Here is a 57,671-nt window from a genome sequence, read left to right on the forward strand (position 1 = left end):
CCCCCGTAAGGGCCGCCTGAGGGCTCGAACTTTTCTCTTCTGAAAGAAACTGCTCCGTTTCCGCCCTTTCCTGCTTTGACAAATATACTGGCTGAATCAATAAACATATAATCATCCCTACTTTTATTTTCAATATTGCCTTGTTCTTTAGTAATTTAATTATATCAATTTTACATGGTCTGTCAATATTTATAGAAATATTTCTCTTTTATTGTTTTCTTTTAACAAAAATTTATGCGGTATCTTCTCTGATTTCTCCTCGTCTCAGAAAAAACACCGCAATCTTTACAAAGCTTGTTAAAAAAGTAAATGCGAACTTAGGCCAACTCTTCTTTTTTATATATGCTTACCTGCTTTTTATCTTTTCCTTTTCTTTCAAATTTAACTACTCCGTCTATCTTTGCAAATAATGTGTCGTCTCCGCCTCTTCCTACATTAATTCCCGGATGAATTTTAGTTCCTCTTTGGCGTACCAATATATTTCCGGCCAAAACAAATTGTCCGTCTCCTCTTTTTACTCCGAGTCTTTTAGATTCACTGTCTCTTCCATTTCTTGAACTTCCTACTCCTTTTTTATGAGCGAACAATTGTAAATTCAATTTTATCATTAATTACACCTCCTCATCCTCAAGCCTTACATTTTCAGGGTAACTTTCCATCAAATTTTTAATTCCCAATTCCATAGTGCTTAAAACTATATAAACATTATTTCTTTGTACCTCATTCAGATTTCCCTGAAGCAAAACTTTCAATATTCCTTCTTTATCATCAATATAGTATTTAATATTCTCTTCATCGACACCACATACTTCATGTAAAGCTATAAGTGAATTTTGAGTTAGTATCGATACAGCAGCACATACAATATCTCTCCCTTTACGGGAGTAACCAGAATGACCTTCAACATTGTATCCTACTATACCTCCTTCACTGTTTCTCAAAATTTTAACTTTAATCACGGCATTAACCTACAATCTTTTCTACTTTAACCTTTGTATATGGTTGACGATGGCCTTGTTTTTTTCTATAATTCTTCTTCGGCTTATATTTGAATACAATTATTTTCTTGCCCTTGCCTTGTTCCAAAACAGTACCTTCAACTTTAGCATCGCTTATATACGGATTCCCGATTACCGAATCATCATCCTTTGCTATGAAAAGTACTTTTTCAAATTCAACTTTTTCTCCTTCTTGAAGGTCAATTTTTTCAACAAGTACTATATCTCCTTCTTTAACCTTGTATTGCTTTCCACCTGTTTCAATAACAGCATACATAAAAAACACCTCCTCTAACCAGTCTCGCCGATGCAAGGTGCCTAAGCTTTAATACCTTCACCGAGCGGCTACTTCCGAAATTAAATTGTATCAAAATAAAACTTTTTTGTCAACAATCTTTGAAATTTTACTTTTTATATTCTTCCTCTTCCTCCACACATAGGACATATGGAAGTAAGCTTTGATGACAGAGTATTCCTTGCTTTTTTCCTTGTCATTTCAACAAGGCCCAAATTCGTTATTCCATATAAATTTGTTTTCGTTCTGTCTTTTTTCAATACTTCTTTCATCTTTTCCATAACTAAATTTATATCCTTTTTGTTTCTCATGTCAATAAAATCAATGACTATTATTCCTCCGATATCCCTTAATCTTATCTGCTTACCTATTTCTTCTGCCGCCTCCATATTAGTATTAAACACAGTACTTTCCAAACTTAAATCCCCTGTATATTTTCCCGTATTTACATCTATTGCCGTCAGTGCTTCCGTTTCATCAATAACTATATATCCTCCGCTTTTTAATTTAACCGTCCTTTTTAATGCTCTGCTTAATTCTTCTCCTACATTTTTAAAACTCATAATATCCAAATTTTCATCTAATATTATCTTGTCTGTCAAATCTGCAGAAACCGATTTCACTAATTTCGATATGCTTTTATATATTTTCCTGTCATTTACAATAACATTATCCATATTATTTAGTATCACGTCTCTGACAATTCGTTGGGTGATATCCATTTCCTTATATAATAACTTAGGGCAGGGAAGAAAATTTTTTTCCATTTCAATTCTTCTCCATATACCCATAAGAAATTTCAGTTCTTTTTTTATTTCCTCCTTATCAGCTCCCATAGAAGCCGTTCTCAAGATCATCCCGATACCTTCAACTTTAATCTCCTTAGCTATATTAAAAAGCCTTCTTATTTCCTCTTTGTCCTCTATTTTTTTAGATATATTTATTCTATTATTAAAAGGAGTAAGGACCAAATACTTCCCGGGAATAGTAATATGAGTTGTAACCTTAGGTCCCTTGTTTTGAAATGATTCTTTAACTACCTGAACTATTATTTCTTGCCCTGCCTTTAACGCTTCCCCAATGGAAACATTTTTACCGGAAGAAATCATGGGTTTGGGAATTACGTCTTTTATATATAAATAAGCATTCTTACCAATTCCTATATCAACAAATGCTGCTTCCATACCCAGAAGTACATTTTTCACTCTTCCCCTGTATATATTTCCCACAATTTCATCTTCCGGTTCTTCTTCTATATAATATTCAACTAATTTATCCTCTTCCAATATGGCTACCTCGGTTTTTTTGTTATTATAATATATTAAGATATAATTCATAAAAAAGATGCCCCCTGTCATTTCATATAATGTTGAATATGGAATTTTCTTTTTCTCCATACATATCAATCCTATGAATATTTACACAATAATCATCCAAGGACAAATGATAAAAATCAATAAACGAGGAAAGAAAATCTTTAGGTTTTAAATTTCCATTTTCTGATGTTTTAAGTAAAACATCTAAAACAATTATCCTGTCTTCTTTATTTTTTAAGACGATATTTCCAACTTGAGGTCTTATGTTTTCAATCTTTTGCTGTAATCTCCCTTTTTTCTTCCTTTCTTTCACAAATTCAATGCTATCGCAATTTAGATAATCCTTCATAAGTTTTTTAATTTCGTCTTCTGTCAATTCTTCTTTGATTTTAAATTCTATTTTATAATAACTCCACTGTATAACGGAGGACAAAGACGGTTTATCCTCCACATATTTTCCACAAATAATTCTAATATCTTCAGGCAATACTTTATTCATGGATTTTATAAATTCATCTATGGAAACTTTCCTTTCCAAATCGACATCCATATACTCTCCATCACTTGATATTCCTAAGGACAAAGGTGCCCCTATAGAAAACTTAAGATGAGGATTAAATCCTTCAGTATGTTTAACCGGCATATTACACCTTTTAAATGCTCTTTGAAACAATCTCATCAGATCCAAATGAGAGATATATTTCAAATAATTTTTTTTAGTGAACTTAATTCTTAAATTCAATCACATACACCACCCGAAAAACTTTCTTTGATTCCGCAATCGTTGCAGGCTAATCTACAATCTTTTGTCAATTCGCCCTTTAGAGATTTTTCATACTCCCTAATCAGATATTTCTTTGATACCCCTATATCTATAAAATCCCAAGGAAGCACCTCATCGGTTTTTCTTTCTCTCAATGCATAAAAATCTCCATCTATATTCATTTCTTTAAAGGCTTCCATCCATTTATCAAATTTAAATAAATTACCCCAACCATCAAACTTACATCCTTTTTCCCAAGCCCTTATTAAGACCTTACCTATTTTTCTGTCTCCTCTGGCAAGAATTGCTTCTAAATAACTCAACTTAGGGTCATGATAATTAAATGTTACCTTCTTATCCCTTATACTATTTCTCAATAAGGAAATTTTTCTGTTAAATTCATCTAAGGAATTCTGTCCCACCCACTGAAAAGGTGTAAAAGGCTTTGGTACAAAACACGCGGCACTTGTAGTGATTCTCAAATTTCCTTTTCTCCTTTCGGAAGGTGTAGCAAAAAACAAGTCCTTTACTTTATAAGATAAATCCTTTATTCCCAGGATATCCTCATCCGTCTCGGTGGGAAGTCCAATCATAAAATACAGCTTAATGGATGACCAGCCCTCACTAAAAGCATAAGTGGATGTCCTTATAAGGTCTTCTTCTGTCACTCCCTTATTAATTACATCTCTAAGCCTTTGACTTCCTGCTTCCGGAGCAAAAGTCAAACCCGTTTTCCTTACTTTTTCGATTTCTTGTATTACATCTAATTGGAAAGAATCCAATCTTAAAGACGGAAGGGATACTCCAACATCATCCTTTTCGAATTTTTTCATAAGTATTTTAATCAGATTTTCCAGCTGAGAATAATCACAGGAACTCAAGGAAGTAAGTGAAACATTATCATATCCGGTTTTTAATATTAGTTCTTCTGCAGTTCTTACAATAGTATCTACTTTTTTTTCTCTTACAGGCCTATATATCATTCCTGCCTGACAAAACCTGCAGCCTCTGCTGCAGCCTCTAAATATTTCAACAGGTACTCTGTCATGTACTATATCTATATATGGAACTATCAACTTATCGGGATAATATACATTATCAAGATTCTTGATTATTCTTTTTTTAACTTTAGAAGGAACATTATTATACTTAGGTATAAATTCTCTTACTGTTCCGTTATCATTATAAGAAACTTCATAGAATTTAGGAACATATACTCCCTCTATTAAGCAAACTTCTCTTAAAAATTCATCTCTTGATTTACTTTCCTTTTTCCACTTTTTAAATTTTTCGGTTATCTCAAAAAAAGCTTCTTCACTTTCCCCCATAACAAAAAAATCCATTATTTCCCACAAAGGTTCCGGGTTATAAGCACAAGGCCCGCCGGCTATAATAAAAGGATCTTCCTCTGTCCTGTCTTCCGAAATTATAGGAATACCGCCAAGATCAAGCATATTGATAATATTGGTATAGCTCATTTCATATTGAAGGGTAAATCCTACAAAATCAAATTCATTTATAGGAACCTTGTTTTCAAGAGTAAACAGGGGAATCCCTTCTCGCCTCATTCCATTTTCCATATCAGGCCAAGGGGCAAACACCCTTTCGCAGGCAATATCATCTTCTTTGTTCAATAAATTATAAATAATATGAAGGCCTAAATGAGACATTCCAACTTCATAAACATCTGGAAAAGCAAATGCAAATTTGACATTTATATTGTTTAAATCCTTTTTAACGGAATTCAATTCCATTCCTATATATCTTGCAGGTTTTTCTACTATAGGAAGAATCTTATCCAATTTCTCCACATTAATCAATTAATCCTCCACCTTCCTATTTTTCATAAGTAATATAATACCACTTTTTATACTTTTTTAATAGATTAAAAGCAAAATCAAGATGATTTTGCTTTTAAAAATTAATATATTCTTCCGGATTTACAGGTTCCCCCTTCACTCGTATTTCAAAATGTAAATATCTATTTCCTTCTTTAAGGTTTCCAAGGCTTCCAATCTTTTGTCCTTTAGCGACTTTGTCCCCTTTTTCAACATGAACTTCTTTCATCTGACCGTAAACGGCACTGATTTCTCCATAATCTACGGTAACAAAATATCCCAAACTATTTTTGTCCTCAATATCTGATACGGTTCCGTCGCCGATAGAATAAGCTACTCCTTCACTTGCAGGAATTATATCAATTCCGTTGTTAAAAACCTTATTTTTTACTTGTTTCCCTTCTCCAAAGTATTTATATATTTTTCCCTCCATCGGAACAATATATTCCTCTTTCCCTTGAAAACTGTTGAACACGGTTACAATTTTATCAGGTATCTTAATCTTGTTTTTAGCAAAATCAATTATCTTTTTACCGTCCTTTTTAATTTCAAATTTATAATTAACCCCTTTATCTATAATCCTTATAACATTATTGGAAAAATTAGAATTAATCCTTTTTAAAATTAAAATGATAATGATTATTATTAAAATGATAATCATTCTTTTTATCTGTTTTTCATAAAATCTTCTGTCCTTATAAAATTGCGTATTTATCCTAAAAATTTTGTTTAAATTTTTAATATTCATATTATCCACCTGCCTATCAATATATTAATAGAATATTTTAAACAGACAGGTTTTATTACTAATAATATTCTTCTTTTTATCTTAAAAAAACCCTAACCTCCGCAGTTAGGGCTTACAAACACTATTATGATTTATTTTTAATCTTTAATATGGGAATGTTGGCTACCAATGCCGGAATAGGCATATTATCAGTTTCCCTCCTGGTTCTTGTCATCTTGATATCCAATCCGTCCTTATCAATTTCTACATATTCAGAGATTACCCTTATTATATCTCCTTTAATCATTTCAAGAAATTTAGGCGACAAATCTCCTCTATCATGTACTAAAACAAGTTTTAATCTCTCTTTAGCAATGTTTTTACTGTTCGAGCTACTTTTACTAAAAAATCTTAATAAATCCAAAAAAATCCCCCCTTACCTTCCAAAAAGAATTTTCAATATTTTATTAAATTTTCCCTCATCGGTATTTAAATCAAGAAAATCTACTTTCTCTCCGAGTATTCTTCTTGCAATATTTCTATAGGCCATCCCTGAACGAGCATTTTGATCAGTAACTACCGGCTCACCTTTGTTAGTAGAAATAACTATGGCTTCGTCATCTGGAACAACCCCTAAAAGCTCAATTGCCAAAATGTCTATTATATCATCAATATTCATCATATCTCCCTTTTTAACCATATCTTGGCGAATTCTGTTAACTATAAGCCTTGGATTATGTAAGCCCTTTGATTCCAACAAACCTATTACTCTATCTGCATCTCTTACCGCTGATATTTCCGGTGTAGTTACAACAATAGCTTCATCCGCTCCTGCAATTGCATTTTGAAATCCCTGTTCGATACCGGCAGGAGAATCTATTATTACATATTCAAATTCTTCTTTTAAATTATTACATAGTTCCAACATTTGTTCAGGATTTATTGCGGTTTTATCCTTCGTTTGAGCAGCAGGAAGAAGATATAAACCCTCATATCTTTTATCTCTTATTAACCCTTGCTTTAATCTGCAAACTTTTTCTACTACGTCTACTATATCATAAACAATTCTATTCTCCAATCCCATTACTACGTCAAGATTCCTCAGTCCTATATCTGAATCCACTACTACTACTTTCTTTTCAAGTAATGCTAATCCAGTACCTATATTTGCTGTGGTAGTAGTTTTACCTACTCCTCCTTTACCAGATGTCACAACAATAACTTTGCCCATACTTTCTCCTCCTCTACTATTTATTCTTAAGTAAATAAGGCTCTATTACCACTTCTCCATCACATACTCTGGCTATTTCAGGCCATTTTGAAATATTCACTTCCCCATCGGGTTTTCTTGCAATAATATCAGCTATTCTAAGTTGGGTAGGGTTTAACTCGTAAGCGGCAACAAAAACTTTTTTGTTTCCATCTACTCCGGCATGAGCAATTCCTCTCAAATGTCCAAGTACTACAATGTTGCCTTTAGCCGATATCATCCCTCCCGGATTTATATCTCCCAGTATTACTAAATTGCCAGAATACTCTATAGTTTGTCCAGATCTCACAGTGGTAGTAATAAATTTTGTCATTCCTTCACTTTCATCCCTCAGAAAACCTTCCTCTAAGTTTTCCGAAGCTAAAGCATTTTCATTGATGTCCAATTTATATTTATCATTTATTAATTCCTTAATTTCACTTTTTTCTTCTTCTGTTAAAGCTTTTCCCTTAATATCAGATATTCTCCCTCCTTTGAAAAATGAATTCGACCTTTTCAGCTTCCTATCTAACTCATTTTTTATTAAAGAAAAATTCCCATCCTTTATATATATACATATTCCATTTCTTGTTCCCTTAAAAGAAACCAACTCATTGCTCATCTGCAGACCTCCAACAAATAACACTATTAATATTCTTCATTTAATTTGTAATTCCTTCTTTATTAAAAAATGAATTGGAAGGTGGACTACCTTGACAATTCATTTTCTATTGGTAACACTTCTTTTTGTTCTTCCTCTTCATTTAGACCAAGATATTCAGCTATAACATCTCTTGCTATTGGGCCGGCATAACCTCCGCTTCCTCCTTGAAATATTACTACCGATATGGCAATCTGAGGGTCATCGTATGGTGCAAAGGCCACAAACCATGCATAATCATCATAGGTATCCAATGTAACGGGATTAATACCGCTTTTTTGTGCCGTTCCCGTTTTAGCAGCCACTTTCACTGGGAATTTAGAAAATATGCTCTTTGCCGTACCTTCTACGGCAACCTTTCTCATCGCATATTTAACACGTTCCAAATTCTCATAATCGTTAAGCTTTATCTTGTGACCCGAATCTTCTCTTTTATATTCCACTGCAGAATTATCATAATTTTTTATTGAGTCAACCACTGACATCTTATGAAGATATCCTCCGTTTGACAAAGTGGCTATATAATTTGCCATCTGTATTGGAGTATAAGAATTTTGCCCTTGTCCAATAGTAATATTAAGAGTATCGGCTATATTCCAACCTGCCTGATTTAAATAAGTATATTTAATTTTATCGGCTAACCCTTCTCTTTCTCCCTCAAGCCTTTTTTCAGGATCTATTCCCATTTTATCCAATCTTTTTATTACTTCCGTTCTGGATAAAAGCTCTTCATTTCCTACCCAACTGATTATTTCATTTATTACTTCTTCTAAATCCTTATCGTCTAATTTTACGCCATCTTTTACATATTTATTTATGTTTTCTTTAAGATATCTTTTTAAAATGCCCTTAGTACTTGCAATCTTTTTACTTGGATCAGGAACTCCACCATGAGCTTCCGCCGGAACATCTATTTCTATTCCCGTTTTATCATTCAACCCAAATTTTTTAGCCATATTGGTGATATCCTCAATATCCAGCTTAATTCCAATACTTTCTCCTGTCCTTTGATTTTTTCCGAGAGCTAAGGTATAAAAGTAATAGTTACAGGAATCTCTTATAGCATTATATACATTTTCATTTCCATGACTTCCTCTGCCATTTTTCCATATCAGGCATGTAAATCTCTTATTGCCTATATCTACATAACCCATATCTCTGATGGTCTTATTAGGATCCATACCTTTCTCCAAAGCCGCCATAGCGGTAACCATCTTAAAAGTGGACCCAGGCTGAATAGCCGTTTGTAAAGCAACATTGTATAAAGGCCTTGGTGCTAAAGTGTCCTCCTCGTTTTCGGGAAAGAGGCTTTCCCAATCTGAATTTGATATTCCTGTGGAAAACATATTTGGATCATAGTCCGGATAATTGGCTAAGGTCAATATTTCTCCGGTTTTTACATCTGTGGCAACCAAAGCTCCGCTTGTTGCATTGACATAAGGTCGTCCTTTTTTCTTATTGGTTCCAAATTTATAATTTCCCCACTTGCTTTCGTAAACTCCGCCTTTTTGAATTGCTTCTATGCCCTTTTTAAGAGCGGCTTCTGCTACCTCTTGTAGCTTCGCATCGATAGTAAGATATAAATTATCTCCCGGTGTGGGATCTTCCTGACTGATTGTATTAATTGTATTTCCAAAGGCATCAACCTCCACAATTTTTTTGCCTTCTTTTCCTTTCATCTGATCTTCATACTTTTCTTCTATTCCCGTTTTTCCTATTATATCATTGGGAGAATAGCCGTTTTCTTCAACGTATTTTTTTATTTCATTAGATTGAGATATCTTTCCTAAGTATCCTAATATATGAGATGCAGTATTCCCGAGGGGATAATATCTTATCGGTTCAATAGAAACCTGAACACCTGACATATCCATTTTTCCCTCTTCCAATTTTGCTACAGTTGAATCCTTTATCCCATATGCGATATTAATCGGTTGATAAGCTCTATAGCCTTGGCTGTTCAACTGATCCAATATTAAAAGCATAGGTCTTACTTCATATTCGCTAAGTTTTTTATCTATTTCAAATTTATCTCTCAAAAAGTAAAAAGCTTCTTCCGCACTGCTTTTTTTTGGAATATTAAATTGGCTAAACCAATTATTTTTATTATTTATACTTACATATTGTAAATTTGAAACGGATATCTTGGGATTAACACCATTATTCAGCAAAACTTCCTGAGCAATATTTTTAACTTTCTTATCCAATATGGTTTCTTTTAACGCACCTGTTTTTTTACCCAGCTCTATTAAAACGTTTATAGGTGTATCAGAGCCTGAAGAACTATTGTCTTTGAATTTGTAAATCAAGCCCGTCTTTTCCTCATTCAACTCATAAGTAACGGGACATTTAACATTCTTCTCTTCGATCTTGGAAATTAATATTTTACCCGGAATTATAGTCTCCGTAACTTTGCCCTTATCATCTTTTTCCTCTACTACCTTTTCCAATAAATTATTAACGGAAGTCTGCATTACTATATTCACGAAATCATCTTTTGCACTACTCTTCATCGTTATATTATTATATTTCTTCATGAGAGATCTTTTCTGACTCTCATATTCCTCGTCAAATGTTAAATCAAAAGGCTGAATTTCAATATCGTCTACATATCCTTTACTTTTTAATAAATCATAAGTTAATTGTCTGGATATAGGATGATCTATTATTTTTCTTATAATGTTTCTGTCATTACCTATAAGGCTAAGTATACATTCCTCGGGAGACGATTTAAGAGGCAGTTTGTTCTCCGTCTTCCATTCATCTATGTCTTTCCCCTCCTCAAAATTAAAAACAACCCCTCCGTCAGCAAGAGAAATTTCTATAGGCATGTCTATTCCTTTGCTCTGCAGAGCATGAATAGCTTTATTCCCTGTTAAGAACTTAAAATTTTCGTTATCAACATAAAATGTATTTAATATTTGATGAAGAAAATTATTATTAATTATTATATCAATGATTTTTTCTTCCGGATCTTGGTTCTCATTATTATATGAGTCTTCATTTTTGTATTTAAAAACATTCATTTCTATAGGAAATTCATCTATATAATTAACGCCATCCTCCTCTAAAAGTCTTGACAAATTTAATACTGTTTTATTTCTTTCTTTTTTATCCTTTAAATTCAATTCATCTTTTAAAATCTGAACAGTAAAACTTGGCTTGTTCCCTGCCAACAGCCGTCCATACCTGTCCCTGATTTCTCCTCTCGGTGCGGTAATGGAAATTTCTTTCAGTCTTTTATTATCGGATATATCCCTATAATAATCTCCCTGAACTATTGTTAATCTTGCCAATTGAAAAAAAAGAACAAAAAATACTGCAAAGATAAAAATCATCAGTATGTTATATCTGTCCTTTAATTTATCAATAAGTTTCACAGAACTCACCTCTATTTTCCTCCAAATTTAATGGAAGAAACAGTAAATTTCTTCAATAACCATTTATATAATGGAATTGATAAAATAACATTATATATTATTTCAATAATTATAACATTTCTTATAAGATCATAAAAATAAGAATTCATTGATAGAAAATACATTATTATAAAATACAGGAGATGATATATAACCGTTCCCAGGGAAATAAAAATAAAAGGTGCGATTAAGCTATCCTTATATATTTTAGTTTCCATAATTCCAATAAAATATCCTATTAAAAAATATATAAGAGCATTTACCCCAAGTACAGGACTAAAAAAAATGTCCTGAAGAAATCCTGCGATTATCCCTACCACAGCTCCCTCCCTTTTTCCGTTCAAAATAGCTAGGGATACTACAATTATCAAGGCAGTATTAGGAACAACCCCTAATACTGCTATATGTGGAATAATCGTACTCTGCAATATGAAGTTGAAAATAACAATGCATAAAATAATTAACCAGCGCAAATTTCTACCCCTCATTATTTATTAATAATTATATATACTTTATATATCTTTTTAAAATTTATGGCCGGGTCCACTAAAATACTTTTCATCAAATTTTTTTCATCTTTTTCTACTTCGGTCACTTCTCCGACATATAAATCTTTCACAAAACCTTCTCCAAGTCCGGAAGTAAAAAGCTTGTCTCCTTTAACTATATCTGCATCACTGTCAAATAAATATCCTGACAACTTTCCATCAACACTTCCCGATAAAATCCCTCCGTCTTGAGTTCTTATTATCTTATAAGAAATATCACTATTTTCATCTATTATAGATATAACCTTTGCCCAATTATCTCCTACATCTGAAACTCTTCCTACCAATCCTTCTTGCACAACATTATTTTCAATTTCTATTCCCTGAACAACTGTGTCACCCTTTTTTATTCCATCTTTTAGTCCTTTATCTATAACAAATCTGTCAAACCAATTTCCAGGTTCTTTTGCAATGATATTAGCACCTACCAAATTATATTTTGTATTATTTAATAGCTGTTCTTCTTTCTGAAGATAATCTGCTTTAGAAATAATATTTTCATATTCCCTATTTTTATTTTCTAATTCTGCTACTTTTTTTCTGAGGTTTTCATTTTCCTCCTTTAAACGAAAAACATTCTTTACAGAATCTATTCCATTAACAACCTTATTACTTGCAGCAGAAAAAACTTTTTCCACCGGAGAAAAAATATTTCCTATTATTCTCTCCACGGAAGTCAACTGCATTCTTTCAGAACCCGTTAACCCGATGATGGCTATTAGAATGATAGTAATTGAAATAACTATCATTCTATCTCCATATTTTTTTAGAAATGACATAATTATCACCACTAACCAATTCTATTATTATTGGACGACGTCCTTTTAAGCACATCTATGCTGCCTAAAGTTTTCCCCGCCCCCAAAGCCACACAATCTAAGGGGTTTTCCGCTATATATACAGGCATTCCCGTTTCTCGGCTTATAAGCCTATCAATCCCATCAAGTAAAGCTCCGCCTCCGCTTAATGTTATTCCCTGCTCCATTATATCAGATGCAAGTTCCGGAGGAGTCTTCTCAAGAGTAAATTTTATAGCCTCTACTATATTATTAACCGGCTCCTTCATTGCTTCATATATCTCTGAAGAACTTATCTCTATAGTATTCGGAAGTCCGCTTATCAGATCCCTTCCTCGTATACTCATCTTCGTTTCTTTTTCCTTAATATCAGCCGAACCAATGGAAATTTTCACTTCTTCCGCTGTTCTTTCACCAATCATCAAATTATATTCCTTCTTAATATAATATACGATAGATTCATCTAATTCATCTCCGGCAATTCTTATAGAACGGCTGGTAACTATTCCTCCCAAAGATATGACTGCAACTTCCGCTGTACCTCCTCCTATATCTACGATCATGCTTCCGGTTGCTTCGTGAACAGGAAGACCTGCTCCTATTGCTGCGGCCATAGGCTCTTCTATTAAATAAGCCTCTCTTGCTCCTGCATGAATAGTAGCTTCTTCTACAGCTCTCTTTTCCACCTCGGTAACACCTGATGGAACACATATTACCACTCTCGGCTGAAATATTGTTTTCTTCTGAATTGCTTTTCTTATAAAATATTTAAGCATATTCTGCGTTATATCAAAATCAGCAATAACTCCGTCCTTTAAAGGTCTTATAGCTACTATATGTCCCGGAGTCCTGCCTATCATTTTCTTTGCCTCTTCGCCTACTGCTAAAACCTGCTTTGTATTTGTCTGAATTGCTACTACAGAAGGCTCTCTCAATACTATTCCTTTTCCTTTCATATATACCAAAGTATTTGCTGTTCCTAAATCTATACCCATATCTTTCGTAAAACTACTGAATAAGCCCATATATTGTTCCTTCCTTTCTTCTCCTTAAATTATACTTCTTTCCTTAAAACTTACATATCTATTATCACCAATTATTATATGGTCTAACACCGTAATCCCGACAATATTACCCGCTTCTATTAGTCTATTAGTAATATTGATATCTTCAGGACTGGGATTTGGATCTCCACTTGGGTGATTATGTATTAAAATAATGGAATTTGCACTCTTTCTAATAGCCAAATTAAAAACTTCCCGAGGATGCACAATGGAAGAATTCAAATTTCCAACAGAAATTGTTTCAATACTTATTATATTATTCTTTGTATTTAATATCGCTATTTTAAAATATTCCTTTTTTAAATATCTCATCTCCTCCATGAGCAGATTTACTAAAACCTCAGGAGAACTTACCTGGATTTTTTCCATATTATAATTATATTGAGATGAAATTCTCTTTCCCAGTTCGACTGCAGCGACTATCTGTGCTGCTTTACAATATCCGATTCCCTTGATTTGGGTTAACTCTTCCTGTTTAACATCAGACAAATATCCGATTCCGTTTTGATCCATGGATAATATCTTCTGAGCCAAGTCCATAGCGGTATCATCTTTATGCCCGGTTCTTATGATTATGGCCAAAAGCTCCGAATTAGATAAAAAACCTACACCATGCCTTTGAAGCTTTTCCCTTGGTCTCTCTGAAACAGGCCAGCTTTTAATCGTATAATTCCCTAAGGTTACATCTTTTTTCTCCATAGGATTTTCTACTCTCCTTGAAAATAATGTTTTTTCATAATAAACTTATATTAAAATATTTTTCTAAAAGATAATCAAGTTTAAAAACCGGCATACCTACTACATTAGAATAACATCCCTCAATTCTTTCAACTAATATTTCTCCATATCCTTGTATTCCGTACCCTCCAGCTTTATCCTCATATTCATTGGTTTCTATATAATTTTTGATTTTATCATCACTTAATTTTCTAAACACTACCTTTGTTTTCTCATAATCTATAATTTTAATATTTGAATCTGCCTCTATAATTGATATTCCAGTTACTACATTATGTTCTCTCCCACTCAACAGTTTTATCATATTAAAGGAATCCCACTCATCTTTAGGTTTTCCCAATATCATATTATCTATATAAACAACAGTATCAGCTCCGATTATTATTTCGTGATTTTTAAAATACTTTTCAACACTTTTGGCTTTCTCGAATGATAATGACATAACCGTTTCTTCCGGACTAAAATTTCCCCTTACTTTTTCATTTATAAAACTGGGATATATTTCTAAGTCAATCTTATATTTAGAAAGAATATCCTTTCTCCTTGAAGAAGAGGATGCCAATATTACTTTTCTCATATATAATACCACCTAATCTCTATTAATTCCTATTTTTTTTAAATTTTTTTCTAAATTTTTATTAATATAAATTGAAGAAAGACCAACAAAATATCCTGTAAGAAGACTTACGGGAAGCAATGGGGGTAAATAAGAAAATACCTTAAAATTATTCATTATCAGACTTGCCACTGCCACTTGAGAAACATTATGAGCTACTGCCCCAAATATACTTACTCCAATAAGACTAAATATATTGGAAAAGTATTTATAGACAAAATACATAATTAGGCAACTAAAAACCGAACCTAATAAACTATATATTAAACTGGAAACACTTCCTGTGCTTAACACAAAAGCTATACTCTTCAATATTCCTACAATTAATGCTTCTTTAAAGCCAAATAATACTAAAGTTATCAATATGACAATATTGGAAAGTCCCAGTTTAGCTCCAGGTATAATAAAAGGGACAGGAATAAAGGATTCTATAATACTTAATGCCAATCCCATAGAAACCAGCAATGCCAAAAACAACATACTCCTTATATTTCTCACAAATACCCCGCTTTCTTAATAGCTAAGATAATCTATTTCATTTTCACCATTTTCTCCTTTGATTTCAATTATTAGTCTATTCGGCAAGCAAACTATCGTTTCTCCAGGCTTAGAAATATATCGCTGCTTCACATCTAATTTATCAGGACAATCTGCCTCAATTACTCTAACTTTTTCATCCCCTATTTCTATTAAATTATAACCGTATTTCGTTTTAATTGGTATGGTTTTTCCTACCATTTTCGGATTAAAAGTAATTTTTTTGTACTCCTTCCCATTCACTTGAATACTAATATATTTTGAATTATACGATGTTGCATCTCTTTCCACATATATAATAGAAATTAGGCTTATGATTATAATAATGATTATTAAATATTTATCTCCTTTTGTCAATAGAAACACCTTTCCATTATAAATGAATTAGGTATTATACATAATTAGTTTACCATTTATATTTTTCATTTACAAGCTACAATTTTATGTAAAAATATATAAACAAAAAATACCCTAACTACTTCATAGGGTATTTATAAAATCCACAAAATCAAAGGACAATTGTATAAAAAAGTTTTCCATGGAATCATTAATACATCTTTTTCTTAATTTCAGCTATATTATCGTTAATGTAATCCCTTATCCATAGCAATATATCGGGACTGTTTATATCAACAGAACCAAGAATTTTCTTTATTTGTATCGTATCGAAGATAAACTCATTTTTGTCATAAATATGTTTATAATAAATATCTACGTCTTTATTTGTGTTGATTAAAGTCATTATTGTCTGTCCCATGTTTCCAAGGGGTTCCCTGTCTATGTGAAAATATTTGAAAGAAAATTTTATCCTTGTTCCCTTGCCTTTCACAGATTCAATATTAAAATCTCCGCCACACTGTTTAGCCGCCTGCTCGGTTAATGGAATTCCCAGTCCTACTTTTCTTGTCTTTCTCGTTGTTACAAAAGGGTTAACCGCATTATTGGCAGTATATTCATCCATTCCCTTACCGTCATCATCTATCTCAACAGATAAGATATCATTTTTCGTATCTTCATTTATTACTATAGTTATTTTATTTGCTTCAGCATCTATAGAATTTATGCCCAAATCTAAAACATGAAGTGACAGTTCTTTCATTTTATCCGTTTCTCCTTATTTCTTAGATACCTAAAAACTTCATTTAAATTCAAACTGCTCAATTCCATAAAATTTTCGGCTTCGTTTATTTGCCATAGATCATGGGCATCCGAATTCGTAATGATATTATAAATGCCCTTTATGTTCATTTTTTCTATCATTTCTTCATTGCATTCAGAAGAAATTTCCACAGTGGATATGTCTAAATTTTTTGGAATAAATCCGAGGACAGACAGTATACTGTAAGATTTCCTGTCTATATGGGCAGGAACAATTATTCCGTTATATTTCTTAACTAATTTATCTATTTCATCTATAGAATAGCTGCTGGCACTGGTAAGAAGCTTCTCTTCCCTATATATTACAGAATCCTCTTCATCTAATGCCAGCTGTTGTCCAAAAAATTTTTCTGCATTTTTTATGTCAGGAATACTATCATATATCAGTTTCCCAAATTCCAATCCTTCTTCAATATTCCTAAAATAACAGAGAATATGAACCTCTTCTTTCGTATTTACTTCCATTCCCGGTATCAATAGTATTCCTCTTTTATATGCAATTTTTTCTGCTGAACTTACATTTATCATTGAATTATGATCCGTTATGGAAATAATATTGAGCTTTTTTATATATGCCATATTCACAATATTGTTAGGCGTCATATCATCAGATGCACATGGAGATAAAGACGAATGTATATGCATATCAAAAGAATATTTCATATTAAATACCCAAATTATTTAATTGACAGGCAATTTCATAACTGGTAAGTTTAGATTTAAATAAAGCTACTTTTTCCTCTTTAGCTTTTTCAACAGTATTTTTATCAATTTCCATATCTTCAGCTATGATTATGCCGGACATATTTACTAAAACAGCAACTGCAATAATATTAATATGAGTCTGAATGGTAATCCAAATATTGTTTTCTTTTCCATTGGCCATCACAACACTTAACAAATCTCCTATATATGCTCCGTCGACTTCCCTGTTTTCATCAAATCCCCCTATTGCTTCCAATTTTAAATTTTCAGCTATATCTTTAAGTTTCATATTTCTCCTCCATCATCATTTAATTTTTTCAAATCCTTTATAAATATGCAATCTTTTACTTGGGCAAAACCCCTTATGGTATCTTCCGCCAAAGCATGACAAGTTGGAGCTCCGCAAGAACCGCAGTCAAGTCCCGGTAATGCGTTTTCTATTCTTTTCATTCTTGCCAATTTTTCCATCGCCCTATTTATATCCTCATCTAAATTCAATATTCCCTTCTGTTCAATTTTATTTGTCCAATTTATAATTCCATTTTCTAATATCTTCTTAATATAATCTTCATCAGTATATTTAGTAGCGGTTACATTATATCCTGTATAGTAAGATAACCTTTCAATAATACTTTTAGCTATAAAGGGATTTTCCACATTTAAAGGTCCTCCTACACATCCTCCCATACAAGCTAACCCTTCAAAGTACACTACACTATCAAGCTTTCCAAGTTCCATCTTCTCCAATACTCCTATTACATTTTCAATTCCGTCTACTGCAATATAATTATCTATTCCAATGGATTTACTCTGCCCCCCTACCGTTGCCCAGCTTATCCCATTTACAGTCCCTTTTTCATAATGATTACAGGACTCAATCCTCTTCATCTTTTCAACAACTGGGCCATATATCTTATTTATTGCAATAGCTCCGTTTAATGAAGACTTCTCTATTCCTATGGGTTTCATGATGCTGGTAACCTTTGCAGGACATGATGCCAAACAAAATACTCCTATTTCTTCTGACTTATAACCATATTGTCTCTCTGCAGCTTCTCTTGCCAATCTTCCCGCTATTTCCATCGGAGATTCGACATTAACTATATTTTCTATAAGAGAAGGAAATTTAACTTGTATAAGCCTTAATATTGCCGGGCACATAGAAGATATAATAGGTTTGCGAATATCTTTCCTGTTAATCATATGCTTAATAACATTAGTCAATATATCAGCTGCTATTCCTTCGTCAAAAACACAATCAAAACCTATTTCCCGAATTCCCTCATATACCCTGTCCATATCTACGCTGCTGTTAAATTGTCCATATAAAGATATGCTTGGAATAGCTATATTGAATTTAAACTCCTTTAATCTGCTTAAGTCATCTGTAACAGAATTCTGTGCATGACTTGGGCATACTCTTATACATTCTCCGCAATCAATACATCTTTCCTTTGTAATAACAGCCTTTTTATTTCTGACCCTTATAGCTTCTGTAGGGCATCGTCGCATGCAATTTGTACACCCTATGCATTTCTCATCATTCAATACTACGGAATGAAAATATTCTCTCATTTTTCATACCACCTAATCCAATTTTATTAGCTAATATATATTTTCATATTTACAGTTGTTCCCTTATTAATTTCTGAAGCAATATCAAATTTATCACAAAATTTTTTCATATTAGGAAGTCCCATTCCTGCACCAAAGCCAAGTTCTCTTATATCATTAGATGCGGTTGAATATCCTTCCTGCATAACTAAATCAATATCTTCAATTCCTGGGCCTTTATCTTCAGCTATAATTTCTATTTCCTTTGGAGAAATATTTACAAATATTTTCCCTCCAATAGAATGAATCACTAAATTCATTTCCGCCTCATAAGTAACTATAGCTGTCCTTCGTACTATTTGGGGATTAATTCCCAGTTGAACAAGAATCTTTTTTATATTGCTTGATGCATCCCCTGCAGTAGCAAAATCATTTCTGGCTACTTCATACTCCATATTGATTAAATTATTGCTCATTGGTTGCCAACTTCCTTTTTAATAGTAAGTCCCTCTAAATTCTCCTTATATAATTTTCCAGATGCAGTATACATTGTCTCTTCAGTAAACATTATAACAAAGTTCTTCTTTTTCGCTATCTCAATTATTGTGCTTGCAGGCCTTTTCCCTCTAACAAATACAATTGCCGATAGGTCAACCATCTCCGCCGCCTTCATTATTTGAGGATTATTAAGTCCTGTTAAAAGTATAGTTTCCGAATTCACACAAGCAAGTATATCACTCATCAAATCAGAACTAAATGCATACTTCACCTCTCTGTCGAGATATTCTTCTCCCGTTAAGATTTCTGCATTTAAAATTTCCTTTATTTCTTTAATTTTCAATATTACACCTCCCTGCCATATTTACCATCATAAGTGAAAATTATATAGTTAATTTATTTTATCTTAATTCAAATTATATCATAAATAAAGGATTATCATAAACTCCATTAAAAATAAATTTCATGATATTACATTCCGTTTAAACAGAGTATAGGTAACTGATAAATAACAGATAAATACTAAAATAAAAATTCCATAGATGTTTAAAATATTTGTAAATACCTGATGCTCTGTAACATAAGGGATATATTCCCGATAGTTTGCCTTTGATAAGTAGGCAAAAACTGCTCCTGAACCGCAAAACGCCACTAAAATGGGAATACCAAACCATACGGACATTTGTTGCCGGATATAACGACTGATTTGTTTTTTATCCACTCCCAGTTTTCCTATAATTTCAAAGCGCTTTTTATGTTCTGTTGCATCTGTAAGCTGCTGCAATGCTAAAATAGTGAGACATATGACAATTAACACCAAGCTTGTATAAGTTCCCCCAAGACGAAGCATAAGAGAGTTGGATATTCCCTCGTTAAGCTGTAACGTTTTAAGTCTCACATATCCACTGTCTTTTGGAATAATACCAGTATCGTTTAGCCAATGGCTTACTTCATTATCCATATTTACTGCGAAATCATAAGAAAGAGGCTCCGTGGTATTTGCAGCATAATAGGTGGTTCCAAGGGTGAGTGTATTACACACAGAATCAGGCAAGATATAAACCGCCTTCATACGGCTTGTAAAAATCCCCATACCCACATTTATCTGATAATCTGCTCCCTTGGCCTTCGTAAGTGTGCATTCCCCAGCCCGTATTTGTGTATGCAGTTTATTGAATTGCCTTATTTCATCAGATAATGCTGTATTAGACCAAGCGACGGCAAAACTGTTTTTGGGCAGGGATATTTCCTCATGTCCCGATAGCCTAAGCAGAGAGTTGTAATCGCTTAATGAAATGCCAAGAACAGGCATATAATTTTCTATTCTTATATTAAAATCGCTGTCTTTTAGAAAATATGTTTCCACATTTGCGGTACCAGCAACTTCATAACCTCCCTTCGCCAAATAAGTATCAATGTATGAATAATCCATTTCTGCCTTTGGTAAATCATTAATATTATCCACTCTTGTATATGCTGAAAAGATTTGTACGTCGTAGATAGAACGCACTTTCAAATATCCGTCTGCCTGTGCAGTATAGGTAGGCATCCATCCAAGTAAAACAAGTGAACTCATAAAAACGCAGGTCAAAATTGCCATAGTTTTTGAATTTGTTTTTAATTTTGAAATAATTTGCCCCAACAAAAACAGATTCTGAAACCGGAATTTTTTTGATTTCTTTTTTGCAAGAACCACCATCCATGAAATACAGCAAAAAAAGGCAACAAGACTAAATATAACCATTCCCATTGAAAGCACCGGGGGAACGAAATTATAAATTCCTCCGCTGATCATACCCATTCTCAGCATATCATCAATAAGTCCTTGCATTTGTAACAAGAAAATACCTGTTGCCAATCCGGTGACGGAAAGCAGAGCAGCAACCAGACTTCCCTCTCTTTTCATTTTACAAGTCGTAACAACAAAGATAGCGGCACAAATCAAAAAAATTATCGTGCCGAATGTACAGGCAGCAACCAGCTTCATTGCTCTTTGGCCGAATTGATTCCAAAAGGGAATGATCTTTATAAAACAAAGGAGCAAGATACAGATAGCTAAAGCAGAAGATAATATCACACTTGAAAAAAGCATATCCTTTATGGTAACCGTGCTTTCCGTATTATAGCTGTCATGAAGCATGTCAATTACTTTCTGCTTACGGATTACATGAACGTTTCCAAATCCGATGATAATAAACAATGCGGTAAAAAACGTCAGTGTCCATAAAATCGTGTCCGGAAATATCGAAAAATAAAAATGATAAGATTCTCCAAAGGAAGCCATGATAATAGCGCTTACAATTTGCGATAGTAATGTCCCAAAGAGAATTCCCATAACAACGGCAATCAGTCCCATTAAGAGCATTTCTATAAAAAACATATAGGCAACTGTTCGCTGCTCCATACCCATAATAATTTGTAGTGCAAATTCTTTCTTCCTTCGCTTAATCGTATAGCGATTTACGTAAGAAATCAAAAAAACAAGCAGCATGGCAATCAGCGGTATAATAATTTTCATCTTGCCAGAAAAATAATCCAGATTCATTTGAATAGGTAACCTGCTGTTATAAAACGGACTAGTAATGGAAAGAAATCCATAAAACAAACCCACAGAAAGAACCATGGTCAGCAGATAAATTAAATAATCCTTTGCGGAACGTTTTACATTTCTCAGAGCTAATTTAACGTACATCGGACAGGTCACCTCCCAGCAGTGTCATCACATCAAGGATTTTTCCAAACAATTGTTTACGGGATTGTTCGCCCCTCTGTATTTCTGTGAAAATTCGCCCATCCTTCAGAAACAGAACCCTCCTGGAATAGCTGGCAGTAAAAGCATCATGAGTAACTATAAGGATAGTTGCATTAAGCTCTTGATTCATGGTTTGAATAGTGGTAAGAAGCATTTGTGCGGAATGGCTGTCCAGGGCTCCAGTCGGCTCGTCAGCCAAAATCAGTTTGGGATTATTGATCATTGCCCTGGCACAGGCACATCGTTGCTTTTGTCCGCCGGAAACCTGATAGGGAAACTTATTCAGAATGGAGAGAATGTCAAGCTTTTCGGCCATTTCCTCCACACGCCGGTCTATATCATTCTCAGGTACTTTATTGATAGTCAAAGCCATGGCAATGTTTTCACCTATAGTCAGGGTATCCAGAAGGTTAAAATCCTGAAAAACAAAGCCCAAATTTTCCCTGCGGAAACGAGCCAAGTTCTTTTCCTTGATTTCCGTAATATCGGTATTATCCAAAAAAATATGGCCGGCACTGACCGTATCAATAGTGGAAATACAGTTTAAAAGTGTTGTTTTCCCGGAACCGGAAGCTCCCATAATGGCAATAAACTCACCGTTGCTAACTTCAAAGCTGATATCGTCAATAGCTTTGGTGATATTTCCCTTGTTCCCATAATATTTTTCAATATGTTCGATCCTTAAAATTTGTTCCATTTATTTCACCTCATATTCATTTTAAGGAATAGAGAAATTAAAGTGTATCGACTTTTCTTACACAGTTCTTACAAAAATGTAAGAAGTACAGAAATTTCACCCCCGAACTTTAACAAAGTCACCTTTTGGAAAACTAAGTTCTATTGTCGTCCCCTGCCCTTGCTTTGAATGGGCTGAAATGCCGATACCTAATTTGTCACACAGCCGTTTGCATAAGTACAAACCGATGCCTGTAGAATTTCTGCCGGTTCTTCCGTTTTTGCCGGTAAAGCCTTTATCAAAAATTCGCGGCAAATCGCTTGCGGAAATTCCGATGCCATTGTCTCGAATAAGGAGCTTAACCTTGCTCTGCTCAGAACAAGACTCAAAAATCAAAAGAGGATGATCGCTTCTGTATTTTACCCCGTTGACAATAAGCTGATTTAAAATAAAACCAATCCATTTCTCGTCGGTATAAACGGTATATTCACAATTCTCTACCCGGACGGAAATATGGTTTTGAAGAAGAAGTTGTTTGTTTTCCCCAATGGCGGCATGAACCATATCCGATAAAACGACTTCTTTAATCAGATAATCCTTTTCCACATTTTCGCTGCGGGCATAGTAGAGCGCCTGATCTACAAAATGGCTGATTTTCTCTAACTCTGCCATTACCTTTCTTGTAGTATCGGATTTATTGTTTTCACATACAAGCTGCATAGCGGCGATAGGTGTTTTTACATCATGTATCCATTGTTCGATATATTCCTTATATTCTCCCCGTTCCCGCTTAGAGCGAGATACCTCTTCTATCATGGATTTATTAGATGTCCTCAAAATATTATAATATATTTTGTCATCCTCTCGTGTCGGCATATCCATCACTTCAGCAATCAGATACTTTTTATCCAAACTGTCAAGCTGTAAAAGAATTTGTTTAAAATATCTGTATCGAAAACAGTAACATATGCCTATATAAAAAATTACAATCAAAGCCCATGAGATAAGAAGAATACAGATGATATCTTTATCAATGTTTACTGCAGACATGAAAACAGTAAAACCTACCATGGAAAGAATATGAGTAATGATGCAAGGAATCTGATCCTTTAAATAATCCCTGCAGCTCATATCATATACCCCTGACGGTGTTTGGTTTGGATCAAATCCGCCACTCCTATTTGCCTGAGCTTATCCCTAAGCCTTGTTATATTCACACTCAAAGCATTATCATCTATATAAAGCTGATTATCCCAAAGATATTCCACTAAATCTGCACGAGGAACAATTTTCCCGGCATTCTTAAAAAGAAAAACCAAAATCTTTAATTCGTTTTTTGTGAGTTCAGCAAAGTTATTTTGATATTCTACCTTACTGCTTTCCAAATGCAGGGTTATTTCATGATAGGTCATTAAATCTACCTGTCCCGAGGCATAGGCACGTTTCAGCAGAGAAGCAATACGAGCTAACAAGATGGAGGTATTATAAGGTTTCGTGATAAAATCATCCCCACCTAACATAATACTGTTCAATTCGTCCATATCCGTATCTCGGCTTGTTACGAAAATAATAGGCACATTTGAAAAGGTACGAATGTTAGAGCATATTTTAAAACCATCCTGTACAGGCAGATTTATATCCAGTAAAATCAAATGAGGGTTACAATTTTTTATATCATTGATAATGTTTGAAAAATTCATCGGGATATTAACGGAATAACCGCTGCCTCTCAAAAGAACAGATAATTCTTCCCGAATTACAGGGTCGTCTTCAATAATCATTATTTTATACATGGATTACATCACTCCTTTTTTCTGTTTTCTTTCGGCATACCGTTTTGAGGCTCCTGAAATATTTTAATATTGCCAATGGGCAGACAATGGTATTGGTTGTGTACGTCTGTCCATTATGCGAATATCTTAATCTCAGTATATACGCAGAAACAGATAACATCAAGGGAATGATTTTTTATAGCTTTCGTTACCATCCTTTTTTAGGAACTGCTTTCACATGTTTTTTAGCAGGTTTTTTAAGTTCCATCTTATTATCCGTTGCTAATATCAAAATTACGGACAATAAAAGTGTAAGTCCCAGACTGAAAATACATAAAGGAGTATTCCATCTAACGGAAGGATCATAGGCTCTATACCGTACTATGCCCAGCGCCGCTGTAATGGGGTACATGTTATACAAAAATTCACTTCCGGCAGCAAACATACCTCCGTACCCATAAGCAAAAGCAAAAATAACACCTACAAGGAAACCGCTCTGGGCTTTGCTGGTAACGATAATAATGGGCATAACCGCAATATAAAGCAGCAAATTCACAATGGTGGTTTGAATAAGTCCCCGCAACGCCAGTTGCAAAGTGAATCCCGGGAAACCCGCAATAAAATTGAAAATAATCGTGAATACCGTACATACGATCCCAAAGGTCAGCGACAAAATCGATCCTACAATCAGTTTTCCTGTCAGCAGCTTTCGAAAGCTCACCGGCACTGTTAAAATGCTTTTCAGAGTATCGTCTCTTTGTTCTCGGGTAATGAGATACCCCATAATTAATGTAATGCATGCTGGAAAAAATGTCGTCATGTTGTTTTTAATGACCTGTTCCGTAAAGTAGGTAAAATCCCAAACAGAACCATCATTTGCCATAGAAGTGAATATTGTCAACAATACGGATAATAACATCAAGGCCACTCCAATGAACGGTATGGAGTAGTGTTTCATTTTATAAAGTTCCGTTTTTATAATGCTTCTCATATCAGCACTCCTCCCATTTCTTATACAGATATATAATGATTCCCACAGAGGTAAATGCCATAACTGCCAGAATTGTAAAGGTAAGTTTCGTAGAGGGAATAAGGTCAAGAGATTTAAACATCAGCAAGTCATCGGCATCACCCATAATCACATGGTTTTGCATATCGTTAGATGACCACAGGTTAATAAGCGGAACAGGTAAAGCAAATACAACGGCTTTTGGCAGCTCAGTCATCATAAATTCCGCAAAGGAATTGAGCACACTATAAAAAATACATAGTAAAACAGAGAAAATATAGGTTTTGTTAAACAGTACGATAACAATAACCAAAGGTAGAGTTCCTGCTGTAACCATAATCCCCATCAGTACTGACATCCACAATTTATAGAAAACACCTGTTACTTCAAAAAATACTCCGCCTAACAATATAGAAACTATTGTCGATGCAAGACAGAAAATGATGCTAAAGATAAAAAGCACGGCTATTTTTCCTACTACCATTTGTTTACTTGTAACCGGAATAGCGCGCAAATTTTTAAAGGTATTGTTGTCCCTTTCCATAAAAAATAGAATTGCTGCTAAAACACCTAAGATACAAGGCAGCAGCATTTGAATTCCAAAGCCGAGTACGGACTGCCACATTCCGTCAAACTGCATAGCGGCAGTAGGATATTTATCATGAAGTCTTGGAAGCAATAAAAACATTGCAGTCATAGGTATTGGAAACAGTAATGCCGCTAAAATTACAAGAAAAACAAAATGTTTTCTTTTCAGTTTAGCAAATTCGCAGTGAATAATTTTAAGCAATACCTACACCCCCCGTAATTCTTTTAAAGTAATCCTCTAATGTGTCTTCGCAAACATGAGATTCCGTAAGCTCAATTCCTTTTTCTATGAACGCTCGGTTAACCTTCGGTATTTCAAGTGAAAATTCATACAAACGTATATTGTATTCATCTTCCACGTGGAAATTCTGAGTCTTAAAAGTCGTTTTCAAAATTTGAGCCGCTTCTGCCGAATTCGATACACCAAAATGAATATATCTCATATTCTGCTTTTCCAGTTCCCTCAAGCTTTCTTCTTTTAGCAAAACTCCATGATCTATAATTCCGATATCATCAGCCAACAATGAGATTTCCGAAAGAATATGACTGGAAATAAGAATGGTCTTCCCTTTTACATCACAGAGCTCTCGAAAAAATGAACGAATCTCGGCAATACCAATAGGATCAAGACCATTAATCGGTTCATCTAAAATCAACAGCTCCGGATCATGCATAACCGCCAGCGCAATTGCAAGACGCTGTTTCATGCCGAGAGAATATTTTGAAAACAGTTTTTTGTCTTTATAGGGAAGTCCTACTAAATTCAGTGCATCTTTAATCGCATTTTGATTTGTCATGTGACGTAATTCTGCAAAAATTTTTAAATTTTCCGTCCCAGTAAGATTGGGATAGAATCCCGGAGATTCAACCAAGCTGCCTATGTGAGGTAAAATATATCTCTCCCCGGTCCCCATATCTTTACCGAAAATGTATACCTTACCGGAGGTCGGTTGAATAAGATTTAAGAGCATTTTCATAGTTGTTGTCTTTCCTGCACCGTTACGTCCAAGGAGACCGTATATCCTGCCTTTTCTTACATTGAGATTCAAATCGGCAACACTTTTTTGCTTTCCGTATATTTTTGTTAGACCGGACGTTTTAATTATAAAATCATTCATATTGTATTCTCCTTTCATTTTTATATAAAAATTGTACTCCATCAATATTGAGACTATTTTGAGATAACCTTGAGTTTGCCTTGAGATTTCTCCTTATCATATACATATTTGTTATATCATTGTATAATAATAGCAGGAGCAGTCCGGCTTAAGTTTAATGGTTATGCAGAGAAGGAGGTACATTTCATGAAGGACAGTTCGATTTTAGTTATAGATGATGAGTTGGAACTATTGACCATGATAAGGTCAATTTTTGAACGGGCAGGTTTTACACAGATTACAACTGCAGCATCAGGTAAAGAGGCCCTTGAAGTACTTAAGCAAAAAATGCCTGCTATGGTTATATTGGATGTGATGCTGCCTGATATTGATGGTTTTACATTACTGAAAGAAATACGAAAAGTCAGCAAAGTTCCCGTTTTAATGCTTACAGCAAAAGGAGAAGCCGAAGACAGGTTTTCAGGTTTTGAATTAGGTGCAGATGACTACGTAGTAAAACCTTTTCTGCCAAAGGAGCTCTTACTCCGAGTTCAGGCAATATTAAAGCGAACATATCCGAGAGGTAACCGTATTGTTATTCTCCCGGCAGCAGAGGTAGATTTGGATAAAGCAGAAGTGCACCGTTTTGGTAAAACTATTCCTTTGACGGCAAAAGAATATAATATTTTTCTGAAGCTTTCAGAAAATGCCGGCCGTATCGTAACAATAGGCGCACTGTGCCAAACCGTTTGCGGGGAAATATGGCAGGGTTATGAAACAACATTGATGACTCACATTCGTCATCTTCGAGAAAAAATAGAAAAAAATCCTTCTGCTCCCGAAGCCCTTATAACGATAAAGGGATTAGGGTATAAACTTGTTTTGAAGGAGGTACAACGGTGAAAACAGCACAGCGTTTCTTTCGAAAATATCTGCTTTCAACCTTTGGAATTCTTTTACTATTTCTTTTGCTTAATTGCATACTGGTTACAGTTATTGCCATATCATCCTCTAATCTGTCCGCCAAGTCTGACCTTCCCATAAGCCGCTTGGCAAAGCTCATAACAGTAAACGATAAAGGTATAGAGACTGATAAAAATTTTTCAAAACTTTTGTATGAACAAAATGCTTGGGCAATGATATTAAACGATCGTGGGAAAGTGATCTGGGAAGAAAATTTACCTGAAGAATTGCCCCGAAATTATACTTCTACCCAAATTGCACAATTCAGCAAGTGGTATTTACAGGATTATCCGGTTAGGGTTTGGAAACATCCGGCGGGACTTTTTGTCGTAGGATATCCTAAACACTCTGTTGTTAAATATACATTTACTATGGATTACGATTATCTTTTTTCCGGTCTTATAGGTATCATTGTGATATTTTCCGCTAACATCCTTTTAATGCTGATTCTATTTTGGCACAACATCCACCGAGTAGAAAAAGCAGTCAGTCCTATTCTTACGGGCATCGAAATGATGGCAGAAGGGAAATCAGTCAAGCTCACTGAGAAAGGTGAACTTAAAGAGATTAATACTGAGTTGAATAAAGCTGTCAATCAACTTATAAAAAAAGATTCTGCCCGTTCCGAATGGATATGTGCCATATCCCATGATATCCGTACCCCTCTCTCCATTATGCTGGGATATGCCGGAGAAATAGAAGATGACGACAGGCTTACCACTGAAACCCGGACACAAGCCGGAATTATTCGCAAACATGGGGAAAAACTACGAAAACTTATTATGGACTTAAACCTCGCATCAAAATTGGAATACTCAATGGAACCTATAAATAAAACCTTGATTAGCCCTGTAGAATTAACCCGGCAGGTAATAAGCGACTTTCTAAACAACGGTTTAGATTCATCATTTGTTTTAGACTTAAAAACCCATTCATGTGCTGAAAAAATTGTTATCGAAGGAGATTCGGATCTTCTTGCACGAATGCTCGAAAATCTGATTCACAACAGTATCACTCATAACCCTCATGGCTGTAATATCAATGTTACTATTTCAGACGATGAGAACTGTTGTGTTATAGTAGTTGAAGATACAGGAAAGGGAATCTCTCCGACTTTGTTAGAACGACTAAATTCTGCACAGGTAAAATCAATTGTGTGTGATAAAGGCGGTGAGCCTGTTCATGGTTTAGGATTAAATTTGGTACGCCAAATAGTAAAAGCCCATAAAGGGAAAATCAGTTTTCAGAATGTTGAACCTCATGGGTTAAGAATTTCAATAAAATTTCCCATTAAAAATAAAGTTTGAGAACTGCTCATATTATAAGGTCGAATTAATTTTAAAGCTTCTTAAATATCTGCCTTCTCCATATATATCTGGCGGCAATGATACAACCTCTTTCTTTACTAAATATTCATTGGTAAGGCCAAAAATCTGATGCCATAATTCATTCGCTATTTCCTTTATATCAACCTCATGCTTTAATGCTGTTAACCCAGGCATCTTAACCTGAAATTTTTGAAAGGCTTCTCTTACTATTGGAAATATGTTTGAAAGTATAATATCCGATATATCCTTGATAATTGTTTTTTCAGATGAGTAGAATATTGGCACATCTATCGTTATAGAGTTATCAAATTCATTAATATTAATATATTTAAGTTGTTTTAGAAGATTAAGCAAATTTTTTTCCCTTTCCGAAAACTGATTATACTTAGTGTGTTTAGTAAGTATATTGATTATTAGTTCTCCGCAATTTTGTGCAATTTCTTTGTTCATGTCGTTCAGAGTTCTGTTATACGATATATTTAGATCATGAAAAGGTGTCGCATTATCAATATATTCTTCTATCATCCTGAAAAACCTGTACATATCCCTTCTTGAACCATTTGAATCTCCAAAACTGTTAAATATAAATTCTGAACTTCTGTAATTATTACTGCTGCATAGTAATTTGTTACTGTGTGTTTCTACTGTTTTGCTATCTTCATAACCTATTATTATATATGCCCTATTACCGGGCTGAATTTTTGATGTGCAAAAGATACCCCTTTCTGCAAAAAAATCAAATGACATATCGTCGAAAACATCATCACAAATAATATGATAAAGTATTCTTTCTTTATTATAATGCTTTGAACATTCTAAGTCCGATAATTTGGGGTTAATTACATTCTGTAATGATATTATCTTATCTCCAATAACTTCACCTATATTACTCAAGTATTGCTCCATTTTCGTTATATCTCCTTCTAAAAAAACTGGAAACGTTGTCCTATATGTATTATCTCTACATTCTATTGCATTAATTAATCCAAGATCATTAATAATATTATCAACTTTTTCCTCATTTAATCTTAGAATATTTGCTATTTCATATTTAGATATTGAATATGGTTCATTTGATGCGATTATATATAGTATCTCAGGTACATACTCTTTATTACATACATAAGCCGGATTATATCGGTCATAATCACCGATTTCTCCAAAGAAATAGAAATTCAATTTATTATTTATCATATTTATATCCACTCCTTTTGCAAGCTCAAGGCATAAAACATAATAAAAAATGTTTTTTGAGCTACTTCTTATTTTATAATCAGATCATAGAAAACTCGGCATACTACAAATCATCAGAAACTAATAATAGTTTAATAACTCCATTGTATTACTATTTAATAAATTAATGAAGCCTTTTTTTGAAACCCATTTAGGTCAACTCATATTATGGAAAACTCGATTTCCCTATGTGCCCCAGCAGTTCTCTTCAGCACATTTTCTCTTATTTATCAGCCTTACGAGTGTACATAGACAAAAAGATGGATTGATGATAGGATAAAAGTGTATGTAAAAATTCATAGATTTATTAAAGGTATATAATAAAATTAGAGGAAGAAAGTTTTATGTACAGTTATAGGTAGTTTAACAATGGGAAAAATAATAAAATGAATTTCACAATATTTTCTGAGAAAGGAGAACCGTATGAGTCGAAAAAAAAATTTAAAAATGCATAAGGTCGGAGTAGAACATCTGGAACAGTACAATCAATTGTTACGATATGTTTTCCAGGTGACGGATAACGATCTGCACAAAATCGGGTGGGAAGATCGGGACATGGTCCGTGCCAAGTCACCTGTTCTGAAGGAAGCTGATGTCTTAGGATGGTTTGATGGGGATAAGTTGGTCTCTCAAGTAGCAGTTTATCCTTTTCAGGTCAGAATATTCAATCATACCTATGACATGGGGGGACTGACAGGCGTTGGTACCTTCCCTGAATATTCTAATCAAGGTTTAATGCATAAACTGTTATATCAAGCACTATCAAATATGCAAGAAAAAAAACAGTCAATTTCCTTTCTGTACCCCTATTCCATTCCTTACTACCGCAGAAAGGGGTGGGAAATCATCTCTGATAAAATAACCTTTGAAGTTAATGATTATCAATTACCTAAAAACAAACAAGTGTCCGGTGAAGTGGAACGAACCGATGTCAAGAGCGATGCCATAAAGAAAACATATGAACGTTTTGCTCTCCAAACTCACGGTGCAATGTTACGAAATGATCTGGCTTGGAACGAATACTGGTTGTGGGATCCTGATGACCTGATGGCAGCTATTTATTATAATGACGAAAGGCAACCAGACGGTTATGTCCTTTACTGGATAGAAGACGAGGTTTTCCACATTAAAGATATGATATTCGTCAATGAAGAAGCCCGCAGCGGACTATGGAATTTTATCAGTGCACACTTTTCCATGATTTCAAAAGTCATAGGCGATATTCATATGGATGAACCTCTGGCATTTTTATTGGAAGATGCAGATATCAAAGAAACCATAGCTCCTTATTATATGGCTCGTATTGTAGATTTGGAGCAATTTATAAAACAATATCCCTTTAAGCCGGATACAGGAAAACGAGAATGGACCTTTACATTGGACGATCCGCTTCTTTCATGGAATCAAGGAACTTTTACCTTGCGAATCAGTCCGGATGGAAAAGGTGAGGTCGTTCGTGCGGCAGAACGCAGCAGTGCAAAGACCGATATCCAAACTATGACAACCATGCTCCTTGGATACAAGCGACCGGATTATCTTCATAGGATCGGACGCATTTCATGCACCCCAGAAATACTGGATATGCTGGAGGATGCAATTGAACAGCAGACACCTTATTTCTCGGATTATTTTTAATCTTAAAACATTCGTCGCATATTTACTCTAATACTATCATATCCGCCTTTATCGAATTCCTCTGCGGTTGGCGGGTATTGAATTTTATTAATACACAGCGGCGAAACAAACTTTACTCTTCTTTTAGTTTTAAAAGTTTAACCATCCTTTCAATCCATTTTTGCTCTTCATTTGTGAGCGAATTCACAAACTTTTTCAGACAATTACACAAAAGTCTTTCATTTTCCTTCATGTCCAGCATTTCCAAATCGTTTTGATATGGATATTTTTTTGCTAAGGCTGCTAATTCTACCGGGTTTAGTAGTTTCAAAACTTCGGGAATTTCGGCCGAAGAAAACTCGGCATCCAGCAATATATCTGCAAAATCTGCGAAAGAGTTAATTTTCTCTTTTATTATCATGATCTTATCTTCTGTCATATTGCATTGCATGATTTCTTCCACAAGTTTACGATATCGATCATTATCCATTTTTTCTCCATATGAAAAGGAAACAAAGGGATCATTCTCTGGATAGTACGGTATAACAAAGACCTTATCCGTTGTATGCGTCCTGGAAGAATTCCAAATGTCAGTAGCAATTCGGGAAAGGCTGTCATTCAGGTAGTTCATCAAATTATCCGATAGCGATAATGCCTGCTTCACCTTATCAAGTACCTGCCTGAGTATGGATTCGATTTCACTTTTATCCGTATTTTTAAATAGACGGTCAAGATATGTTATATCAAAAAAAGACAACTCTAATGCACGTATATCCTTATCGACAAGTGCACAACCAAGTGCTGAGGTCAACACAGGTTCATAGATATTAAAAAGTAAATTCTGATAGTCTTCATGATATCCGCAAAGCAAATGATGTATGTTTTCTACTGGAAAACACGCACAAAATGTATTTTCGCAGTAGATACTTTCAAGATATTTCCGAATAAACTCAACTCCCGCTAAATCCGAAACGCCATTGCATGTAGGATAATCTCCTGTAATATGGATCTCCTGCGCCCCAAATTCCGGATAATACAGTTTGAAGAATCCCCTAATAGCATCGACAACAGTAGAACGATAAAAAACATTCTGCGTATCCACCAAATGCTGAATGATATTGGAATGAAGAATTTTTGTAGTATTCACCATTCGGTCAATTTGACGCCTTCCTTCTTCAAACAACGTTTCCATTTTTTCGTTTTGGAGTGCAATGACAGCATCATCGGGATTTGTATATGTCTTTAAGCACATACCAATTGTATACATGACAGACACCAATATATTTTGTGCAGTTTCAATCCGTATGGAACTGCTGTCCCCGCTGTTGTAACGTTCTGTCTGCTTTGCTAAAATAGAAAGACAATCAAATTGTATTCTCTCTAAATCAGAATCAAGCAACAAACCACAATGGTAAGCCTGTTCCAGCAGAGACTGAAAATAATATTCTCCGCTAAGTTTGGATCTATCTATCCTGCTTATTTTATCAATACTCTCCATCTTCACCCTCCTCATCATCTGCAGAATAGCCATACCGCAGATTATGAGCCAATTTGTACAACTCACGTCCAGATAACAGTTCTAAGGAACCACGACATTTACCATCAAATGCATTTTTCATATAGCTTATCAAGTCATCATCACTGATGAGATCAAGCGTTTCATTCTTATAGTAATAAAACATTTCAATCAGATCGTGCAGGGTTTCCTCATAATTATGCATGGAAATGTAGGGAGAATCACAAAATTCATAGATAATTTTATCGATAACGCCGCCGCCAAACTCAATTCTTCCTGTTTCTTTCAGAGCAAAGAAACGAGTTTCCACCAATTCAATTGCTTGTTTCTCTGTTAAAACGAGGCCGTAACGCATAGTCAAGTCATTGCATTTTATGATCTCGCTGACAGCTTGCTTTTGTATTAAAGAATGTTGAAATAAAGCAAGTTTAAATTCCAAATAATATCACTCCCCTGGGTACACATAGCATTAATATTTGTATTGCCTGATTTAAGACATAAGTGTCAAAAAGTATCTCAGGCTGATTTATATATTACCCCATCGGTAATTACCAATGGTATCACAGAATTTAAACTGTGTCAACAGAAACAAAGAGGCACCCGGTCAACTTGGCCGTGTTACAAAATGATCTGGTTTAAAATGAATAGGGGTTATGGAATTCAGAAGATTTGATAACCGCTATTTATTAAAATGGGAAAAGACAACCAGATAGCTATCTTATTTATTGGATAAGTGTTTTTTCAGATATACCATATCAGTAAGTCGCTTACCACCTTCGAAAATAGGATGGTCGTAGTTGTCAATAAAAAAATCTTTTATCCTGTGGGAAATCACAAAACCACATTTCTGATAAAAAGGAATGGTGGCAGGACTATCACCAGTGCCGACAAGCATTGTAGAACATTCGCTTCTATAATGTTCGAAAAGGTAATTGACAAGTTGTTTTCCGTAACCTTGCCCTTGATATTTTGGTACTGTTGCAATATTTTTAATTTCAAAGATACCTTTTCCTTCATTTGTAACAACACAAATTGCCTTTAAGTCGTCATCACATAAGACAAACATATCTCCACGTTCCAAGTATTTGTCTATCATACTTTCCTGTTCATCAGCAAGCAAAAGTAAATCGATATATTGCTTTTTATTTTCAAAAATCTGTTTTATCTCCATTTGTTAATCACCTGATCAAAAATTTGAATTTTGCATATTTATGCTTCAAAACTTTCGAAAACCTATATACATCTATTTGGGGCAAATGGCTTATACCATTTGCCGGATTTAGATGCATTTATTCAGTTCAAGCATCTTACTGAAGTTATTTAATATATTTTATATAATTCTCCGATTGAAAATATATATTGTCTTCTCAATAAATTGAAATTTATAGGTGTATCCAATATCTTTCAAGGTACACATCATCAGATTCACAATACACGGTACTTTCATATATTCCACCGTTTGCCATAATGGTTCGTTTACTTCCTTCATTCCCTTGAATACATAAGATCAGAACATCCTTAAGTCCATAAGCCTTACAAATTTGCAGACAATCAGAAAGCATTCTCTTGGCATACCCTTTTCTTCTCTCATCCGGTCGAACAGAATAACCGATATGGCCAGCATACTTTTCAATATAATCATTGAAATAGTGACGAAACTGAATCATACCAATGATTTTGTTGTCAATTGGACGTTCAATGAAACCAAATCTTTCATAAAATTGCTCTTTAACTTTTGCTGATATCAATACAATTTTAACTTTCCATCCCGTTTTAAGCGACTAACAGCCATCCTTGAACGCTCAATACCAGCTTGAGCCCGCTCATTGTTCAAAGTGCTCCAACCTACTGCAGCTCCGAGTTTGTTATAATCGTCAACCCTAACTCCGTTTTTATATATAAAATTCATCCCATCATCTCCGTCATAAATTGGAATTTAACAATCGCTGTTTTCGATTTCTCGACGTATTTTTAAAAATTCTAAGCTGTTCTCTGCATCTACTTTTGATTTGTAGAATACAATATTATGATTAGGAGTCATGTTCGTTCTCCAATCATATTCCGACGCAAGCATCTTCAAAAAAACTTTTAAGCTATCCGCAATCGAAAAGCTCTCTTTGCTTTTATTAATATAACAAATGGGCGCAGCATCATCTATATCCGTTGTTTTACCAATTGTACCAAATAACCCTCCCAGGCTGTCTTTTGCAAAAATACCAACTCGGGGAACCGTATAAAAACCAATTTGGGGAATGTCATCATCAAATATAAATTTCAAATCATATGTATCTGCATATCTTTGATACTCCGTATTCTTATCCTTGACGCTCATGAGATAAAGCGTTGTTCCTGCAGAAACAACTTCTGTATCCTTTGCAGAGACTCCAATGTACCCAATGCACCCTTCGCTTTCAGATACATCCCAATATAACTTTTTCATCTTTCTTCACTTCCTTGATAAGGTAAATTCTTGTTTATCTGTTCATTAATACAAGCAACCTGCATTTTCATTTTATCATAAAAAATGAAAGAAATCGATCTTCTGCAATCGACTTCTTTCACCAAAACAAATTAGTGCGGAAGAAGGGACTCGAACCCTCATACTCTTATGGAGCAATAGCCCCTCAAACTATCGCGTCTGCCTATTCCGCCACCTCCGCATACTTTGACTATTAAATTTATTAACAACCTAATATATATTATAATGATTTTAAAAAATTAATCAACATTTTTCTCCTGAAATTCCTTTGGTATATACCACTTCTCAATATTATAGTACAAATTATTAGACTGGGGATTTATATTTCCCTTAATATTTTTATCAATAAGCAGAGCTTCATTCCTAAAAAATAAACTTACATAAGGCAGATCTTCAAGTATCTTATCTTCCAATTTTCCATATGCTTTCTTTTTTTCTTCTCTGTTAGTTGCACTGAAAGCATCGAATAACAATTGATCCATTTCTTCATCGGAATATCTTATAAAATTAGTTCCATAATAAATTTGAGAAGAATGGAAAGCAAAAGATAAATCACATACATCTGATAGTTGCCATCCCATTAGAGCTATGTCAAAATCACCTTTCTTAATTTTTTGTGTATATTTTTGCCACTGTTCCTCTACTTCTTCATCTGTAATATTATTAGGAACATTATCTTCATAATCTTTAGTTGCATTTATGCCTATTGCTTTTAAATTTTCTACTATTAAATCAGCGGTTTTGAGTCTCAAAGGATTATAAGAGTTTGTAGTAACTTTTAAAGTCAAAGTCTTCCCATTTTCATCTTCTACAAAACCATCCCCGTTTTCGTCTTTATAACCGGCAGATGATAAAATTTCCTTAGCTTTATCTATGTTAAATCCATATATATTACTGTTGTCGGAAATAAGCCACGAATTAGGATATATGGGCAAGTCCACCTGGGTAGCATGACCCATATATACTTTTTGAATAATAGATTGTCTATCTATTCCATAAGCTATTGCTTTCCTTAATTCTTTTCCCTTTTCATCAGCAAAAATTTTTCTTGAAAAATTAAATCCTAAAAGTTCGTAGTTTTGAGATACATATTCAATAATTTTTACTCTCTTGCTTTGAAAATATTTTTCCCAATCTACACCTACTGAAGTAGTCAAATCCACTTGATTTGCTTCAAAAGATGTCATCGCCAAATCTTCGTCCTTCATTATTTCTCCAATTATAGTAGAAATATATGGTTTACCCTGCCACCAATTAGTATTTGCCTCAAGGTTAATGCTTTTAATTTTTTCGTATTTAGAAAATTTGTATGGTCCTGTCCCTATGGGAGTATAATTATCTTCAGCCAATGCAGCCTTATAAGAAGAACTATTTTCTCTTCCCTTTACAAAGATATGCCTTGGTATTATGGGAAAAGTTAAAATTTCCAGCCCATTGCTAAAAGCTCTGTCAAATACTATCTCTATATTATAGTCATCAATTATCTTTACGTCCATTATATGTCTCAAATCAGAAGAAGTATAAGATTTAAAATTACTTAAAATGCTGTTCTTATATATATTATCATTTCCTGCATATTTTAGAGTATCTATCGTAAATTTTACATCCTTAGCAGTAAATTTTTCTCCATCATGCCATACTACATTTTCTCTCAACTTTATTCCTATTACTTTTCCGTCTTCTTTTATCTCACAATTTTGAGCCAATTGATTTTCAATATTTAAATTTTTATCTAATTTAAATAATCCTTCAAAAATAAGTTTGCTAAAATTATAATAGCTTATATTTTCACTTATCAGCGGATTTAAAGTCTCAACAGTAGTCAACGGTACTCTTAAAGTCCCTCCGTACTCTGGTTTTTCTTCTTCTCCGCTTTCAATTTTTTCTTTATTATTATCTATAGTCCCTCCAACTTCATTTTTATTTTTACAGCCAACAGACAAGATTGTCAATACGACTAACAAAAATACCGCTATTATTCTTCTAAATTTCAATTTTATTTCCTCCCTATCGGACTATCGTAACAAATTTTTTTAACAGTTTTTTAAAATTATTTATTAGATAAACAAAGTTATTTTTGATAAATCTTTCTTCTTCCATAAATCCATTTTTGTAAACTTTTCTATAAATTTCATTATATCGCAAAACTTTATTTACATATTCTTCTGTTTCTTTATAAGGTATTCGATCAAGAGTTTTACCGTCTTTACTATATTTTTCATCTTTTAACCACTTTGATACGTTTCCGCTTCCTCCATTATAGGCAGCAAGAACAAGACGGAGATCTCCATTGAATTCCTCTTGCAGAACATTCAAATACCAACATCCGACCATTATATTTGTTTCCGGTTCATATAATTTATCTAAAGTATAACCGTCAATATTCAATTCCGTAAAAGCCCATTCTCCTGTGACAAGGGATATTTGCATAAGCCCCCTGGCATCCTTATGAGATCTGGCGTCTTCGTCATATTTACTTTCAACATTGATAATAGCTGCAACCAAATAAGGATCAACGCCAAAATTTTTTGAGTATTTCTCAATATAATCTCCATAATTTACAGGGTACATCAGCCTTAGAAACAAATTACTCACAAAAAAAGCAATAAAAATAACAAACAGGATTTTAAAAATAATTTTTAATGTTTTATTAGATATTTTGAACAACTATACCACTCCATTTACTACTATAGAGATTTTACTAATTTTTCTACTATTTTTGTCAAGTGTTCTTTCCCATATTGGTTATCAATCAAACGTGTAGCGTATTTTCTTTTAAAATCCATAGACATTTGTGATTTAATCCGTTTCTCAGCTTCTTCCGACGAAATTTTATCCCTCATCATAAGCCTTTCTCTTTGCTCTTTTTCGCTTACAAATACCAGCCATATTTCATCATATTCTATTCCATATTTTTTTGAATTCTCTATTTCCTCTATAAGGAGAGGAATATCAAGAAATATTATTTCATCCCTTTGGGCATTAATCCTTATTTCCTGAATCATCTTCTTATATACTTCAGGATGAACCATCTCATTTAATTTTTTTCTTTTTTCTTCATCACCAAATATAATGCTTCCCAATTTTTTTCTATCTATAGATAAATCTTTTCTAAGAATGTCATCGCCGAAATATTCATGTATCTTTTCATAAGCGGATTCTCCAATGTCTGTTACTTTTCGTGAAATATCATCTGCGTCAATTACTGTATATCCTTTCTTTCTCAATATATCGGAAACCGTACTCTTACCCGAAGCTATTCCTCCGGTGATTCCTATAATCTTACATCTATTTTGTTTCATACCAACTTTCACCTACTTTTACATCAGCTTTTAAAGGAACATTTAGAACAGTAGATTTTTCCATTATATCCTTTAGCAATTTCATCACTTCATCCTTTTCTTCTTTCTCTGCTTCTACTATCAATTCATCATGGATCTGAAGTATCAATCTTGATTTTAATTTTCTCTTCTTAAGTTCATAATAGACATTAACCATCGCCACTTTTATTATATCTGCGGCACTTCCCTGAATAGGGGTATTCATAGCAATTCTTTCTCCAAAACTCCTTACATTAAAATTTTTGGAATTCAATTCGGGGATATATCTTCTTCTATGAAGTATAGTTTCAACATACCCCGTTTCCCTGCCTCTTTTCACTATATCATCCATATAGCTTTCTACCATACTATAATTTTCAAGATAATTTTTGATATATTCCTTTGCTTCTTTTCGAGATATATTTAAATTTCTTGAAAGACCATAATCACTTATACCATATATTATTCCAAAATTAACTGCCTTAGCTCTTCCTCTCATGGCAGGTGTTACATCTTCTTTTTTTACTTTAAAAACTTCGCTTGCGGTCCTTGTATGAATGTCTTCATCATGAAAAAATGATTCCTTTAATTTTGGATCATCGGAGATATGAGCCAACACTCTCAGCTCTATTTGAGAATAATCTCCATCAACTAACAGATAATCATTATTTTCTGGAACAAAAGCCTTTCGTATTCTCTTTCCCTCTTCAGTTTTTACAGGTATATTCTGGAGATTTGGCTCGGTACTGCTTATTCTTCCTGTATTCGTAACTGTTTGATTAAAACTGGAATGAACTCTGCCAGTATTCTTATCAATTAAAGCAATAAATCCGTCAATATAGGTAGATTTTAATTTGACTAACTGTCTATATTTAAGGATATTATCAACTATGGAATGTTTATCCTTTAATTTTCCCAGCACTTCCGCATCTGTAGAATATCCGGTTTTTGTCTTTTTAATAACAGGAAGATTCAGTTTTTCAAATAATATTTCTCCCAATTGCTTTGGTGAATTTATATTAAATTCTTCTCCTGCTAAATCAAATATTTTATGTGTCAATTTTTCTATTTCTTCTTCAAATTCCTCTCCAAGACTTTTAAGTATATTTTCGTCTACTTTAAATCCATACCATTCCATGCTGGCCAATACCTCTATAAGGGGCAATTCTACATTGTTATAAAGTTCAGTCATACCAAAGCTTTCAATAAATCCCTCCATAGTATTTTCTAAGGAATAAACCATATTAAGTATGTTTGAAAAATATTCTGCTCTCTCCGATACGGATAAATCTTTAAAAGTCCTCTTGTTTTTCCCTTTCCCCAATATTTTTTCTTTATCTTCAATATTTACATTCAAATATTTTTCAGATAATTTTCCAATACTATAATCCGTTTGAGAAGGATTAATTAAATATTGCGCAATGGCACTATCAAATGTAATATTTTTAATATCTATTCCCATCCTAAATAATCCTAAGATATCCCCCTTTAAGTCATGACCTATTTTTTCTATATCATCTCTCTCAAAATATTCTTTAAAATTATGCTTAAATTCATCTATTAAAGAAGGTTCTCCCAAAAAATCCAAATATAATGAAGGAAAATCATTACATTTTAAGGCAACTCCTAATATCTCATCTTTTATATAATCCGAATCCTCAAATACAAATTTAAAAGAAAATTTCTTTTCCTTATCTATTCCCTTTAAGATTGTATTAATATTATCTTTTCCTCCTATAAAGTATTCCGATCTATAGATATTCTTATTATTGTGTTCAATTTCATCTTCCGGAATCTTATTAATTAAGCTTTTGAATTCCAATTTCTCATAAATTTCTTTTAATTGTTTGAAATCAGCTTTTCTGACTTTCAAATCTTCCAATTCAATATCCAGCGGAACATTTGTGATTATTTCAGATAATTTTCTGCTCATAAATGCTCCTTGTTTATATTCTATTAAAGAATTTTTAACTTTATTTCCGGAAACCTCATCTATATGTTCAAAAATATTTTCAATGGAGCCGAACTGCTTTATAAGTTTAATTCCCGTTTTTTCTCCAATTCCGGGAACCCCCGGAATATTATCGGACTGATCTCCCATAAGGCCTTTTAAATCTATAAATTGTTGGGAAGTAATTCCATATCGTTCTTCCATTTTTTTCTCGTCATATTCTTCTAATTGAGTTATTCCCTTTCTGACTAAAAGAACTTTGGAATGAGGAGAAACAAGCTGAAGATAATCCTTATCCCCTGACACCAATATAACTTCCATATTGTTTTCTTTTCCTATATTGCATACAGTGCCTGCAATGTCATCAGCTTCATATCCATCTGTTTCAATAAAGGTAACATTCATTGCTTTTAACACTTCTTTGAGTATGGGGAACTGTATAGACAATTCATTAGGCATCTGCTGCCTATTTGCCTTATATTTATCAAATTCTATATGCCTGAAAGTTGGCCCTTTCTTGTCAAAAGCTATACATATATAATCCAGGTCATATTCATCCTTTATCTTATAAAACATAGTCAAAAATCCATATACCCCATTAGTATATATTCCATCTTTTGTAGACAAAAGAGGCAGCGCATAAAAAGCCCTATATAAAAGGCTGCTTCCATCAATTATCATGAGTTTATCCAAAAAATCATCTCCCCATATTCTTATATAAGCTATTATTTTTTAACAGCTTCATAATAAGTATATCCTAAAAAAAATAATCAGTAAACAATTTAAAATAATATCTTGATTTTTGTTTTGTTATATGTTAACATATTTTTTGTAACCGTTAAGCCGAAGTGATGGAATTGGCAGACGTGCTGGACTCAAAATCCAGTGGGGCTTAAACCTCGTGCGGGTTCGACTCCCGCCTTCGGCATTATTACTATTCGCACAGACTATGATTTTTAAAAAATAAGTAGGGACAAATAATCCCTACTATTTTTATTTTATTATTTATTGTCAATAAAGCCTTTGTAAAAAAATTATATAATGTTTTTTTAATCATAATAAGATCATTTTTTGTCACTTCTTCCATTGGTTCTTTTCCATTAAAATGATGCATTACTACAGTATTACCATATTTATTTTGATCTGTTGAAGTCAAACTTTCATTTTTTTGCTGAAATTCCAATAAAATTTTGACTTTCTTTTATTATTGTTTTTTATAAATTAAAATTCAGATATTTCCAGTCAAAAAAAGGCCCAAATTAATGGGCCCTTTTGTTTATCCTAATTTCTCTCATATATAATTGTGTTTAGCCTTTTAGGCCATTGGTTTGTCGTTCCATATTTTCTATGACAACATCATAAACATCGCCCAGTGAAGCACAATATTCAAGCACTTTCCAAGGAGTATTCGTGTGAAAATGAATTTTTATCGTCTCTTCACTGCCGACCGCTAATAAACAATCTCCCTTTATATTTTTGGTAATATATTCACCAATTTTATCCTCAGAAAGATTCTTCCCATCTATTAATAGTTGCGTATCATATTTAAATTCAAGCATACTTACCCTCCTATTTTTATATTTATACATCCAAGTTATAGTTTTAATTCCTTATAGGTATTCTGATACGGAACAGAAAAATATGGAACACCATTAGAGTCATAAGTTTCAATTCCTCATAGGTATTCTGATACCAAGTATCTGGCTTAATCTGCACTCACTTGATACGAGTTTCAATTCCTCATAGGTATTCTGATACGCTAATACTTCTCCTGTCATAAATTCATTCATTCTAGTTTCAATTCCTCATAGGTATTCTGATACCTGTTCAAGGAAGAATCCAAACAAGAAGTTATGAAGAGTTTCAATTCCTCATAGGTATTCTGATACTAAAAGAGTCTTCAAATCCAAAGTCCATTCCTACCCTGTTTCAATTCCTCATAGGTATTCTGATACGACCGGAATTGAAATATCAGCAGGCGGTTGATTTAGGTTTCAATTCCTCATAGGTATTCTGATACTATGGAAATATCTATAAGGATTTTTGTAGTTCACATGTTTCAATTCCTCATAGGTATTCTGATACATTTTTTTATTACTCATTTTCCCACACCCCTATTATAGTTTCAATTCCTCATAGGTATTCTGATACTCCTTACTATGGCCTGAATACTCCCGTCCTTTTCCCTAGTTTCAATTCCTCATAGGTATTCTGATACTAGAAGCATGAGAATCTTTTCCGCTCCCGGCTTAAGGTTTCAATTCCTCATAGGTATTCTGATACAACATTATCGTTGTCATATCCATGATTGGAGTAAATGTTTCAATTCCTCATAGGTATTCTGATACAAGGGTTGGACACGTGAAACCTTTAGACATAGAAAGTTTCAATTCCTCATAGGTATTCTGATACCTGGGGGGTGAGCAACTTAAGAGGACGGATTCTTAGTTTCAATTCCTCATAGGTATTCTGATACCACCTAATTGCATGGTATGAGGGTAGTTCTTTTGGGGTTTCAATTCCTCATAGGTATTCTGATACCTGCTTAAACATGCCATGGCAGATGATATTGTAGAGTTTCAATTCCTCATAGGTATTCTGATACCACCGACGCAAGCCACCCTATCGCCAGCAGACTGAGTTTCAATTCCTCATAGGTATTCTGATACTCTATATGGAAACTATAGACAATTTTATTATTTTTAGTTTCAATTCCTCATAGGTATTCTGATACTCACAGAGTGCAAAAAAGAGATTAAAGAGCAATTTAAGTTTCAATTCCTCATAGGTATTCTGATACCTAAAATTTAGGAGGTTTGAGGCAATGTACAGTGAAGGTTTCAATTCCTCATAGGTATTCTGATACTGGTGGACTAACGAAATGTTAGAAAGTGTAAATGAGTTTCAATTCCTCATAGGTATTCTGATACTTGCTTTGTTGTCTGTATCATAATCGGTTATTGAAGTTTCAATTCCTCATAGGTATTCTGATACCCGACATTTGCAAAGTGACAACTTTCAACTTTTGTGGTTTCAATTCCTCATAGGTATTCTGATACGTGAAAGCAAAGGTGAAAAGATGATTAGAAAGTATTGTTTCAATTCCTCATAGGTATTCTGATACCAACGAAAGTTGCAAAAATATTATTAATTCATTTGAGTTTCAATTCCTCATAGGTATTCTGATACAAGTTGAGGATGAAAAACCTGTTAAAGATGAATTTGGTTTCAATTCCTCATAGGTATTCTGATACTAAAAAGATATAGATGGTCTGATGAAAAGAAAAAATAGTTTCAATTCCTCATAGGTATTCTGATACTGGTATCATGTACTTCTCTATTTCTCTCATTTTCCTCGTTTCAATTCCTCATAGGTATTCTGATACAAGCTAAAGGAATTCATCAAGCTTATTGGGCCTCAGACGGGTTTCAATTCCTCATAGGTATTCTGATACTAGACAGTTTTTATTTTTTCCTGTTCTTCGCTCAAGTTTCAATTCCTCATAGGTATTCTGATACTATTATGCAAGGATGGGGCAACTCACTTATGAAGAATGTTTCAATTCCTCATAGGTATTCTGATACTTCAACCAACAGAAACACACATCGGAATTTTAGAAGGGTTTCAATTCCTCATAGGTATTCTGATACTTTGGGATTAGTATTTCACGTAGTTAGAACAAAATTGTTTCAATTCCTCATAGGTATTCTGATACTGGAGGTGTAATATTTATCAACACATTGTTTTCCTTGTTTCAATTCCTCATAGGTATTCTGATACTCTACCAATGAAGGCAGTTATATAATTTTATATGTTGTTTCAATTCCTCATAGGTATTCTGATACATAAACAGAGGGATTATTGATTTTACAATTTATTTGTTTCAATTCCTCATAGGTATTCTGATACCATGTGCTTCATCAAGTTGAAATGTTATTTCCTCCGTGTTTCAATTCCTCATAGGTATTCTGATACCAGTTGTTGGTTTGCAATAGAGTATCGAAATTTAGGTTTCAATTCCTCATAGGTATTCTGATACCTCAGCTTCAAAAAATTGTTCGCCAAAAATTAGTAGTTTCAATTCCTCATAGGTATTCTGATACTCCGCTACCTTCTGCCTGATCCAGCGGTCAAACTGCAGTTTCAATTCCTCATAGGTATTCTGATACTATGCTATCTATGGAAGTTTGTATTTTAGCTTTTCTGTTTCAATTCCTCATAGGTATTCTGATACTCATTTATTTATTGATATTACTATACTTCTCTTTTTTTGTCAAATCAACAAATATTGTATGTTTATCACTTAATCTTGGCATACGTATTGGATTTGCTTATGTTTATAAAAAAATAAATTATTGTCGAACCCCGGTAGTTTTTACATTATTGGAGGTCGACGATAAAAATTTCAATAAAAGGGTCAAAATTAATTTTAACCCTTTTGAAAGGAGATGACTATATGCAGTTTTTTTCTGGAATTTTCATCACATATATAATATAGAGTTGTTTGAAATTTGGTTACTATGAGCTTGTTAAATTTATTAATTTAAAATTTTTCTATTGCTATAGTCCGCCACTATATGGTAAGCAATCTGGATATTAAGTTGGTACAAATATACTGCCACGCTTTCGGCTTAGAATAACTTTGTTAAATAAGCCAATTACAATGCAATTGACTTATTTTGTTTTATATGATAGTTTCAAAGTACAAAATATGTTGGGAGGATTGTTTTCATGGATATAAATATTTTGTTGTTTCCCGATTTTGAAACATTGGATGCATTTGGACCTGTGGAAATTTTGAGCCGTATCGAAGAATACCATATGCACTATATTTCAATTAATGGTGGCATCATTAAAAGTAGACAAGGAACAAATATTTTCACCGCACCGTTAAAGAATGCTGATTTTTATGGTATACTCTTAGTTCCAGTCGGGCAAGGTACGCGGTCTTTAGTCACGGATATAAAATTCATTGAAAAACTAACGCAAATCGCCGCTCACTCAACATATTGCCTAACGGTATGCACCGGTTCTGCCCTTTTAGCAAAAACAAATCTACTGGATGGTAAAAAAGCAACTTCAAATAAAAGAGCCCTTAAGTGGGTAAAATCAGTAAACTCAAAGGTAGACTGGATTACCCATGCAAGATGGGCAGTAGATGGGAAATTTTATACTTCCTCTGGTATATCGGCAGGAATGGATATGGCACTCGGATTTATTGCTGAAAGATTTGGTGTAAATAAAGCAAAAGAAATTGCAGATAGTATTGAATATATATGGAATTCTGATAAAGATAATGACCCATTTGCTAAGTAGTTTGTCTTTGTGGACAATTTATCCTAAAACCGCTTAAAAATAACCTTAAAGTTCAGTATTCAGAAAAATTTTGTTTTAACGGTTTTGCATATATTATAATAATAGTTGGTAAGCAATGCCTCCGTACGTATACGGAGGCATCTTCATCAGATTTGCCTATTGGCCGACAAAACTATTTCTATTCTATCAAAACGGGTTAACTTTATATACCATTCTTAATACAAAAATTATTTGTTTACCGTTGCATAATACAATTCTCTGAAATATGGATTGTTTTCCAACAACTCTTGAAATTTACCTTGTCCTATAATATCTCCATTTTTGAATACAACAATGCGTTCAAAGTTCTTTATTGAATTCAAACGATGAGCTGTTACAATTACAGTTTTTTCTTTCAATAAATCCATAACGTGATTCATGACGTTTTCTTCCGTTATATTATCCATTGCAGAAGTAGCTTCATCCAACAGAATTATATTTGCCTTTGAAAACCACAAACGCCCTAAAGCTATTCTCTGTCTTTCCCCACCTGATAAGGATATTCCCTTTTCGCCTAATTCCGTACCCAATCCATCTTTTAGTTTATAATACAACCCCGACAGTTCAACTTGATTTAGAACATTAACAATTTCTTTATCATCTACATTTTTATTAAACACAAGATTCTCTCTCAAAGTTCCATCAAAGATAGACGACTCTTGGGGAACATAATCAATATAGTCATAATAGCTATTTAGATCTATTCTTGACAGATCATAGTCATCTACCAATATCTTACCTCCACCAGGTTTCAGCAGTCCCGCGAGAAGTTTAATCAGCGTTGATTTTCCTGAACCGCTTTCTCCTACAAACGCAATTTTCTCACCGGAATTAACAGTTAAGTTCAAATTGTTAAATATCAATCTATTTCCATATAAAAATTTTAATCCGTAAAAAGAAATATTTCCTCTAAGAGCGGGAATCATTTTACCTTTTCCGAATTGATAATCGTTATCCAAATCCAAAAAATCCGTATAACGCTTAAATGCTCCTTTGTCCAGTTTATACTGAACATATAAAACGTTAAATATAGCAATAGGAATATATGCATTATCAACTAAAGATATCAATGCAACAACAGCACCTATTCCAAAGGATTTTGTAATCCATCCGTAAACAATTACAGCAACTTTAACAGATATGACCATCAATTCAAAAATAGTAAAAAAAGCTTCATGAATAAGAGTCATTTTTACCTTTGAACCTACTATTTCTTTTTCAGCAAACTTTGCCTTTTCTATTTCATAATTAAATCTTTTGTTTATCCTAAAAATGACCATTTCCATAAATCCTCTGACAAGAAAATGATTCATCTCCTCTTCGTTTAACAAAATATGTTCTTTAATCCGATATAACCTTTTAAGAAGTAAATTTGTAACAATAAAAACGAAAATATAGCCAATAAGTATTACCCACATAATAATCTTATTAATTCTATAAATAAAAATCATGCTGAATAAAATAGAGGGAATCAATTTTCTTGTTAATTCAAAAATAAAATCAAATAACATACTTTTCCCAGCGGAAGCACCGTTCTCAATTCTCTGAACCAATTTACCAGTACCCATTGTCTGATATGATTTATAATCCACGCGGCTAATCTTCTTCAATGCCTCTATTTTCAAATCAAGAAAAATACCGTGTTCTAATTTACGTCCCGGATACTCATCTAAATAACTTAAGACACATAGCATGACAAGAACAAAGGCATATATTATAATAACAGATGCTGTTAAGGACCTGTCATTAAATTTATTTATTAAAGTTTGAAAATAGCTTGCAGTAAAATTTTCTAAAAAAGCCAGTAATATACCTAATAATAGATAGCTGCCAACCAATAGTTTATTCTTCTTTACAATTTTCATCAAGTAATTCATAACTGTACTCCTTCTTTCTCCGAAATTTATAATTATCTCATCTCAGAACAGTACAGTTGTGACTGCTGACAGATATTTTCTTTATAGCTCAGTACAATCTGCCAACAAATTATATCAACTGTACTGAGCAGTTACCCTGTTTAATTCTCATTTTGAATTCACTTCCTTTCTAAATATAAAACAAATGATATTTCTATTATACTTATTCTTGATAAAAAAACCAATAAATTAACCACATTCAAATCGAAATTCATCACCACAAAAGAAGTATTATATTTTAATTCTATAATCTGGCACAAATCAAATCTATTGTACACAAAATTTTACTGCTGTATCTTAAAACTACTTGTTATGATTATAATAGATTATATGTTTTATGCCTAATACAATTGCCACTACTGCACCTAATAATACAATACTATCATCCACCTTAGAATTATTTAATGGTTCATAAAATAAACTTATAATAAGTCCTATAGAAATTGCAAAAAATACTACAATTTCAAACATTACTTTTCCCTTGGAAAATTTTATTTCTTTTTTTCTTTTGGCTTTTTCATTTTTTATGGCCGGTAACTGAGGAAGTATTTTTTTATTGAAATATACGGTAAATCCCATATACATAAACAATCCGATAACAACCCATAGCCAGTAACTCAATTTGGCCAGCCAACCTATAATTATAGCAACAGAAATTGAATTGAATAATAAATTTTGAAACATGCCTACAGAATTTATATTTTTTTCAGATATCAGATAATATTGATCGGTTTTCTTTACATGAAAAACATAATTTCCGGCTTTATTAGTAAATACTTCGGTAAATAAACTTAATATCATAAATATCCTCCCAATATAAGAAATTGCACAAATGCTTATTATTTTCATAACCAAATTAACAAAGGAAACAAAAACATTAGCAAGAATACTATGTGCTACAATCATTAATCTAATCATAAAATTATCTTCTCTCCTTTGTCAAGTTAAAAATTTCAATATAGCATTTATTCTGTTGATTAATAAATGTTCTTTGGAAAGATATATAAGCTTCCCAAAGAACATCCCTTACAAAACGAACCGATTATTTATATAAATGAGTAATATATTAAACTATCCAATGATACCTAACGCTCCACCAATAAAACCTATAATAAACAGCATTAGCAATACAAAACTTGCACTTTTACCTTTAACTTGTAATCTCCAGGCAAACAGAGTCACAATTAAAGGCAATAGCTTAGGAAGAATTTTATCAAAGACATCCGCTAAAGAAAATTTTGAACCTGTGCTGAGCACAGTATTGTAGATTGGAGCAATAGAAACAAACTTGACCACCATAGCACCCAAACTGAATAGACCGACTATTCCTAAGAATGTAGTTACTTTGCTGACAAAACCTTCATCTAAGAGCTTGTCAATCGAATTTAATCCTAATTTATAACCTCTCACAAATGAAAATTTAGTAACAAGAAAATCGTAGGTAAACATTACAATACCCCAAGCTAAAGCTGCCCACACATGTCCTTGTATAGCCCATCCAAGAAAAATGCTCAAAATTAAAGGTTTAATTAAAGCCTGTGTAATTGTATCTCCGATACCGGCTAAAGGACCCATCAATGCAGTTTTAGTATCGGTAATAGTATTTGGATCAATAGTATCCGGATTATTAGCATATCCTTCTTCCAAAGCAACTGTTATCCCCGGAATTACGGCTCCCCATCGAGGTTCTGTATTAAAGAAAACCATTTGCCTCTGAAGGCCTTCGGCTATCTTTTGTTTATTATTTGGATACAGTTTGTCTAAAATTGGTCCCATCACTGTTGCCATAGCTCCTGCTTGCATACGTTGATAATTATAGGTAAGGTGAGACGTTATATGCCATGTTAAAAAGGCTCTGTCCACATCTTTCTTTGTTAATTTTGACTTTTTGTTTACTGTTGTTTCATTATCCATATTATTTCACCTCTCCCGATACTTTGTTAGAACCATATATTGTGAAAAGATATGCTAAACAACTTCCTGCCAATGCAAAGAATAACAAATCTGTGATTCCAAGGTATGCACTAACAATAAATCCTAATATAAAGAAAACAATGAGGTTTTTCTTATACATAAACTTGAATAACATTGACATTCCTAATGCTGGTAATGTTTTCCCTACGGCACTAAATCCGGCCATTGCCCATGCTGGTATATTGTTTATCATCAATTGAATATAATCAGAACCAAAGTAAACAATTAAAAATACAGGTAAAGCTCTTATAAATATTACGGTAATCGGACCAGCCAACAATTGTATTCTGCCAAGTGTCTTATAGTCTCCTTCTTCTGCAAGTTTGTCCATTCGAGCCGGCCAAATTGAAGAAATCGTCATGAATGCGACATGAGCATAGTTGCCAATTAATCCTATTGGTACAGCAAAAGCTACCGCAGCATCCGTCGATAATCCTGTTTGAATTCCTACAAGAGTACCGAGTAGACCGGCCCAGTATAGGTCTGATGCATTTGCTCCACCGGCACTAATCCATCCTAAATAAGAAATATTAATTGTAGCACCAAGAATAACACCTTCTACTGGTTTACCATAAATTAGCCCAACCCAAAAACCCGCCATTACCGGTTCTCTAAAAAAGTACCAATGAAGTGGTCCCTGTATACCATTAAACAAAGCAACTAATGCGACTAATAAAGCCTGAACCATTATTATAATACCTCCCATTCATATAATTTATAAAAAGACAAACTATCTACAATCGTCAACCCCACCTCCATTCAATTCTTTTATCCATAACTAAAATCTGCATTGTTTTACTGTTTTCACCTTCCTTTCACTTAATGCTAAATTTATATCAAACAAACTATTCAAAAACCTTTTTCTCAATAATGTTGGAAAATGGATAAGGCCTATCTTCGGGAATAGGTTGTAAATAAATATTTACTCCTCCGTTATATAATACTTTCAATCTGTCATAGTCCTCTTTAGACATAACAACTTGCTTATAAACATTTTTTTGACCGGCTGCTCCACCAATACCGCCAATTTGCATATCAGTAAATTCAAGGCCTTCTTCCCAAATCTTTTTAGCAGTTTTTATATCTTTAAATAACAATAAAATATTTCCATCACCAAAGTGGTCTTCATTCCATTTTTTTATAGCTGAATCTTGATCATATACATTTACAACAGTACCGTTGGGCACAGCGTTAACTAATATTCTAGAAAAAATTGGATTATGCGCGGAATTATCGTCAATAACAACAATCTTGGTAATACCTAGATTAACAACCCAACGAGTCATTACTTGTCCGTGAATTAATCTGAAATCTACTCTTGTCAATTTAATATTTTTCATAATATTTGTTTTCCTCCTCATGAATTTAACGTTTACCTATTTGCAACTACAATTTCACGCATTTCCTTTGCATTTGCTGTAATTTCTTCTTTTGAACCTTTGGTTAAGAGTCCGCCAGCGCCAACAGTCATAACTCCCGCTTTAATCCATTCTGAAAGATTGTCCAGTGTGATACCGCCGGAAGCCAAAATAGGAAGAGTTGGAACAGGAGTAGTAAATATATCTACTAACTTGGAACCATAAAAATTGGAAATTGGAAACGCTTTAATAAAATAAGCACCATATTTTAAGGCTTCAACAATCTCTGTATAGGTAGAACATCCAGGTTCATAGGGAATTTGATATATATTGGCAAGTTCGGCAATATTTTTATTAAATGTAGGAGCAATTATAAATTCGGCTCCATTCAAAATTGCTAATCTTGCAGTTTCCGAGTCCAAAACGGTTCCGGCTCCTATCAATAGAGGGCTGCCAAATTTCTTTTTAAGCGCCTTAATAACTTCACCTGCATTATTATTGGTATAACTTATTTCTAATACATCAACTCCCCCATTTAAACAGCCTTCGGCAATTTTCAAACCTCTATCGATTGTATCAACACGAACAATTGCCATAATTCCCGTATCTTCAATTCTATTAATAATATCCTGCCTTATACATTCTTTTTCTTCCTTGGGAAGTCGGTTTTTACTGGCCTATACCCGTGATTTAGTCAATTAGTCCATTCAATGAGGTTTTATGATTCGGCTGGTTGGGAGCCTCAGGCTATACCCGTATAACCCGCAAGGTTGTGTACTCATTAGATGGAAATGGATTCCTATCGGAAAGGAGCTATTTTTATGTCAAACATTTTATTTCAAAATTTATTTATTTCGGTTGGTATTGATGTCGGTGCAGATTTTAGCTTTATGTCTATTGCGCTTCCTAACCGAACTTTTGTAGGCAAACCCTTTAAAATCCTACATTCTGATTTAATTTCTCTATCTATGGCTGTTTCTAAAATCAAAGAAGCAGAAGAGATGTATTCTTTGGAAAGTCACATTTTCCTTGAATCCACAGGAATTTATCATTTCCCGCTCTTCTGCTATCTTCGTGATAAGGGATTTTTGGTATCCATCATTAATCCTATCATCACTAAGAATAGCACAAGTATTAACATTAGAAAAGTCCATAATGATAAATTTGATTCAAAAAAAGCTGCTTTAATTGGTTTAAACCCTGATTTAAAAGTTTCTCTTATTCCATCGGATCTTGTTCTTGATTTAAGAAATCTTTCAAGAGAGTACTATGATCTGATGGATAATCGTTCTGCTTATGTTAATAAGCTTCAAGGTGAACTGCGAATGGTATTTCCCCAGTTTTTAAAGATTTTCTCTAAAATTACAGCAGTAAGTTTAATGTGTGAAATTGGAGATTTCTCAGCATTTCAATCTTCAAAGCAACTATTTGCTTACTTTGGCCTAGACCCTGCTGTAAAACAATCAGGTAACTTTGAGGGCACTAAAATATCCATGTCTAAACGTGGTTCTCGTATTGCCAGAATGGTCCTTCATACAATGGCCCTAATCAGTATTAGCAGAAACAAAGATGGCTCAGCCAAGAATCCGGTATTGCGTGATTACTATTTAAAAAAATGCCAATCAAAGCCTAAAATGGTTGCTCTCGGTGCTGTTATGCACAAGGTCTGTAACATTGTATTTGCAATACTTCGTGATGAAAAAAATTTGAAATCATCACACCGGAGGAACACCAGAAGAATTACTTAAAAGCGAGATGTGACATCGCTTTATAGTACAATTTCATATCTAAATTTTCGTTTTTTGATTACCTTTCAAAAGGCTTATTAAGATTACTCTTTTTTAGCCAAAAGGTAAATCAAATATTTTAAAATTTCTTATTGACAATTCTTAGCTGGACTAAAGGTATATCTTCTATAAATTCCTTAAAAGTATCAAATTGATAAATCTCAGGTCTAATTCTAAACCGCTCCATATTTATTTCTCCTTTTTCATATATATTTAAAATTTTTTTAATACCTAAATGGTTTTTCTAACCATTTAATTTAGCAATTTCTATGCCAATAATCTGTAACAAAATTAGAGGGATTTTATAATCAGGTACTAAAAATTTATTTTCCTTTATAGTTGAATTAACTGATTCGATTCCTTAAATACATCATTAAACTTATTTAATATTTCTTCAATACATTATCTGCAATATTTATACATATTAGGAGTTAATTCTTTCTTTTTCGAAAACTTGTTTTAAAGATTTCCCTTTATTATTATATTAAAATCTGATATTATATTAAAAAATACATGTTTACATTATTTCTTTACTCCACTTTAGGCTGCTTAACCAAAATAGTAATATGTTTTAGAGATGCTGTCAATGTTTTTTCTCATTTTATGCTGTATTTCCTAACTTCTTATACAACAAATTACTGCTTAGAATCAAGATAGACATAAAAGATGAAAAGTATAATTTCCTTCTCAAATGGAAAATATAAGGAAATACAAAAAAGGAGAGATTCGATGATTAGAAAGGCTACAATTCAAGATCTCGAAGGAATCATGACGATTTTAAAAACCTTAGGTAATCCCAACAAAGATTCGGTTCAAGGTTTTTTAATAGCTGATTATGCAGGACAAGAATCAAAATATCGTCCTATATACGAAGAAAAACTACAAAAATTGCAATATTTTTATGTCAATGAGCATGAAGGACAGATACAAGCATTTTTGATAGCCTATACCCAAGAAGAATGGTTGCTGCGGGAACCGAACTGGCTGAAAGAAACTTGTTGGGATCCTAGGTTTGATCAGACCAAACTGAAAAATTTTGTATTAGTAAGTCAGACAGCCATGCTTCCCCACCTAACAAGGAAAGGAATCGGTAGTGCTTTATACCAGTCTTTTATTTGGGATCTTCAAAAAGATAAGATTAAAAATATCTTTGCAGAAACAGTTATCGCCCCTATCCCCAATTTTGCCTCTCTTAATTTTCGCCTTAAGCAACAGTATACATTGGTTGGGTTGCGTTACGAAAAGCACAATAAAGTGAATTATACCACTCTAATTTATCATAAAGGTATATAGGTTATTTGAAAAAATCAAAAGCTATTTTTTAGTTGGACAAATTGCTGCCTAATTTTGTTAAAACCATTTCTTTTTCTTAAAGTAATAGACCATGAAGCTTGAAATAGCAATCATAATTGCCCATGTAATAGCATAACCCCATCTATATTCAATTTCAGGCATATACCTAAAATTCATACCATAAACTCCAACTATAAATGTAAGAGGTATGAAAATCGTAGAAATTATGGTAAGGACCTTCATTATTTCATTAAGTTTATAACTTGTATTGGAGACATATAGTTCCATTAGTCCTGTAAGAATTTCTCTATAGGTTTCCGTCGTTTCAATTGCCTGAGCTATGTGTTCATAGACATCTCTGATATATGGTTCCGTTGATGGCTGAATCAATTGATTCGACTCTTTTCCCATCAAAGAAGTAACTTCTCTTAAGGGCCATATATATTTGCTTATATTCAATAGAATCTTTTTTATCTTTCTAATTTTATACAAACGCTCTTGTGAATTATTCATTATAACTTGTTCCTCAAGGGTATCAATTTTTTCATCCAATACCTCAAGAACATCAAGATATCCGTCTACAATTGCATCAAGTAATGAATACATAAGATAATCAGCACCAAATTTTCTGATCTGTGTACCTTCATTTCTTATTTTGTCACGGATATCATCAAATACGTCTCCTTTGGTTTCCCCAAAAGAAATCACATAATTCTTTCCAAGAATAAATCTTATATGTTCAAGTACCAATTCATCCCCGGAATAATAAATCATCTTAGCTACAATATACAAAAAATCTTCATATTCTTCAATTTTAGCCCGCTGATTATTATTCAATATATTTTTAGTTACCAAAGGATGAATATTAAATACATCGCTAATCTTATTCAATACTTCCTCACTACATTGCCCGTCGATATTTATCCATCTGACATTTCCCTCTGGAATATCCCCAAGCAACCGGAAATTATATTTCTTAGTAGTTTCCGTCGTATATTCCTTGTACTTTTTCGAATTATATTCAATAACTTCAATTAAACTATGACTATTTCTTTTAGGAGTATTCATTTCCATAACACCTTCTAAAATTTAATTTATATTTTACATTTGATTTTAAATGTCTCACAGTGATTAAAAAACATAAATTGGTTTATTTCAGTTTGAAAAAGTTTATAAAAATCATCATCAATTTTAGTATTTCCTTCCTTCCAAAAATTGAGTACATTAAGCTGTCTTACTTTTTTATCAAGGACAATTTCTATTCTTCCCACAAATCGATTCCCGTATAAAACAGGCAATACATAGTAACCGTATTTTCTTTGACTCTTAGGCGTATAGATCTCCCATTTATAGTCAAAATCAAAAAGTGCACGGATAAGTTTTCTGTCCCAGAGCATATTATCAAGAGGAGCTATAAACTCGAGACGCTGTTTAAATGCATCCTGTGACAACACTGTTTTTATAAGTTCTTCATCTTCCTTAAGAAAATAAAGGGTGGCTTGAATACCCTCAACTTTGCATCCCACTATTTTGTTTTCGGACAAAAGCAACGAAAATATATTGTTACGACGTTCTCCGTTAAATTTGTTGATGCCAAGCCATGCATCTGACGCCTTATTCCAAAGCAATCCTACTGAACCGATTCTACGAAGAACCTGCCATTTTGTGAAATCATCTTCAGTTTTATTTGGATCTTCAGTGTTCAAAATCATCTCTTCAATATAATCTTCTGCCAAAGAATAATACTTATTATTTCCTTTCTTATGATGGATAATTAAATCTCCACGGAAATATAGGGTTTCAAGTACCGCTCTTGATAATGTTGTCGGAGCCCAAGGCCAATCGACCATCTGTTTTAAATCAATATCCTTGGAACTTACACATCCTTTTTCTTTTATAATTCCCTTAATCTCGCCTGCAACCTTATCTACTTTATCATGACTTCTTCCATAAGATCTATAATTTTCACGTAAACGAGCAAAGTATTCCCAATCTTCCACTCTAAAAATCGACATATTCTTATCAAAATAATCTATAAGTTTTCTATCCTCGTATAAAAGTTGATAAAGCATCTCCTTTGTAAATCCTAAAACTCTGGAATGCAAGACAAGCTCCGGATTTTTCCCACAAATATCAATCGGGTCAAATTGAATACAGCCGGCTTGCCTAACATAATCGCACACTCCCCCTTTATCTTCAAATTTATAA

At 33.4% G+C, this 57,671-nt stretch carries 58 protein-coding genes, 2 tRNA genes and 1 CRISPR repeat array (2 of these 61 cut by a window edge); of the genes, 7 read left to right on the forward strand and 53 right to left on the reverse strand.

All coding sequences use genetic code 11. From position 1 onward, the window contains the following. From obgE to EQM13_RS11835, 32 genes are all read right to left on the reverse strand, one after another. Nucleotides 1–107: the start of a GTPase ObgE gene (gene obgE / locus EQM13_RS11680; RefSeq protein WP_128752742.1), read on the reverse strand. Its footprint begins 1,177 nt before the window's first position; 107 of the gene's 1,284 nt are visible here — the first part of the coding sequence; it begins with the start codon at nt 105–107; its stop codon lies off the left edge, out of view. 210 nt (nt 108–317) lie between these two features. Next, nucleotides 318–608 carry a 50S ribosomal protein L27 gene (rpmA, locus tag EQM13_RS11685; protein ID WP_071138955.1) on the reverse strand — a complete coding sequence of 97 codons (291 nt, stop codon included), beginning with the start codon at nt 606–608 and terminating at the stop codon, nt 318–320. A 3-nt stretch (nt 609–611) separates the two neighbouring features. Further along, the gene (locus tag EQM13_RS11690; protein WP_071138954.1) at nt 612–959 is read right to left on the reverse strand and encodes a ribosomal-processing cysteine protease Prp; all 348 of its coding nucleotides are present in this window, start codon (nt 957–959) and stop codon (nt 612–614) included. Nucleotides 960–963: 4 nt separating this feature from the next. Beyond that, the gene (gene rplU / locus EQM13_RS11695) at nt 964–1,275 is read right to left on the reverse strand and encodes a 50S ribosomal protein L21 (RefSeq protein ID WP_114218120.1); all 312 of its coding nucleotides are present in this window, start codon (nt 1,273–1,275) and stop codon (nt 964–966) included. A gap of 134 nt (nt 1,276–1,409) precedes the next feature. Then, nucleotides 1,410–2,630, reverse strand: a complete 1,221-nt coding sequence (locus EQM13_RS11700) for an Rne/Rng family ribonuclease (protein WP_071138973.1) — start codon at nt 2,628–2,630, stop codon at nt 1,410–1,412. A gap of 22 nt (nt 2,631–2,652) precedes the next feature. After that, entirely contained in the window at nt 2,653–3,351 is a 699-nt protein-coding gene (locus EQM13_RS11705; protein ID WP_071138952.1) for a TIGR03936 family radical SAM-associated protein, read from the reverse strand. Beyond that, the gene (locus tag EQM13_RS11710; protein ID WP_071138972.1) at nt 3,348–5,183 is read right to left on the reverse strand and encodes a TIGR03960 family B12-binding radical SAM protein; all 1,836 of its coding nucleotides are present in this window, start codon (nt 5,181–5,183) and stop codon (nt 3,348–3,350) included. The genes EQM13_RS11705 and EQM13_RS11710 overlap by 4 nt, the downstream gene beginning before the upstream one ends. Nucleotides 5,184–5,286: 103 nt before the next feature. Then, nucleotides 5,287–5,958, reverse strand: coding sequence for a murein hydrolase activator EnvC family protein (locus EQM13_RS11715; RefSeq protein WP_071138951.1), 672 nt, complete (start codon nt 5,956–5,958; stop codon nt 5,287–5,289). Nucleotides 5,959–6,082: 124 nt separating this feature from the next. After that, nucleotides 6,083–6,361, reverse strand: a complete 279-nt coding sequence (minE, locus tag EQM13_RS11720; protein WP_114218121.1) for a cell division topological specificity factor MinE — start codon at nt 6,359–6,361, stop codon at nt 6,083–6,085. 12 nt (nt 6,362–6,373) lie between these two features. Further along, a complete protein-coding gene (minD, locus tag EQM13_RS11725; protein WP_071138949.1) occupies nt 6,374–7,168 on the reverse strand; it encodes a septum site-determining protein MinD in 795 nt (264 codons plus the stop codon). A 16-nt stretch (nt 7,169–7,184) separates the two neighbouring features. After that, nucleotides 7,185–7,808 carry a septum site-determining protein MinC gene (locus EQM13_RS11730; RefSeq protein WP_071138948.1) on the reverse strand — a complete coding sequence of 208 codons (624 nt, stop codon included), beginning with the start codon at nt 7,806–7,808 and terminating at the stop codon, nt 7,185–7,187. Nucleotides 7,809–7,894: 86 nt separating this feature from the next. Then, nucleotides 7,895–11,236 carry a penicillin-binding transpeptidase domain-containing protein gene (locus EQM13_RS11735; protein ID WP_128752744.1) on the reverse strand — a complete coding sequence of 1,114 codons (3,342 nt, stop codon included), beginning with the start codon at nt 11,234–11,236 and terminating at the stop codon, nt 7,895–7,897. Nucleotides 11,237–11,238: 2 nt separating this feature from the next. Further along, nucleotides 11,239–11,739 (reverse strand): rod shape-determining protein MreD, encoded by a 501-nt coding sequence (mreD, locus tag EQM13_RS11740; protein WP_161567237.1) that lies wholly within the window; start codon nt 11,737–11,739, stop codon nt 11,239–11,241. 14 nt (nt 11,740–11,753) lie between these two features. Further along, the gene (gene mreC / locus EQM13_RS11745) at nt 11,754–12,593 is read right to left on the reverse strand and encodes a rod shape-determining protein MreC (protein WP_071138945.1); all 840 of its coding nucleotides are present in this window, start codon (nt 12,591–12,593) and stop codon (nt 11,754–11,756) included. Between the two features lie 11 nt (nt 12,594–12,604). Then, nucleotides 12,605–13,636: a rod shape-determining protein gene (locus tag EQM13_RS11750; RefSeq protein ID WP_071138944.1), complete on the reverse strand. Its 1,032-nt coding sequence runs from the start codon at nt 13,634–13,636 to the stop codon at nt 12,605–12,607. A gap of 24 nt (nt 13,637–13,660) precedes the next feature. Further along, nucleotides 13,661–14,374: a RadC family protein gene (gene radC, locus EQM13_RS11755; protein WP_071138943.1), complete on the reverse strand. Its 714-nt coding sequence runs from the start codon at nt 14,372–14,374 to the stop codon at nt 13,661–13,663. A gap of 34 nt (nt 14,375–14,408) precedes the next feature. Further along, nucleotides 14,409–14,990 (reverse strand): nucleoside triphosphate pyrophosphatase, encoded by a 582-nt coding sequence (locus EQM13_RS11760; RefSeq protein WP_128752747.1) that lies wholly within the window; start codon nt 14,988–14,990, stop codon nt 14,409–14,411. Nucleotides 14,991–15,002: 12 nt separating this feature from the next. After that, nucleotides 15,003–15,527: a Gx transporter family protein gene (locus EQM13_RS11765; protein WP_240662928.1), complete on the reverse strand. Its 525-nt coding sequence runs from the start codon at nt 15,525–15,527 to the stop codon at nt 15,003–15,005. A 15-nt stretch (nt 15,528–15,542) separates the two neighbouring features. Beyond that, nucleotides 15,543–15,923, reverse strand: coding sequence for a NusG domain II-containing protein (locus EQM13_RS11770; protein ID WP_128752748.1), 381 nt, complete (start codon nt 15,921–15,923; stop codon nt 15,543–15,545). Nucleotides 15,924–16,113: 190 nt separating this feature from the next. Further along, the gene (locus EQM13_RS11775; RefSeq protein WP_071138940.1) at nt 16,114–16,665 is read right to left on the reverse strand and encodes an ATP-binding protein; all 552 of its coding nucleotides are present in this window, start codon (nt 16,663–16,665) and stop codon (nt 16,114–16,116) included. Continuing rightward, entirely contained in the window at nt 16,662–17,387 is a 726-nt protein-coding gene (locus EQM13_RS11780) for a PHP domain-containing protein (RefSeq protein WP_128752750.1), read from the reverse strand. Before EQM13_RS11780 ends, EQM13_RS11775 begins: the two co-directional genes overlap by 4 nt. Nucleotide 17,388: 1 nt before the next feature. Next, on the reverse strand, nt 17,389–17,718 hold the full coding sequence (locus EQM13_RS11785; RefSeq protein ID WP_071138938.1) for a DRTGG domain-containing protein: 330 nt from the start codon (nt 17,716–17,718) through the stop codon (nt 17,389–17,391). After that, complete coding sequence (locus EQM13_RS11790) at nt 17,715–19,004, reverse strand: [Fe-Fe] hydrogenase large subunit C-terminal domain-containing protein (RefSeq protein WP_128752752.1); 1,290 nt, start codon at nt 19,002–19,004, stop codon at nt 17,715–17,717. Before EQM13_RS11790 ends, EQM13_RS11785 begins: the two co-directional genes overlap by 4 nt. 26 nt (nt 19,005–19,030) lie before the next feature. Beyond that, nucleotides 19,031–19,459 carry an ATP-binding protein gene (locus EQM13_RS11795; protein ID WP_170177314.1) on the reverse strand — a complete coding sequence of 143 codons (429 nt, stop codon included), beginning with the start codon at nt 19,457–19,459 and terminating at the stop codon, nt 19,031–19,033. Continuing rightward, nucleotides 19,456–19,824 carry a DRTGG domain-containing protein gene (locus EQM13_RS11800; RefSeq protein ID WP_114218128.1) on the reverse strand — a complete coding sequence of 123 codons (369 nt, stop codon included), beginning with the start codon at nt 19,822–19,824 and terminating at the stop codon, nt 19,456–19,458. The genes EQM13_RS11795 and EQM13_RS11800 overlap by 4 nt, the downstream gene beginning before the upstream one ends. A gap of 120 nt (nt 19,825–19,944) precedes the next feature. Next, nucleotides 19,945–22,173 (reverse strand): FtsX-like permease family protein, encoded by a 2,229-nt coding sequence (locus EQM13_RS11805; RefSeq protein ID WP_128752754.1) that lies wholly within the window; start codon nt 22,171–22,173, stop codon nt 19,945–19,947. Beyond that, nucleotides 22,163–22,930, reverse strand: coding sequence for an ABC transporter ATP-binding protein (locus tag EQM13_RS11810; protein ID WP_114219894.1), 768 nt, complete (start codon nt 22,928–22,930; stop codon nt 22,163–22,165). The genes EQM13_RS11805 and EQM13_RS11810 overlap by 11 nt, the downstream gene beginning before the upstream one ends. Nucleotides 22,931–23,026: 96 nt before the next feature. Further along, on the reverse strand, nt 23,027–24,040 hold the full coding sequence (locus EQM13_RS11815) for a sensor histidine kinase (RefSeq protein WP_128752756.1): 1,014 nt from the start codon (nt 24,038–24,040) through the stop codon (nt 23,027–23,029). Next, the gene (locus EQM13_RS11820) at nt 24,037–24,702 is read right to left on the reverse strand and encodes a response regulator transcription factor (protein WP_128752758.1); all 666 of its coding nucleotides are present in this window, start codon (nt 24,700–24,702) and stop codon (nt 24,037–24,039) included. Before EQM13_RS11820 ends, EQM13_RS11815 begins: the two co-directional genes overlap by 4 nt. Nucleotides 24,703–24,889: 187 nt before the next feature. Next, nucleotides 24,890–25,672, reverse strand: coding sequence for an ABC transporter permease (locus EQM13_RS11825; RefSeq protein WP_128752760.1), 783 nt, complete (start codon nt 25,670–25,672; stop codon nt 24,890–24,892). 1 nt (nt 25,673) lies between these two features. Continuing rightward, nucleotides 25,674–26,480 (reverse strand): ABC transporter permease, encoded by an 807-nt coding sequence (locus EQM13_RS11830; protein WP_128752761.1) that lies wholly within the window; start codon nt 26,478–26,480, stop codon nt 25,674–25,676. Beyond that, a complete protein-coding gene (locus EQM13_RS11835) occupies nt 26,473–27,396 on the reverse strand; it encodes an ABC transporter ATP-binding protein (RefSeq protein ID WP_128752763.1) in 924 nt (307 codons plus the stop codon). The genes EQM13_RS11830 and EQM13_RS11835 overlap by 8 nt, the downstream gene beginning before the upstream one ends. A 186-nt stretch (nt 27,397–27,582) precedes the next feature. Between EQM13_RS11835 and EQM13_RS11840 the strand changes: the two genes are divergently transcribed. Both EQM13_RS11840 and EQM13_RS11845 read left to right on the forward strand, forming a co-directional pair. After that, nucleotides 27,583–28,278 (forward strand): response regulator transcription factor, encoded by a 696-nt coding sequence (locus EQM13_RS11840; protein ID WP_114219889.1) that lies wholly within the window; start codon nt 27,583–27,585, stop codon nt 28,276–28,278. Beyond that, a complete protein-coding gene (locus EQM13_RS11845) occupies nt 28,275–29,645 on the forward strand; it encodes a sensor histidine kinase (RefSeq protein WP_128752764.1) in 1,371 nt (456 codons plus the stop codon). The genes EQM13_RS11840 and EQM13_RS11845 overlap by 4 nt, the downstream gene beginning before the upstream one ends. Nucleotides 29,646–29,657: 12 nt before the next feature. Here the strand turns inward: EQM13_RS11845 and EQM13_RS11850 are convergent, their stop codons facing one another. Further along, a complete protein-coding gene (locus EQM13_RS11850; RefSeq protein ID WP_128752766.1) occupies nt 29,658–30,860 on the reverse strand; it encodes a hypothetical protein in 1,203 nt (400 codons plus the stop codon). A gap of 462 nt (nt 30,861–31,322) precedes the next feature. Here EQM13_RS11850 and EQM13_RS11855 point away from each other — a divergent pair, with 462 nt between their 5' ends. Then, complete coding sequence (locus EQM13_RS11855; protein ID WP_071141379.1) at nt 31,323–32,534, forward strand: GNAT family N-acetyltransferase; 1,212 nt, start codon at nt 31,323–31,325, stop codon at nt 32,532–32,534. A gap of 112 nt (nt 32,535–32,646) precedes the next feature. On the opposite strand, the gene EQM13_RS11860 is transcribed toward EQM13_RS11855, so the two are convergent. The 11 genes from EQM13_RS11860 to polA form a co-directional block, all read right to left on the reverse strand. Then, nucleotides 32,647–34,011: a DUF6179 domain-containing protein gene (locus EQM13_RS11860; protein ID WP_128752768.1), complete on the reverse strand. Its 1,365-nt coding sequence runs from the start codon at nt 34,009–34,011 to the stop codon at nt 32,647–32,649. Next, entirely contained in the window at nt 33,998–34,468 is a 471-nt protein-coding gene (locus EQM13_RS11865) for a DUF6323 family protein (protein ID WP_071141377.1), read from the reverse strand. The genes EQM13_RS11860 and EQM13_RS11865 overlap by 14 nt, the downstream gene beginning before the upstream one ends. Before the next feature lie 279 nt (nt 34,469–34,747). Beyond that, nucleotides 34,748–35,200 (reverse strand): GNAT family N-acetyltransferase, encoded by a 453-nt coding sequence (locus tag EQM13_RS11870; protein ID WP_128752770.1) that lies wholly within the window; start codon nt 35,198–35,200, stop codon nt 34,748–34,750. 211 nt (nt 35,201–35,411) lie between these two features. Next, on the reverse strand, nt 35,412–35,777 hold the full coding sequence (locus EQM13_RS11875) for a GNAT family N-acetyltransferase (RefSeq protein WP_240662929.1): 366 nt from the start codon (nt 35,775–35,777) through the stop codon (nt 35,412–35,414). A 188-nt stretch (nt 35,778–35,965) separates the two neighbouring features. After that, nucleotides 35,966–36,469, reverse strand: coding sequence for a hypothetical protein (locus tag EQM13_RS11880; protein WP_071141372.1), 504 nt, complete (start codon nt 36,467–36,469; stop codon nt 35,966–35,968). Further along, on the reverse strand, nt 36,466–36,591 hold the full coding sequence (locus EQM13_RS18860) for a hypothetical protein (RefSeq protein WP_255417522.1): 126 nt from the start codon (nt 36,589–36,591) through the stop codon (nt 36,466–36,468). The genes EQM13_RS11880 and EQM13_RS18860 overlap by 4 nt, the downstream gene beginning before the upstream one ends. A 13-nt stretch (nt 36,592–36,604) precedes the next feature. Then, nucleotides 36,605–36,689: transfer RNA gene (locus EQM13_RS11885), tRNA-Leu, on the reverse strand. 58 nt (nt 36,690–36,747) lie between these two features. Then, nucleotides 36,748–38,502, reverse strand: a complete 1,755-nt coding sequence (locus EQM13_RS11890) for a peptide ABC transporter substrate-binding protein (protein WP_206172691.1) — start codon at nt 38,500–38,502, stop codon at nt 36,748–36,750. Nucleotides 38,503–38,515: 13 nt separating this feature from the next. Beyond that, nucleotides 38,516–39,103, reverse strand: a complete 588-nt coding sequence (locus tag EQM13_RS11895; protein ID WP_240662930.1) for a lytic transglycosylase domain-containing protein — start codon at nt 39,101–39,103, stop codon at nt 38,516–38,518. Nucleotides 39,104–39,195: 92 nt separating this feature from the next. Further along, on the reverse strand, nt 39,196–39,810 hold the full coding sequence (coaE, locus tag EQM13_RS11900; protein ID WP_071141005.1) for a dephospho-CoA kinase: 615 nt from the start codon (nt 39,808–39,810) through the stop codon (nt 39,196–39,198). Continuing rightward, nucleotides 39,797–42,460, reverse strand: a complete 2,664-nt coding sequence (polA, locus tag EQM13_RS11905) for a DNA polymerase I (protein WP_128753492.1) — start codon at nt 42,458–42,460, stop codon at nt 39,797–39,799. The genes coaE and polA overlap by 14 nt, the downstream gene beginning before the upstream one ends. A 161-nt stretch (nt 42,461–42,621) precedes the next feature. On the opposite strand from polA, the gene EQM13_RS11910 reads away from it, so the two are divergent. Then, nucleotides 42,622–42,707, forward strand: a tRNA-Leu gene (locus EQM13_RS11910). A 379-nt stretch (nt 42,708–43,086) separates the two neighbouring features. Here the strand turns inward: EQM13_RS11910 and EQM13_RS11915 are convergent. Next, a complete protein-coding gene (locus tag EQM13_RS11915) occupies nt 43,087–43,338 on the reverse strand; it encodes a kinase to dihydroxyacetone kinase (protein ID WP_071141003.1) in 252 nt (83 codons plus the stop codon). Nucleotides 43,339–43,378: 40 nt separating this feature from the next. After that, nucleotides 43,379–46,014: direct repeats of the CRISPR family, unit length 29 nt; unit sequence GTTTCAATTCCTCATAGGTATTCTGATAC. 497 nt (nt 46,015–46,511) lie between these two features. On the opposite strand from EQM13_RS11915, the gene EQM13_RS11920 reads away from it, so the two are divergent. Continuing rightward, nucleotides 46,512–47,096, forward strand: a complete 585-nt coding sequence (locus EQM13_RS11920) for a DJ-1/PfpI family protein (protein ID WP_128752774.1) — start codon at nt 46,512–46,514, stop codon at nt 47,094–47,096. A 227-nt stretch (nt 47,097–47,323) separates the two neighbouring features. On the opposite strand, the gene EQM13_RS11925 is transcribed toward EQM13_RS11920, so the two are convergent. The 6 genes from EQM13_RS11925 to EQM13_RS11950 form a co-directional block, all read right to left on the reverse strand. Beyond that, nucleotides 47,324–49,012, reverse strand: coding sequence for an ABC transporter ATP-binding protein (locus EQM13_RS11925; protein ID WP_128752776.1), 1,689 nt, complete (start codon nt 49,010–49,012; stop codon nt 47,324–47,326). Nucleotides 49,013–49,354: 342 nt separating this feature from the next. After that, nucleotides 49,355–49,852, reverse strand: coding sequence for a hypothetical protein (locus tag EQM13_RS11930; protein ID WP_161567238.1), 498 nt, complete (start codon nt 49,850–49,852; stop codon nt 49,355–49,357). 270 nt (nt 49,853–50,122) lie between these two features. Next, a complete protein-coding gene (locus EQM13_RS11935; protein WP_071140988.1) occupies nt 50,123–50,965 on the reverse strand; it encodes a PTS system mannose/fructose/sorbose family transporter subunit IID in 843 nt (280 codons plus the stop codon). Nucleotide 50,966: 1 nt separating this feature from the next. Beyond that, nucleotides 50,967–51,713 (reverse strand): PTS mannose/fructose/sorbose/N-acetylgalactosamine transporter subunit IIC, encoded by a 747-nt coding sequence (locus tag EQM13_RS11940; protein WP_128752777.1) that lies wholly within the window; start codon nt 51,711–51,713, stop codon nt 50,967–50,969. 157 nt (nt 51,714–51,870) lie between these two features. Beyond that, nucleotides 51,871–52,365: a PTS system mannose/fructose/N-acetylgalactosamine-transporter subunit IIB gene (locus tag EQM13_RS11945; RefSeq protein WP_206172692.1), complete on the reverse strand. Its 495-nt coding sequence runs from the start codon at nt 52,363–52,365 to the stop codon at nt 51,871–51,873. Between the two features lie 32 nt (nt 52,366–52,397). Then, nucleotides 52,398–53,021, reverse strand: coding sequence for a beta/alpha barrel domain-containing protein (locus EQM13_RS11950; RefSeq protein WP_320054946.1), 624 nt, complete (start codon nt 53,019–53,021; stop codon nt 52,398–52,400). 183 nt (nt 53,022–53,204) lie between these two features. Here EQM13_RS11950 and EQM13_RS11955 point away from each other — a divergent pair, with 183 nt between their 5' ends. Together EQM13_RS11955 and EQM13_RS11960 are read left to right on the forward strand one after the other, a co-directional pair. After that, nucleotides 53,205–54,131: an IS110 family transposase gene (locus EQM13_RS11955; protein ID WP_206172694.1), complete on the forward strand. Its 927-nt coding sequence runs from the start codon at nt 53,205–53,207 to the stop codon at nt 54,129–54,131. A gap of 768 nt (nt 54,132–54,899) precedes the next feature. Then, the gene (locus EQM13_RS11960) at nt 54,900–55,463 is read left to right on the forward strand and encodes a GNAT family N-acetyltransferase (protein ID WP_083381965.1); all 564 of its coding nucleotides are present in this window, start codon (nt 54,900–54,902) and stop codon (nt 55,461–55,463) included. Nucleotides 55,464–55,520: 57 nt separating this feature from the next. Here the strand turns inward: EQM13_RS11960 and corA are convergent, their stop codons facing one another. Further along, complete coding sequence (gene corA, locus EQM13_RS11965) at nt 55,521–56,531, reverse strand: magnesium/cobalt transporter CorA (RefSeq protein ID WP_200796161.1); 1,011 nt, start codon at nt 56,529–56,531, stop codon at nt 55,521–55,523. Nucleotides 56,532–56,557: 26 nt separating this feature from the next. Next, nucleotides 56,558–57,671, reverse strand: partial view of a winged helix-turn-helix domain-containing protein gene (locus EQM13_RS11970; RefSeq protein ID WP_128752781.1) — the 3' portion only. The gene runs 71 nt beyond the window's last position; only the last 1,114 of its 1,185 coding nucleotides appear in the window; its start codon lies off the right edge, out of view; it ends in the stop codon at nt 56,558–56,560.

The organism is Acidilutibacter cellobiosedens, from assembly GCF_004103715.1.
Lineage (GTDB): Bacteria > Bacillota > Clostridia > Tissierellales > Acidilutibacteraceae > Acidilutibacter > Acidilutibacter cellobiosedens.

What these genes read in the sequence shown, in the direction of transcription:
- rpmA (WP_071138955.1), bottom strand. Translation starts at nt 608, where the DNA reads ATGATAAAATTGAATTTACAATTGTTCGCTCATAAAAAAGGAGTAGGA.
- rplU (WP_114218120.1), bottom strand. Translation starts at nt 1,275, where the DNA reads ATGTATGCTGTTATTGAAACAGGTGGAAAGCAATACAAGGTTAAAGAA.
- EQM13_RS11700 (WP_071138973.1), bottom strand. Translation starts at nt 2,630, where the DNA reads ATGAATTATATCTTAATATATTATAATAACAAAAAAACCGAGGTAGCC.
- EQM13_RS11715 (WP_071138951.1), bottom strand. Translation starts at nt 5,958, where the DNA reads ATGAATATTAAAAATTTAAACAAAATTTTTAGGATAAATACGCAATTT.
- minD (WP_071138949.1), bottom strand. Translation starts at nt 7,168, where the DNA reads ATGGGCAAAGTTATTGTTGTGACATCTGGTAAAGGAGGAGTAGGTAAA.
- EQM13_RS11730 (WP_071138948.1), bottom strand. Translation starts at nt 7,808, where the DNA reads ATGAGCAATGAGTTGGTTTCTTTTAAGGGAACAAGAAATGGAATATGT.
- mreC (WP_071138945.1), bottom strand. Translation starts at nt 12,593, where the DNA reads ATGTCATTTCTAAAAAAATATGGAGATAGAATGATAGTTATTTCAATT.
- EQM13_RS11750 (WP_071138944.1), bottom strand. Translation starts at nt 13,636, where the DNA reads ATGGGCTTATTCAGTAGTTTTACGAAAGATATGGGTATAGATTTAGGA.
- radC (WP_071138943.1), bottom strand. Translation starts at nt 14,374, where the DNA reads ATGGAGAAAAAAGATGTAACCTTAGGGAATTATACGATTAAAAGCTGG.
- EQM13_RS11760 (WP_128752747.1), bottom strand. Translation starts at nt 14,990, where the DNA reads ATGAGAAAAGTAATATTGGCATCCTCTTCTTCAAGGAGAAAGGATATT.
- EQM13_RS11775 (WP_071138940.1), bottom strand. Translation starts at nt 16,665, where the DNA reads ATGAAAGAACTGTCACTTCATGTTTTAGATTTGGGCATAAATTCTATA.
- EQM13_RS11780 (WP_128752750.1), bottom strand. Translation starts at nt 17,387, where the DNA reads ATGAAATATTCTTTTGATATGCATATACATTCGTCTTTATCTCCATGT.
- EQM13_RS11785 (WP_071138938.1), bottom strand. Translation starts at nt 17,718, where the DNA reads ATGAAACTTAAAGATATAGCTGAAAATTTAAAATTGGAAGCAATAGGG.
- EQM13_RS11790 (WP_128752752.1), bottom strand. Translation starts at nt 19,004, where the DNA reads ATGAGAGAATATTTTCATTCCGTAGTATTGAATGATGAGAAATGCATA.
- EQM13_RS11795 (WP_170177314.1), bottom strand. Translation starts at nt 19,459, where the DNA reads ATGAGCAATAATTTAATCAATATGGAGTATGAAGTAGCCAGAAATGAT.
- EQM13_RS11805 (WP_128752754.1), bottom strand. Translation starts at nt 22,173, where the DNA reads ATGTACGTTAAATTAGCTCTGAGAAATGTAAAACGTTCCGCAAAGGAT.
- EQM13_RS11810 (WP_114219894.1), bottom strand. Translation starts at nt 22,930, where the DNA reads ATGGAACAAATTTTAAGGATCGAACATATTGAAAAATATTATGGGAAC.
- EQM13_RS11815 (WP_128752756.1), bottom strand. Translation starts at nt 24,040, where the DNA reads ATGAGCTGCAGGGATTATTTAAAGGATCAGATTCCTTGCATCATTACT.
- EQM13_RS11820 (WP_128752758.1), bottom strand. Translation starts at nt 24,702, where the DNA reads ATGTATAAAATAATGATTATTGAAGACGACCCTGTAATTCGGGAAGAA.
- EQM13_RS11825 (WP_128752760.1), bottom strand. Translation starts at nt 25,672, where the DNA reads ATGAGAAGCATTATAAAAACGGAACTTTATAAAATGAAACACTACTCC.
- EQM13_RS11835 (WP_128752763.1), bottom strand. Translation starts at nt 27,396, where the DNA reads ATGAATGATTTTATAATTAAAACGTCCGGTCTAACAAAAATATACGGA.
- EQM13_RS11840 (WP_114219889.1), top strand. Translation starts at nt 27,583, where the DNA reads ATGAAGGACAGTTCGATTTTAGTTATAGATGATGAGTTGGAACTATTG.
- EQM13_RS11850 (WP_128752766.1), bottom strand. Translation starts at nt 30,860, where the DNA reads ATGATAAATAATAAATTGAATTTCTATTTCTTTGGAGAAATCGGTGAT.
- EQM13_RS11855 (WP_071141379.1), top strand. Translation starts at nt 31,323, where the DNA reads ATGAGTCGAAAAAAAAATTTAAAAATGCATAAGGTCGGAGTAGAACAT.
- EQM13_RS11860 (WP_128752768.1), bottom strand. Translation starts at nt 34,011, where the DNA reads ATGGAGAGTATTGATAAAATAAGCAGGATAGATAGATCCAAACTTAGC.
- EQM13_RS11870 (WP_128752770.1), bottom strand. Translation starts at nt 35,200, where the DNA reads ATGGAGATAAAACAGATTTTTGAAAATAAAAAGCAATATATCGATTTA.
- EQM13_RS11880 (WP_071141372.1), bottom strand. Translation starts at nt 36,469, where the DNA reads ATGAAAAAGTTATATTGGGATGTATCTGAAAGCGAAGGGTGCATTGGG.
- coaE (WP_071141005.1), bottom strand. Translation starts at nt 39,810, where the DNA reads ATGAAACAAAATAGATGTAAGATTATAGGAATCACCGGAGGAATAGCT.
- polA (WP_128753492.1), bottom strand. Translation starts at nt 42,460, where the DNA reads ATGATAATTGATGGAAGCAGCCTTTTATATAGGGCTTTTTATGCGCTG.
- EQM13_RS11915 (WP_071141003.1), bottom strand. Translation starts at nt 43,338, where the DNA reads ATGCTTGAATTTAAATATGATACGCAACTATTAATAGATGGGAAGAAT.
- EQM13_RS11920 (WP_128752774.1), top strand. Translation starts at nt 46,512, where the DNA reads ATGGATATAAATATTTTGTTGTTTCCCGATTTTGAAACATTGGATGCA.
- EQM13_RS11925 (WP_128752776.1), bottom strand. Translation starts at nt 49,012, where the DNA reads ATGAATTACTTGATGAAAATTGTAAAGAAGAATAAACTATTGGTTGGC.
- EQM13_RS11930 (WP_161567238.1), bottom strand. Translation starts at nt 49,852, where the DNA reads ATGATATTAAGTTTATTTACCGAAGTATTTACTAATAAAGCCGGAAAT.
- EQM13_RS11935 (WP_071140988.1), bottom strand. Translation starts at nt 50,965, where the DNA reads ATGGATAATGAAACAACAGTAAACAAAAAGTCAAAATTAACAAAGAAA.
- EQM13_RS11940 (WP_128752777.1), bottom strand. Translation starts at nt 51,713, where the DNA reads ATGGTTCAGGCTTTATTAGTCGCATTAGTTGCTTTGTTTAATGGTATA.
- EQM13_RS11945 (WP_206172692.1), bottom strand. Translation starts at nt 52,365, where the DNA reads ATGAAAAATATTAAATTGACAAGAGTAGATTTCAGATTAATTCACGGA.
- EQM13_RS11955 (WP_206172694.1), top strand. Translation starts at nt 53,205, where the DNA reads ATGTCAAACATTTTATTTCAAAATTTATTTATTTCGGTTGGTATTGAT.
- EQM13_RS11960 (WP_083381965.1), top strand. Translation starts at nt 54,900, where the DNA reads ATGATTAGAAAGGCTACAATTCAAGATCTCGAAGGAATCATGACGATT.
- corA (WP_200796161.1), bottom strand. Translation starts at nt 56,531, where the DNA reads ATGAATACTCCTAAAAGAAATAGTCATAGTTTAATTGAAGTTATTGAA.